Raw genomic sequence first — 57671 nt, 5'->3', positions numbered from 1 at the left:
GCGGGACAATTGGACGAAGAACTCAGTAAAAACGCCTGGATTGTATCCGACACGGATGCGGGCTTTATCTTTGACACTCCAGTTGATCAATTTTGGAGGGCAGTTTTACGAAAAATGGGCGGAGAGTACCGCGTCAAGTCGCATTATCCCACTGACCCACGGCTAAATTAAAGACAAACAATTAATAATCAATCACATAAACAATAGTGAGGTTGTCACTAACACAGCCAAGTGGTTTGCAAACCACCATAAACTAACTTTTTGAATTGTATCATGATTTTGAACCTTAGATTACTTCTACTTTTGGTAATTGTGTCCGTTGGGGCACAGGCCCAGACTGTTTACATGAAACCCCATTTGGGTTTGCGTGCAGGATTAAATATTTCCAGCAGTACCTATTCTCCCAACTTTATTTACAGCCTCAAACGCCAGTCTCACCCTAATTTAGGTGTTTTCTACCGTATACGGAATCAAAAATGGGTTTTTCAACCAGAAGTACAACTTTCGGTACGCGGCGGTACATTTAAGGGAGAACTTGAAGTAGTACGCAACAATTTCAACTACGCCAGTTTTGTACCAGTGGTAGGATACATTCTCACCGAAGGCTTAACTTTTGAGGTTGCGCCAGAGTTTAGCTACGCCGTCAATAACCTCCGAAGCGTGGTTCCGCTTCGCAAAAACGAATTCAGCATGGGCACAGGGCTGCGGTTTGACTTTATGGATATGGCGGAAGATTTCAGTCTGAACCTTCGCTACATTCACGGGTTTACCAATTTGTCAACGTCCAAAACCGAGTCGCTTTACAATCGTACGTTACAGGTTTCGGTCATTTACAATTTGTACAAAAAGAAGTAGCTCAGGTAATCCACAAAGGGTTTTTTGAGGAAGAATAAATAAAATTTGGATTTATAAATCCCGATTGTAATTTTGCAACATGATTTTAAACGTCAAAAATAGCGCATGGTGGTGGCGTTCTTCTTCCAAAAAGATGAACACGTAATGCTATGCTTATTTTTAACCCAAAAAGCTCGCTGTTCATCGCACAGCGAGCTTTTTTTATTTTCAATTCCCAAACTTGATAACTAACAAATTCAACCGATATAGGTAATGACAACGACCGATACTACCTTCAAAATCACCACTCAAAGCCGTAAATTATTAGGAGATATGCTTACGCCCGTTGGCGTTTATCTCAAACTCCGCGATAAATTCCCCTACACCGTCATGCTCGAAAGTGCCGAATACCACGGCATGGAGCACGGCTTCAGCGTCATTGCTTGCGACCCCGTCGCCTCGTTTTTCTTGGACGAAGACGTAGTAACCCAAACCTTTCCTGACGGCTCTGAAGAGTCGTTTGGTTTGCCTCATCGCAAACACGCCATGCAAACCCTACGGGATTTTATCCAGCGCTTTGACGCCCCAAAAAATGATTACCCTTTTATCAACGGTGGTTTGTTTGGGCACATTACCTACGACTCGGTGGAATACTTTGAAGACATTGAGATTCAGCCAAAAACACCCGACAACGCCATTCCACAGATGGTGTATCGCGTGTATCGTTTTGTGATTGCGTTCAATCATTTCAAAGATGAAGTGTATTTGTTTGAGCATGATTATGGCGTAGCAAGGCAGGAATCCAGCCACAGCCGAAGTATGGGCATGGATTTGGATTCGTTGGAGATGATTGTTAAAGCGCCCAAAATGGCGACGTTCCGCTTTAAAGCCAATGCCACCGAAGAAAGCAACGTGACCGATGAGCAAATGGCGGGTACGATTCAGCAATGCATCAATCATTGCCTGCGCGGCGATGTATTTCAGATTGTACCTTCGCGTCGTTTTAGCAAGAAATTTGAAGGCGATGAATTCAATGTTTACCGGGCTTTGCGCTCTATCAATCCTTCTCCGTATCTTTTTTACTTTGATTTCGGTAACTACAAAGTGTTCGGTTCGTCGCCCGAAAAACAAATCTACATCAAAAACGGGCACGCCGAAATTCACCCCATTGCAGGCACTTTCCGGCGCACGGGCGATGATGAAAAAGATGCTGAACTCGCACGTCAACTAGCCGCCGACCCCAAAGAAACGGCCGAACACGTGATGTTGGTAGACTTAGCCCGTAATGATTTGAGTCGTAGCTGCGATGTGGTCAAAGTAGAAACCTACAAAGAAGCGCAGTTTTTCTCGCATGTGATTCACTTGGTTTCTAAGGTAACAGGAAAAATGAGCGCTGGGGTTAATCCTCTCCAATTGGTTGCCGATACATTTCCTGCTGGAACGCTCTCTGGTGCTCCCAAACACAACGCAATGACCATCATTAATCGTCTCGAAACCACCAATCGAAGTATTTACGGCGGCGCATTGGGTCATATCAGTTTTAGCGGAGACTTCAACCACTGCATTACGATTCGTACTTTTTTGAGTAAAAACAATACGTTGTTTTATCAGGCTGGAATGGGCGTAGTAGCCAAATCGAACATTGCTTCTGAGATGCAGGAGGTGCATAATAAGCTGGCCGCGCTCCGCAACGCCATCGAAATGGCTAATGAATTGTAATAAAGCAACAAAACACAAAATCGTCCGTAACTCGAAACTGATTTTTTTCCAAAGTTTGTCTATCTTTGTTTCGTTTATTGCGTATATATTCTGTAATCAAACAAGAAAGTATAATGCATAATCGTTTTCACGGTATGAGGAGACTTTTTACACTACTGACCATTTTTTATTCCACACTCGCATTTGGACAGGGTTATATTGACCTGTCTTCAAATACAGACGTGACACCGTGGACACCCGATGGTGCTTTATTGCAAACATTCAATAATATAGGCACTCCGCAAGTGACCGTCACGGCCACTGTTCAAGGGAACACCAATCGACTTCGTAACCAAACTCCCCGCAATGACTCCCGGGGATTGTGGTTAAACATCGCGTTAGGAAACCGTACTGAAGGCGTTAGTGTTACGTTCACATTTAGTGAGCCAGTGACCAATTTATCATTTGGAATTCTGGGAATCGACCGTGAATTAAGCTTTAGTAACTATCAAGACCGTGTTCTTATTGCGGGTTATGACGACAACAATGTAGGCGTCACACCAGCCATCTCTTATAATCCTAATTTTGCCTTTTTAACCAACGGAGTAGAGCCTTTTGTCAGAATTTTATCTGGTTTCAACTCCGATCCGTTAGACAGTACCCGCTCGATGGTTACTTTTCCGGGCACTGGTGTTAAAAAAGTAACCATTGCGTTCAATAGCGGCGATAATATCCGCAACGGTGCTACTACTGCGCAAAGTATCTTCCTGACGGACTTATCATGGGCCAGTATTGTACCCGTTGAACTTATTTATTTTCGTGGAAAAGCAGAAAACGACCGTGTACGCCTAAATTGGGCCACCGCCAACGAATCCAACAGTGACTATTTTCAGGTAGAGCGCAGTACAGACTTGAAGGAATTTACGTCGATAGGGCGCATTACGTCGGCGGGAGATTCAAAACAACGCGTCGAGTATAGCTTTTTGGATGAAGCGCCCTTGCCAGGAGTGAATTATTATCGACTGAAACAAGTGGATAAAGACCGTGCTTCTGAATATTCAAAAATCATTGCCGTCAGCCCTCAAACTGCCTCCTCACGGTTTGTTATTTATCCAAACCCTTCCGATGGTCAAAACATAAAACTGCAATTTGATAACCTTGAACTAGACGGTCTACGTTTGTCAACTTTACTTGGTCAGGAAATTCCTTTTGAAATTCAGGCCAACAATACCAACAGTTTGACCATTAAACCGCTGAGCGAACTTCAGACGGGGCTTTATTTTATCACTTATGCCGACGCGATGGGACGAGGAATGTTGACCCAAAAGCTGTGGGTGAATAAATAAGGGCTAGAAAAAGAGTCGGCAGAAAATATTGAGTTTTAATTATATAAACTCCTGCTGAATTTCTTCCTTAACAAACTTGAGCGCTGAAGCCGTTGGGTTGCGGTTTTCCTGAATGATTTTCTCGAAAATCTTCTTGGCTAAATCAAGCGGAGGCGCGTCGGGGGCGACCTCCGAGGCGGCTTGGTTGATAAGCGTAATCACTTCCTGCTGGGCGCCCCGTATCTGCTCCCATGCCTCATGGCTCATATAGACTTGTTGCGAAAGATTGTGATTGAATTCTTCGCGTACTTCATGCATTAAAATCTGCTGGAATTCAATGGCTTGAGTAGCCGAACCATTCAAACGAACGATAAGGTTATTGGGGCTGATTCGTTCCAAAAAAAGACACATCCGCTCGTAAGCTTGAAGGCGAATCGGCAGGGTTATTTCCAATTTTTTACTTCGGTTTTCCAGTTGTTTCTCCACAAATTGTTTTTTCAAAAAAGCAGTTACGGTCAAATACACCGCGTATAACACCAAAGCGGCAGGAAGTACTATTTTTAAAAGATCGGTGACAATTTCCATTCGTTTATTGTTTGTTTACCAGTAAAGAGTCTCCGCAAAGAACGCAAACTGTCGGCAAAATAGTACGTATTTTTGCGGATTAACGCATAAAACTACCATGATTACAAAAAATCCCATTAGAATCTCCCCCATTGCCCACCAAGAAATAGTGGATACTTTACGCATCAACAAGATTCCAGACACGTACGGCTTAAGAGTCGGAATGAAAGGTGGAGGATGCGGTGCCCAATTCTTGTTGGGTTTTGATCTACCCACCGAAAACGACCACGTGTATGTGGTAGATACCATTAAAGTCATTATCGACAAACGCCACTTAATGTACGTAATCGGCACAGAGGTAGATTTTGAAGAAACAGAGGAAGGTGCGGGATTTACATTGGTAAAATAACCTCTCCTTGATAGCTAACCGCACCATACTTCCAGTTATTTCTATCAATACTTATAAAGCAATGGTAACTTTTGGCACGATTTTAGGTCTGTAATAGACTGAATACATAAAAACCGGCAAAACCACTTTTTGGAACTTCGTGCAAAAAATTAGGAAACATATACCAGCCATTCTGGCTACATGTTCGTTACTGGTGGCATTATTGTCTTTCTTTTTCTTTGAAAGAGGGGCTTTGGGTGCGGCAGAAGAGACTTATTTCTCGGCTGTCAAAGAACGAATCAAGCATGAACTTTCGGTTTCGCAGGAGGAGATTGAACGCATTACAATGCTGGTTGCTCAAACCACAAATACGCAGTTTTCGGACCTTCGTCAGACCACCAAATACCCTTACTATGTTTATCAAAACGGCCGTTTGATTTTTTGGTCCGATTATCGGTTTATTCCAGACTATGAAGCCATTCATAAAACATCTCAAACTCAACTTGTTACCTTTGACCAAAGCAAGTATTTAGTCAGTCGTAGGCAGTTTACGCGCCCCAATGCTCGTATTGATGTAGTTTCAGTCATTAATCTGTACCGACACTACAAGAATGAAAATAACTACTTACAATCGGGCTACAACACGACTCTTTTTACGGTAGACCCCGAGCTAATTTCAACAAATTTCGGGCCAGCGTATCAAAACATTCTGGACAACCAAAATCGGTTTTTGTTTTCCATCATCCCCCCCAAATTTGACTCCTACCATAATCAAACAGCCCCCGTCAACACCATTACGTGGGGAATCTTAGCGGCCGTTTTGTTTGGAATATACATTATTCAATGGGTCATTACGTTAAGCAAACAGAAGCGTTACGAAATGGCGTTTTTGCTGCTGATGGTGTATTTGGTGCTCCTTCGGGCAGGGATGCTTTATTTTGGAATTCCTTTTTTATTCTCTGAAAACGATCTATTTAACCCCAAGTTTTATGCTTCCTCGCCTATTGCCCCTTCGCTCGGCGACTTTTTGCTCAATTGCTTGGTTTGCTTTATATTATCGCTTTACGTAGCTGATTTTTATTTCCGTTCAAAGGCCTACCTATTTTTAGTAAATATCTCCAAAAAGGTACAACCTGTTTTATCAGTTCTGTTTATTATTCTCAGTTTTGGGGTATTCTACGTCAGCCTGTTAGAACTGAACAACATCTACGAAAAATCACAATTTACGCTCGACATCACGTTAAGCATCTCGTTCTCGGTACTTAAAATAGCCTGCCTCATTATTTTTATTCTTATTTCGAGTATCTATTTTTTGTGTACCCACTTACTGGTAGGGTTATTTATTCGGCTCAACCCCAAAAAAATATATGGTGTACTGATTTTTGCGATTGGTGCCCTTAGCTTTCTACTTCTGGCACTTATTTTGGGAGTAGACCTTAAATGGATTTTGGGTGTTCATGGTCTTTATTTTTTATTGTTATACTTCTCACGGTTTCCACGTGTTCTCTATACTTTCCGTTACCGAACCACCATATATTATTTTCTGGGTGCTTTTTTCTGGGCCATCGTTACGACCTACGTGGTCTATAATGAAGAAGAACAAAAAGACATTGCCAACAAAAAAGAATTTGGAGAGCAAATTTTTTCTGAAAATGATGGTTTGGGCGAATTTTTGTTAGACCGCGCCAAAGAGTCAATCAGTAAAGACCCCGAAATCCAAAATTCATTTGTCAGCGATACAGTTTTGTCCCGAGAGCGTATTCAGCAAATCGTGAAGAGCATTCACTTGGATAAGTATTTTGATAAGTATGATATTGAAGTAGTGTCGTTTCAGGCCGATGGGCAGCCTTTAGATACGTCTATTTCAGGTGAGACATTTGACGACTATACTAAGTTTTACCAGTTGTCCAAATACCAAACCAAGTACCCTTCCCTTTATTTTATTAATGATCTTGTCAATAATTTCAAGAAGCAGTACTTGAGTTTGATTGATATTCGCAAAGGCTCAACCTTAGTTGGGCGGGTAGTACTCAACCTAAACCCCCGCGAAGACCAATCCAGAAATGTATATCCAGAGTTATTGATGGATAAAAAGTTTGTGCAGGCTCCCGAAACACGTCAGTACAGCTATGCCGTTTATGATACGGCCAAAAACCTTATTTATAGCTCAGGAAGCTACAACTATGACCGAAAAATGCCGCATGTTGAGTTGGACAATCCAGTTTTATACAAACGCGGCATCCAACTCTATGATTACAAACACATAGGCAATCGCGATAAAAACAACCGGTACATGATTGTGTCGTCTAAGTCATATCCTTATAAAAGCATTATCTCCAACTTTTCATTTTTATACCTCATATTGGTCTTATACGTCATTGGAATCATTGGCGTATATGCCCTAAAATACGGCTTAAGACGGCTGAAAATCAGCTATACGACCAAAATTCAGATTTTGCTGAATGTTGCTTTTTTCACGCCATTATTACTCATTGTACTCATCACCCTACAAGTTATTACCGCCAACTACAACAGCAATCAAGAAAATACCTATCTCACCAGTACCAAAAATATCGGCAACAACTTTGCCCCTTATCTGGAAGAGTACCTGAGCGGAAAAAGAAGCCGAGACGCCATGGAAGAGGAACTTGGGAAAATTGCCCGGGATGCCAACGTTGACATTAATTTCTTTAATGAAGAAGGAAACCTCAGCATCACTACTGAGCCCCTGATTTATGAAATCAAGCTTTTATCCAAATGGCTCAACCCTGATGCCTATATTCACCTGATTCAAGACCGGGAAAACGAAGTATTATTGGACGAATCGCTGGGAAAAAAGCAGTATCGCACTGCATACGTGACCGTCAGGGCTCGCAACACCAGCAAACCATTGGGTATTTTAAGTATACCTTATTTTGACTCAAAACCTGAACTTGATCGGCAAATCATTGAAGTAATTTCAACGATTTTGAGCGTGTTTGCAATTATGTTCTTGTTGTTTTTAGCCATTTCTTACTGGGCTTCCAACCTATTGACTATTCCGCTACGCATCCTGACGCAGAAAATCAGACGAATCAACCTGCACCAACTCAACGAGCCCGTCAATTGGAAATCAGACGATGAGATTGGCTTGTTGGTAGGTTCTTATAACCAAATGTTGAAGAAACTGGATGAAAGCAAAGAAGAACTCGCCAAAAATGAAAAACAGTCGGCATGGCGCGAGATGGCCAAGCAAGTAGCGCACGAAATCAAGAACCCTCTAACACCGATGAAGCTGACGATTCAACAGCTTCAGCGAACGATGCTGCGCGATTTGCCGCCTAATTTACCCCAAAATGAACGCATAAAACGTACTTTCGAATCGTTGATTGACCAGATAGACAATATCAGTGACATTGCCACGTCGTTTTCGGATTTCGCCAAAATGCCGCTTCCCAAAAATGAATTATTTGAGATTTCATCTGTACTCAATAAGGCCGCTGATTTGTACGCCGACGACACCAAAATCACCCTTCATCGAGACATTCAAACCCGACGAGTAAACGTAATCGGTGACCGGCAACTCATTGGACGTATCATCACCAATTTGATTATCAACGGAATACAGTCTGTACCAACGGGGCGCCGACCAGAAATCTTTCTTCGATTACGGATCGATGAAGGCAATGTTTATATCGAAGTACAAGACAACGGAAATGGTATTCCAGAAGCCATTCGTCCAAAAGTATTCTTGCCCAACTTTAGTACCAAACAAGACGGCTCAGGCTTGGGACTGGCCATTGCCAAACGGGGGGTGGAACATGCCGGAGGCTCCATCTGGTTTGAAACAGAAGAAGGGACAGGAACCACATTTTTCCTATCCCTCCCCTTGAAGCACAGCAATCGTCCTGCTGAAGTAAGTATCCCTTAATCTTATTTGATGCTCAAACTAAGCACTGGAATATCCGAATGATTGACGGTATCTTCGGTCATGCTACCCATGAAAAAGTGGGCCAGTCCTCGGCGTTGATGCGTACCCATCACAATCAAATCCGCATGGTTCTGGTGCGCAAAGTCCAGAATAGCATCTTCTTCATTGAAAACTTCAGTGTCAGACACAAACAGGTTTGCATTTTTTAAGCCTGATTCTTTTACCAAAAAATCTTTTTGGGCTTCCATGGCCGCTGTGTTTTTGAAATGGCCAGGGTCATTGATGTACAGCAAAGACACCTCTCCGCTAAAAATTTTCTGTAAAGCTGCAAAAGCCTTAAAAGCTGGAAGCTGACTTTCTTTGAGTGTAGTGGGAAAAACAATTTTGCCAAACGATACTGCTGGAGAAGGCACGGCCAAAACGGGGCATTTTACCCGTCGAATCACTTTTTCAGTATTTGACCCTACGATAATTTCTTCCATTCCCGACACGCCGCGCGTTCCCATCACGACTAAATCAATGGCGTGGTCTTTCACAAAATCTTCGATAACACTTACCATCGGCCCCCCAATAACGGCCGTCTTAACTTTTACCCTCGCAAACTTTCCACTCTCGGCAATTTCGGCCAGTGTTTTTTTCAAGCTCTCCGTGACCATGTCCAAATACTCATCCTCGATGGCTTTATCATAGAGATAATACTCCGCCAGCGGCGTTGCCGTCACCATTTTTTCGTTGGCGTGGAGCAACATTATTTCGGCATTTGTTTTAAAGGCTATATCGGCCGCCACTTCAAGGGCATTGTGCGCAAAGCCTGAGAAGTCAGTAGGAACTAATATCTTTTTCATTGCAGTACATCGGTTGATTTAAAAATGATAGTAAATGTACATTTACAACGAAGTTCAAATGCTGACAAAAATCAAGACAACTGACTGATTTACATCAACTAATCACTTTTCATCGGAAAATATGTCACCAACCTGATGTCTATCAATCAATCTCTGCTTAATTTTGGTAACCAATATCCATTTAACAAAACCATCGATGAACCTTTTCAAAATAAGTTGGGCCAATCTCAAAGATAAAAAGCTGAACAGTTTTCTAAGCGCACTCCTGATGACGCTCGGAATCGGTATTATTTCGATGTTATTGTTGCTGAACAAGCAGTTGGACGAGCAGTTTCGCCGCAACATCAAAGGGATTGATATGGTCGTGGGGGCCAAAGGCAGCCCGCTACAACTGATTTTATCGAGTATTTATCAAATCGACTCCCCTACGGGCAATGTGTCGCTCGACGAAGCTCAACGGGTGATGAAAAACCCACTGGTCAAAACGGCCATTCCGTTGGCGATGGGGGATAACTATATGTCGTATCGGATTGTGGGAACAAACCCAAAATACCCCAATCATTTTGAAGCTAAAGTAAAAGAAGGCCGACTTTTTTCGACCACAATGGAAGCGACCGTGGGGGCCAAAGCCGCAAGTGTGACAGGCTTAAAAATCGGCGATACTTTTTCGGGAGCACACGGTTTTGACAACATGGATGATGTCCATGGCAACAAAAAATACAAAGTAGTTGGTATTTTCGAAACCAATAATTCCGTGATCGACCAGCTTATTTTAACCGATATTTCGAGCGTGTGGTCTATTCACGAGCACGCCGATGAGCCGGGTAAGGGCGCCAACGTAACCGATATGCTCACGGGAGGCGATTCTATCCAAACCGACGAGCCAAGTCAAGAAATCACCAGCCTGTTGGTAAAATTCAGGAATCCAATGGGCATGGTAGCCTTACCACGATTTATTAATGAAAACACCAAAATGCAGGCCGCTTCGGTGGCTTTTGAAATCAATCGTTTGTTTTCATTATTGGGCATCGGCATTGATACCCTACGCGCTATTGCGCTGATTATCATTCTCATTGCGGGCGTGAGTGTTTTTATTTCGCTCTATAATTCACTGAAAGAACGTAAATACGAAATGGCCCTGATGCTTTCGATGGGTGCCACCCGCACCAAACTTTTTGTGATGTTATTACTGGAAGGAATTATGTTGGCACTGGTAGGCTACGGCGCAGGAGTTTTGCTCAGTCGCGTGGGGCTATGGCTATTCAGTCGGGCGGCTGAGTCGGATTATCACTATTCTTTTGCCGATTTTAGTCTTCTACCCGAAGAAATTATGCTTCTAGGCGGCGCTATATTGATTGGAATTTTAGCGGCGGCCATTCCTTCATTGGGCATCTATCGCATCAATTTGTCGCGGACATTGGCCGAAGAATAAAGCATTACACTTAAGACCGCTGGTTGGTAAAATGCCCATCAGCGGTTTCCTTTCATTTAATAGGACATCCTAAATCCTGGTGTAAACTCTTTACTTCTTGCCCGAAAAACACGGCTGACTGACGGTCAAATGCCTCGGTCGAATCCGTGGTATAAAATGTCCGTTCGCCATTTTTACTGCATTTAGCTTCCAGTTCGGGGTGGCGTTGAAGGTAATCCGTCAAACTGTGCGCCACAATTTCGGCTTGATTGATGATGCGAATAGACGCCGGCAAAAACTGCCGTATCTTCTTGATTAGCAACGGATAATGCGTACATCCCAACAAAATAGCATCAATATAGGGCGACTGCGCCAGTAAATGCTCAACGTGCTTTTTGACAAAATAATCTGCTCCATTACTGTCAAATTCCCCATTTTCAATCAATGGTACCCACATTGGGCAAGCTTCCTGCACTACGTGTATGCCTGGGAAAAATTTCTTTATTTCAACCAAATACGATTCTGACAAGACCGTACCCGCCGTGGCAAAAATTCCGATATGCTGCGTATCGGTAAATGTTCCAATCACTTCTGTAGTCGGCCGAATAACGCCTAAAACCCTCCTATCAGGAGCAATATGCGGCAAATCCAGTTGCTGAATATTACGTAAGGCTTTGGCTGAAGCCGTATTGCACGCTAAAATGACCAAATGGCAGCCTTTCGAAAAAAGATGTTTGACGCATTCGATTGTATAATGATACACTGTATCAAACGAGCGCGTGCCGTAAGGCGCACGGGCATTATCACCCAAATATAAGTAGTCGTACTGCGGCAATTGCTTAACTAACTCTCTTAAAATTGTTAAGCCGCCATAACCCGAATCAAATACCCCAATCGGCCCCTGCATTGATGTTGATTTAAAGTGGTTACCAAGATACTGTTTTTAAATATTCTGCCACAAATAGCCCGCAATACGTGCCAATGGCATTTCCCAAAGCACCCACCAAAATTCCTGGCAGGTACAAATCGGGACGATTCAAGCTTTTGGATAAAGCCAATGCCGACGCAGAACCTCCGATATTGGCTTGTGAAGCGATTGATAACACATCCCAATCCTGTTTTAAAAGCGCCCCAATTCCGAAGATGACCAGTGCGTGAATCACAATCAATGTGCTTACAAAAACCATCATGCTAATGGCCAAAGGTCCGTCTTTGAGCAAGGCCTCAATATCGCAAAAAGCGCCGATGACCGCTAAAAATAAATAGATAAAAAACATCGCCAATACCTTCATTCCCCGTAAACGCTGTACTACTGGAAGTTGGGCCAATGCCAGCGCCAACGTTGTTAAAATAAGGATTTGAGGCACCTGTGGTATCAACGCCGCCAATTGTTTTGATACATACAGCCCTGCTGCTCCCATCCCCACCAGAATAGCCAAATCTTGTGGATTGAAAGTTTCAACATCACTTACTTGCGCCGAAGCCTCTTTTTCAAACTGTTGTGCCTGCTCGGCCGTATGATTATATTCAATGCGTCGCGGAAAATAACGATTTAGAAACTGAGGTAATAGTAATGTCGCCACCATCCATAAAGCCGTTAAGATATTATCCACTGCCACCGCTGCGGCATACACATTCCCTTCTTTATTAACTTCGTAATGCAGCGCCAATGCGTTGAAATTGGTACTTCCACCAATGTAAGTTCCGGTAAACATTCCTCCCAACGCATAATAAAACTCCCCAAAACCTTTGGGACCTGAAATGGCCCAAATACCAGCAATAACGCCCAACATGGTTCCCGCTGTTCCCAGAAAAAAGCTAAAAATCATAGGTGTGCCCGCCTTTTTCAATCCTTTCAGATTAACCGTCAATAGTAAATAGAATATCGAAATCGGCGCGAGATAAGTAAAAATGCCGTCGTAAATCGGCGGTGAATTGGTTGAAGCTGGAATTAAGCCTAGGTTGGACGTAATCGCGGTCAATATAATGACGATGAGCGCCGTACCCATGTGACGCAGGTACGGCAGACGTGCCAATCGTTCGGAAATGATGATATTGACCATCAATACCGCCAAAATAGGCAGTGAATCTTGAAATAAAGGCATAGTAGGTTAAGGAATGGGTAAATAGCTGATGCAATTTATCATTTCTTATCGCATTTGCACTATCGTAACCCCCGCTCCTCCGCGATCTGGATGTTCATCCTGCATTTTTCCTACCTGCTTATATGATTTTAAGTGATTACGAACCAATTGACGCAAAATACCGTCGCCTTTTCCGTGTACAATCCGCAACTCATTAAAACCAAGCATCAGGGCATTGCTCAAAAAGTCGTCTAGTTCGACAATGGCTTCTTCTCCGCGTTTGCCTCTAATATCGAGATTGAAGCTAAAATTCATCATCTTTTCGTTGATGTCAATTCCGCCCACGCCCGTTCTTATGCCGGCGCCCGCGCCTTTTTCTCCCGTTGCTTCTTTGAAGGCTTTTTTGGAGACTTTTTCCAAGCGATTCAATTTCACATTGGACTTTAAATCGCCGATTCGAATCTCCACATCTTTGCCTTTCATGGCCAGCACTTCACCCACGGTAGCCTGTCCTTTGATACGTACAAAACTCCCAACGGCGATTTCTCCCCCTTCGGGAATAAATTCCTCGCGCTCGGGTTCCGCAACCGCTTCAATTTTCAACTCCTGCTTTTCAAACTGCTCCAGTTCCTGCCGTATCTGTTTTGTGGTATCGCGTTCGGCTTTGTTTTCCTTTATTTCTCGAATGGTACTTTCGATGCGCTGATTGGCCGTAGCCAACAGTTGCTTGGCTTTTTGCTTGGCATCGTTGATGATTTTCTTTTGGTCATTGTCCAAGCGTGTCTGCAAGGCTGTCGTTTCGACCAATTGCTGGGCCAGTTTTCGCTCCTTGATTCCTATTTCAATGTTCTTTTCTGAAAACACTTTTTTCTCAATGTCCAACTCTTTCAACAATTTCTCGAAATTGACCTGCTGCGTACCTAATTTACCCTTAGCCCGTTCAATAACTGACTTAGGAAGGCCGATTTTGGTCGCAATCTCAAACGCAAAACTACTGCCCGGTTTGCCGATTTCGAGTTGATACAACGGCTCCAAATGTTCTCCATCATAACGCATTGCCCCGTTCACCAAGCCCTGCGTTTTATCGGCGTAGGTTTTGAGGTTGGTATAGTGCGTATTAATTACACCAAAGGCACCCGACTTGGTCAAATCTTCCAATATTGCTTCAGCAACTGCCCCGCCCAAGCTTGGCTCGGTTCCTGTTCCAAATTCGTCAATTAAAAAAAGCGTACGTTTATGGGCAAATTGCAGGAAATGACGCATGTTGGTCAGGTGGCTGCTGTACGTACTCAAATCATTGTCCAAGCTTTGCTCATCCCCGATGTCAATAAATAAATTCTGAAACAACCCCACCGTAGAATCTTCACGCATGGGCACGAGCAGACCGCATTGAAGCATATATTGCACCAACCCAATCGTTTTCAATGCCACCGACTTTCCCCCTGCGTTTGGTCCAGAAATCACCAAAATGCGCTGATTTTGACGCAGTTCGATACCCAAAGGAACTACTTTTCGGCCTTGTTTCTGAAAAGACAAATACAACAATGGATGCCGTGCCATGCGCCAGTCAATCACGGGTTGATTCACAAAGGCGGGATTGACGGCCCCTAGCAGTGACGCAAACTTAGCTTTGGCACGAATAAAATCTACCATCCCCAAAAACTGACAAGCTTTTTGCAAATCAGGCAAATGCGGCCGAATTTGATTGGCCAGTTGAATCAAAATACGGTTAATCTCTCGTCGTTCGGCATATTCTAATTCTTTGATTTCGTTGTTGGCGTCCAACACATCGGCGGGCTCAATGAACAGCGTTTGCCCTGTCGACGATTCATCGTGCACAAAGCCTTTTAATTTTCGCTTGTGTTCGGCTGAAATCGGAATTACCATTCGGCCATTACGTACCGTTAAGGATACATCATCGCCTACCCAACCGCTACTTTTGGCGTGCTTGAGCATTGAATCCAGCTTTTTACGTACACCAGCCGCTTCTGAAATCAATCGACGACGGATATCCGCCAACTCGGGCGAGGCATTATCACGAATTTGCCCACGATCATCAATGATGCGATCGATGGCATCACTGACCGATTTTTCCACTTTGACGTTACCTGCCAATTCAGTTAAAAAAGGAAACCGTCCTTCTTCCTGATCGGCCAGAAACTTCAAAACTTGTCGAATGGTGCGGAGCGAAAGTTTCAAATCAAAAAACTCATCCAACGACAAAACCATGCCTTCCACCCGCATTTTATCCAAAGCGGGGGTAGCATCCAAATAATTTTGGGAAGGAAACTCGCCCGTCGATTCTTCAAGAATGGCTTTCATCTCGGCAGTTTGACGGGTCAATTTATCAATCACGGCGAAATTATCCGAAAAGCGAATCTTCTGCACAAAAGCCCGCCCGAGTGGGCTTAGGCACAACTCACTCAATTGTTCGCGAATGCGGTCAAATCCTAATTTTTGTTCTAAATCTTGCGGGTATAGCATTGTCATTCAACATAAGGCCTTGAACATTTATCAAAATGTATAGCCAATGCTAAATGACAAATGTTCAACGAAAAGTTCCCACAAAGGTAGTCACTATACAATCAAGTATTGTTAAACCCACGGTTACTACTTAATTTTACGACCAAAACTCACCCACAGACTCCACTTTTGACGGTGGATTACCCACTAAATTCATGTTTCATATCATTCCCGCCATAGACCTTATTGAAGGCAAATGTGTACGCCTAACCCAAGGTGATTACGAACAAAAAAAAATTTACAATGAGCATCCGTTGGAAGTTGCTATGCAGTTTGAGGATGCGGGACTTACTCGCCTACACCTTGTTGATTTGGACGGGGCCAAGGCTAAAAAAGTAATCAATTGGAAAGTTTTGGAAACCATTGCCACCAAAACCAAACTTCATGTCGATTTTGGCGGAGGCGTTCAGTCAGAGGATGATTTACGAGTAGTATTTGAATCAGGAGCCAAACAGGTAACGGGTGGGAGTATTGCTGTAAAAAATCCCGATTTATTTGAAAAATGGCTTTCAAATTACGGCGGTGACAAAATCATTCTAGGTGCCGATGCCCGCAATGAGCGCGTAGCCGTCAGCGGGTGGGAGGAAGGTACGGAGCTATGGGTCTATGATTTTGTACAAAAATGGATTGATAAAGGCGCACAGTATACTATAAGTACCGACGTAGCCAAAGACGGATTGCTGCAAGGTCCCTCGTTTGAATTGTACAAGAATATGCAGGACCAGTGCCCTGGCATACAAATCATTGCCAGCGGTGGCGTAAGCAACTTAGGCGATATTGAAATGTTATCCGAAATGAATCTTTTTGGCGTAATTGTTGGCAAAGCCATTTATGAAGGCAAAGTAACGTTGGCAGAGCTGCAACGATGGTCTATTAAGTAATTTTTCATGTATAAATTACTTAAAAAATAAATTCTGTTTATGCAAAACAATTTGGTTGTACAATTTTTTCTTGGTTAAGTGTAATACAGACAATAATTCTGGATTCCAAAGAATACTCGGAATTATATTTGGTGTTTCCTTTACACTTTAAAAAAAATTTGGCAAACGCTTGCACAATAAATTTTTATTGTTTTATCTTTGGGTCATAAAGTTAAGACGCAAAATAATTTTCTTCAACCAAAACAACGAGGGGCTACAATATCGAAACAAAGATTTACGTTAACTAATTGTACATACTGAAATGGAAAAGTACCAAGTTAGCGACAGTGATCTGGTTTCATTGTACGTTCATGGCAACGAAAAAGCCTTTGAAAAACTCGTTCAGCGTCACAAGTCCAAGATTTACACCACTATTTATTTGATTGTTAAAGATCAGTACGTAGCTGAGGATTTAATGCAGGATAGCTTCGTTAAAGCTGTTGAAACGCTTAAATCTGGTAAGTATAACGATGAGGGCAAGTTTTTGCCGTGGATACTGAGAATTGCTCACAATTTGGCTATTGACCATTTTCGGCGCGACAAACGCTACCCCGAGATAGTGTTTGAAGACGGAAGCAACGTGTTTAATACGTTAGACTTTTCGGAGGACTCGATCGAGTCACTTCAGATTCGTCAAGAAACGCATGAACACCTACGCGAACTGATTCAACGATTGCCTGACCCTCAGCGGGAAGTGCTCATTATGCGGCACTACGAAGACATGAGTTTTCAGGAAATTGCAGATGCCACAGGAGTGAGTATCAACACGGCTTTGGGGAGAATGCGTTACGCGCTGATTAATTTGCGAAAGCAACTCAGCAAACGCGTTCCTATATATGATACAAACGTTTACCCCAGATGATGTCATTCGGTATGTTTATGAAGAAACAACCGATGAAGAAAACACGCTCATTGAAGATGCCTTAATCGGCGACCAAGAGCTGTTGGAATTTTATCTCGATACACTTGAGATAAAAAGCCTAATGACCAAAATTGAACGTGCGCCCTCAAACCGCGCAGTTTCAAACATTCTGGAGTATTCGCGAAACTATACAGGCAGTCAATCTGTGGCATAATTGCCAACGATTGACTGCTTTTTGTTTGCGAATTACTCTTTGCTTCCCTTCTGTTGAGGGAGATGATGTTTTTTCAGTTCGTCGTCTATCACTCCATAGCATTTGTCTCTTAAAGATACAACATCTTGAGGAGTTAGGCCGACTGTTGGTATTGCTTCGTGTACTATCGCCTGCATTGGAAAACGATGCATTCGGATAGGATGTACGTCTGGTAAAATTTTGTAGTTTGTCAGCAGACTGATCGGAACAATCGGTACTTGCTGCTGAATAGCCATCTTAAATGCGCCATCCATAAAAGGTTGATGCATTTGAGGTGGCTGTTTTGCCTTAATCCCCCCTTCGGGAAAAACCACAATACTTCTTCCCTGTGCCAAGGTTTTGATGGCCCGATTCAGCGACGAGACCCGGCTTTGGGTACTTTCGCGCTTGACCTGAATGTGCAAATGCTGGAACATATAGCCAAAAAGGGGAATGTCCTTAACATCGGCTTTGCCAACAAATGCAAAATAATGTTCTACAATAACGCCCATTACTGCAATATCCAAATACGAAAAATGATTGGCGCAAAAAACGTAGGCTTGTTTTGGAGCAAGCTGACCCCGATATTCTATCTCAAACCTAATCCCTGCCAATGGAAAAAACAATTGTCCCCAAAGTCGGTTTATCCGGTGCGCGTACAGCTTCCATTCTTTTCGTTGTAGGCAGATATACGTGAATGGAAACAGAAGCAAAAAAATGAGAATCAACCAAAAAAAACACCAAATTGTATAAATAACTTTCATTGCGTAAAAACGAAAAAATGTAAAAGTATTTGCCGAATATTGAACATTGTATTCGATTTGACAAACACTGGTGTAAATAAGTTAATCTCTTTATAATCATGAAAAAAGTCGTATTCCATCACTTCGGTAAACCAGCAGATATTTTAAACGCTGAAAATGCAGAAACCCCCACTCCCGGGCCTGACGAAGTCCTCATCAAAGTTTTGGCCAGCCCCATCAATCCTTCCGATATTATGTTTGTACAAAACCTGTACGGGATTCGCCCGCATTTGCCGTCAGGAGCAGGATTTGAAGGGGTAGGAATTGTGGAAGCCGTAGGCACTAATGCCAAAATTGCCGTTGGTACACGCGTAAGCTTTACAGGGATTGGGGCTTGGAGTGAGTACATCGTCACCAACCATCGAACGTTAATTCCTGTTCCAGATGCCATGAACGATGAAACCGCCGCCCAATTGTTCGTGAATCCATTCACGGCCGTAGCCATGGTAGAAGACTCGGGCGTGAAAGAAGGCGAATGGCTCATGATTACGGCCTGTACTTCGGCCTTAGGAAAAATGGTCATCCAAATCTGTAAAATGCGCGGCATCAAAACCATTGGCACAGTACGCCGCAATGACCATAATGACGAACTAAAAGCACTCGGAGTAGATGAAATTATCAATACCGCCGAAGAAAACCTCCCTAAACGCGTACAGCACATCACCAACTACGAAGGCGTGCGAGCGGTCTTGGAATGCGTGGGAGGCGACACCGCAAGCGAAGCAGTAAAATGCATGGGGCGCGGCGCTATCATGCTCATTTATGGCGTTTTAAGCCTTCAAGACCCTAAAATAAATATCGGCCTGATGATTTTCCGCGAGCTGACCCTGAAGGGCTTCTGGCTTACAGATTGGATGCGACGGGTGGATGGAACTACGCGTCAAAAGGTATCGCAGGAGGTGATTACGTTATTGTCTACTGGGCAGGTTCAAATGCCGATTGAGGCTATTTATAGTCTGGACGAAATCAAAGCCGCCGTTACCCATGCCGACGCCCACGGTCGCTGGGGAAAGGTACTTTTGAAGCCGTAAGCAATCGCCCCCTGTCAGAGGGTGTATTTTGCTACTCTGACAGGGACGATTTTCACATTAACACAAAAGAGCTTCGGTTGAATGCGGCAAAACAACCCAGTCCGTTTTTGATGTTTGAAGGGATTAATGACGGCTCCGCAAAGGGATTATTTCGGTCAAACGCTTGCACTGCACGATGATAATCATAATAGGTTTTCTCACAATTAAGCAGCGTCAACTCGACATACTTGACCTTAAAAACCAACATTGAGCCAGGATAATTATACAGCCTAGTGCGCGCAGTACTGGATACCATTTCTTTGCCGTCGGCACTGGCATCCGTTGAAAATGCCCCCAAACGATTGTTCTCCCAAAAATTCAGGTCTTGAATGGATGGGATGACAGTAAACACATTGGGGCTTGTTTGAACGGTCTGGTTTTGAAACACATAGCCTCCTACCCGATAATAATTTTCTTGTCCCGCAATGTCGCGCCAAACAATACGATAAAGATATTCTTTAGGTGGCACATAGTTAGGGTTACTTGGATCCATCATCTTAGAATCCACAGAATCTTGTTTTATTTCCTGAATAGCTACGGCTTGGGGGACTGTACATTGGGCTTCGGCGGTTTGGCCGCCTCTTTCTACTTTTAGTTCATACGTTTGGCCTTCCAAAATCGGCATTATGGTAGCTTTAATACTGTATGTACCTGTTTTGGAATCAAATGGCAACGTCATGCTTTTCCCTTGGTTTGAGAGCGTGACAACTGCGTCGTTTAATGATATCGGCGACCCATTCAGCCAATAAGGTGAATTATTGCCCCCAATCAATTGACTACTGTAATAAACGTTGATGCTTATCGTGGTATCCTGCGGTGATAGATAACCATGAACCACCAATTTGCTATCACTGCGCGGTAGGCGGTCAGGGTCTACGTCATTGACGAGGGTTTCGCAAGAAAAAAGGCTGATTGAGCAAATCGCCAAGAAGACTAAAATGGTATTTTTCATGGCGTTTAAAATTTAAAGTTATAACTCAACGTGGGTACAATCGGGAAAATAGAAATACGTTGTAGCACCGTCTCTGTTTTTACATATTTTCCGTTGGCATCAAACACCTGACGGGAAGTAAGATTGTAGAAAAAAGGATTTCGACGATTGTAGAGGTTATAGACGCTCAATTCCCAGGTTCGCTCGTGATGCCTTTTTTTCTTATGAAACTGTAAACTTAAATCAAAGCGATGGTAAGGCTCGGCGCGAAAACTGTTTTTGGGCCCATAATCGCTCACACTCCATCCACCACCAAACGACCTATAAACAACCGACGAAGCATTGATATTTTGACCGTATTGCACTTGTGGATTTAGATTATGCGGATAAGCTATATAATTGCTCTGGGGCAATGTGAGGGCATTGCCAGTGCCATAGACCCACGTACCCGAAAGCGTAATACGGGGGCTAAATTCATAAATCCCCACAACGGATAAATCATGTCGGCGGTCATAACGGGGATAAAATGTTTGTCCGAAATTAAGTTCAGCAAATTTCCATTGCGTCCACGAAAGGGTGTAGCCAATCCAACCCGAAAGTTTGCCCGTTTTTTTCTGTAATAACACTTCTGCCCCATACGACCAACCACGCCCGCTGGTGATATTTTCATCCCAACGAACTTTTTCAGCACTTGAGGGGTCATCAATCAACAAAAAGCTAGAACCTTCTTTATAGTTGACGATATTGTTCATGGTTTTGTAATACCCTTCCAACGTCAGCGCCAAACCTTGTTTTTCAAAATCCTTGGCAAAACCCGCCGCCACTTGACTCGATTGCTGCGGTGCAATTTTGGCCGTACTCGGCACCCACAAATCCGTAGGCAGGCCGATACCAGTGTTAGACAGTAAGTGAATGTACTGATTCATACGGGCATACGACGCCTTGAACGACAAATCAGGGCGCAACATCAGGGCGGTCGAAATGCGAGGTTCTGGTCGAAAATAATTGTGGTTTTCTGCGCTGAAATGGCTCAATCTTAAGCCAGCATTCATTTTGAGCCAACGATTAGGCTTCCAAGTATCTTCGGCATAGATGCCCGATTCAACGTTGTTGAGGGCCTCTACTTCGGTTTTGAATTGATTAATATCTGAATTTTTGACCACTACGGCGCTCGGTGTAAAACGGTGTAATGTGGTCACCACGCCAAAACGTAGGGCATGTTGAGGATTGGGAAAATAATCAACGTCGTACTTTAGCCCCCAATCCCTTACCCCTGAGGTATAGCGCAGCTCAAACTCGTTTTCTGTATTATTAAACCTTTCACTTTCTTTGGCATAAATCTGAAATTTGTAGTTGCTAAAAATCAACGAAGCGTTGGAAAACAGTTTCTCACTAAATAGGTGATTCCAGCGCAGCGTACCAGTCGCATTGCCCCAATTCAATCCCCCTTCACTGCCAGAAGATGCGTTTTTTTCGCGAAAGAAAAAACGATCTTTTCCAAAATAGCCACTGGCGTATATTTTGTTCTTTTGTCCAAAATCATAGTTAAATTTGGCATTGAGGTCGTAGAAATAATAGCCTCCCATCGTGTTGTCGTCGGTTTGGGCGGCAATGAGTGGGCGGGCCAATAAGTCCAAATACGTACGTCGCCCAGAAATTAGAAAAGATGACTTAGCCACGGCAACTCCTTTCTTTTTGATGGGCCCCTCGAGCGTTAAACGACTGGCAATCAACCCGCCGCCACCTTCGCCGTGCAGTTTTTCTTTGTTGCCTTCTTTCATATTCAACTCTACAACCGACGACAACCGCCCGCCAAATCGTGCGGGGAAGCCTCCTTTGGTCAGTTCGACGCTTTTGAGGGCGTCGCCGTTGAAAACGGAGAAAAATCCAAACAGGTGACTTACATTGTATACTGGCGCGTCGTCGAGAATTACCAAGTTTTGGTCGGGGCCACCGCCACGCACATAAATACCCGTTTGGCCTTCCGAGCCTTTTTGAACCCCGGGCATGAGTTGTAGCACGCGCAATACGTCCTTTTCACCCAAAAACGCGGGAATTTTCTTGATTTGTTGCACGGGAATATCAATCCGGCTCATTTGTGCCGTTTGGCTGACTTTGTCGGCCTCACGCCGCCCCAATACGACCACTTCATTCAGTTCTCGCCCGATAGCCGCCAACTGCACGTTAAGTTGGAGATTGCTGCGCAGCTTTACGGTACGGATTTCTGTGCCATAGCCAACAAATGAAAAAGCCAACGTAACGGAATCAGCCGCGGGAAGGGTAATAGAATAAAAGCCGTAGGTATTGGAGGTCGTGCCAGTGGTGGTATTGGGCAAATAAACGTTTACACCGATTAATTGCTCTTGGCTTCCGCTTTCGCGGATATAACCACTGACCGTAAAACGTGATTGAGCATAAACCGAAAATGTAAGCAGACTAAAAAATAAAATTAAACGCATGATATGGCTGTTCAGGTAATGAGTCGTAAGTTTGGCGGTTTAATGTATAACGCTTCCTTTTTAATACATAGTCTGTTAAGTAGCCAAAAAGGTTGGAATCAACTTAGAAAATAATTATGTCATCTATTCTTATCATTAACGCCCGCGTGGTCACCGAAGGACGTATTTTGGAACAAGACGTTCTGGTAAAAAACGGTTTGATTGAAAAAATCGGGGGTGATTTAAAACATCTTGCTACCGATAAAATCATCGATGCCGCGGGCAAATACCTACTACCGGGGGTGATAGACGACCAAGTTCACTTTCGTGAGCCAGGTCTAACGCACAAAGCTACTATTTATTCGGAAGCCAAAGCGGCGGTAGCGGGCGGGGTGACTTCTTTCATGGAGATGCCCAATACCGTACCCAATGCACTGACCCAAAGTTTATTGGAAGATAAATACCAAATTGCTTCGCAGACCTCGTTGGCAAATTACTCTTTTTTTATGGGGGCTTCCAACGATAATTATGATGAGGTTATGCAAACGATTTGCCCTGATGTGTGCGGCATCAAGATTTTTATGGGCTCTTCCACGGGCAATATGCTGGTTGATGCACCAGAAGTGCTGGAAAAATTGTTTGCCAATGCGCCTTGCTTGATTGCCACGCATTGCGAAGATGAGCCCACGGTTCGGCAGCGTACAGAAATGTTTAAACAACAATATGGTGACAACGTCCCGTATGATATTCACGCGCTCATTCGCAACGAGGAAGCTTGTTACAAATCCTCTTCGATGGCGGTGGCGCTGGCAAAAAAACACGGTACACGGCTGCATATCCTTCACATTTCGACGGGTGAAGAAACCGAATTATTTGAAGTTGGTAGCTACGGAAACAGTGCCATAAGCGAAAGAGATAAACGCCAAAAACGCATCACCTCAGAAGCTTGCGTACATCATCTATGGTTTGACGCCGAAGATTATCATCGATTGGGTGCCCAAATCAAATGCAATCCTGCCATCAAAGCGCCTCATCACAAAGAAAAAATCTTTCAGGCACTGCTTGACAACCGCATCGACGTCATCGCTACCGACCACGCTCCACACACTTGGGAAGAAAAATCAAAAGGCTATTGGGCGGCCCCTTCGGGTTTACCTTTGGTGCAGCATTCGCTCAATATCATGTTAGAATTTGTGCAGCAAGGTAAGATTTCGATAGAACGAGTAGTAGAGAAAATGAGCCACGCCGTAGCCGACGTATTTCAGATAGACCGCCGTGGCTATATCCGCGAAGGCTACTGGGCCGACTTGGTATTGGTCGATTTAAATCAACCCACAACCGTAACTAAAGAGAATATTTTATTCAAATGCGGTTGGTCCCCATTGGAAGGAACTACCTTTCAATCAGGCATTACGCACACGATTGTTTCGGGACATTTGGTGTATGCCAACGGGGTTTTTGATGAGTCTGAAAGAGGAAAACGGTTGTATTTTACACGTACAGTTTAGAGACGCACAGCGTTGCGTCTCTACGCATTTCAGTTCACTCTTTATTTTATCGGTTTCGTCGGGCAAAACCACAGGTTTATCTTTTTTTTTTGGCAACGTGCAACCTTTTCACCCACCTTTACATCATATAGTTGTAGAGGGTTGGTGGTCAATGGTTATGTGATGAAAGGAAGTTTTCAACGATAAGAGAAATTGCTCACCATTCATCCTTAAAATTTGCCGATTAACACTTTTTAGCCAAAAACAAGGTACTTTGTATTGCATAATACCATCCCAAACATATATCTTTGTTTCAACATTCAGCCATCGGAAATAAATACTCGTTACGAATCCATTTAAAAACTCATACAGTCATGAAAGCTATCACCCTCGTCGTCGCCCTGTGTTTGTTGAGTACCGCCGCTTTTTCAATTGGCCGGCCGCACAATATTTTTGCGACCCACAAAGCCTTGACCGAGCGTACGGTTGTTTCTCAACCCCAAAAGACTGTGATTCCGCAAGGTTCTATTCTTAAGAACGTTACGCAACGAGCACAGGACGGCGTGGAGGAAACTCGCCAAGCTGTTTCTACCGTTGGGCGTATTGTAAGCTTCATTGTTAAAATTACGCACTAGTACTTCCACCGTCAGCAGGTCTCAGCCCAATGACAAAAGCACTCCACAAAAACATTCAGAAGTAAGAAATTTATTGTAGTTAGGGTTTAGGAAAAGCGACAAACGCTGCTCGGTTGGGTGGCGTTTGTTTTTTTAATTACCCTTGGGAGAAGCCACAAAAAAGACCTCAAAACCCTGCCGAGGAAGAATGGAATTGGCGGCGGGACTCATGCGTTTTAAGTCAAAAGTTTCCTCAAACAAACCTTTATATTCTTCGACCGTTCCACCGAAGGGAGGACCGCCTTCAAACGGCCGATTAAACAAAAGCCCCGCCAACGTCCCGCTTGGAGTCAGTAATTCATGCATTTTCTGCACATAACGCAGCCGCAGCGAAGGGTCGATGGCGCAGAAAAACGTTTGTTCCAAAACTAAATCGTAGTGCCCCTCGTGCTCAAAGAAATCTTCACAAACAGCTTTTAAGCCTTTTGAAGCATGTTTATCTTGAAGTCTTTTAACAATTTCGGCCGATATATCCACCACGGTCACATCCGTAAACCCCTGCTGAAGAAGATATTCTGCCTCATAGCTATTGCCACCGCCAGGAATAAGGACGCGAAGATTCTTATCCGTTAATTGGTCAATGTATTCTTTCAAAGGCGGCGATATATAGCCAATATCCCAACCCATTTGACCAGCGCGGTAGCGTTCATCCCAGAAATTTTGGTCTAAATTACTCATACACTTTTTCCCCTTTATTGAGCCAAATCCCCCACGACCGTGAATAAGCGTGGACTTTTTGGGTAGGTTTTCCCTGCGTATCTACAATGGGGTTTCCTTGATTTACCCATTCAAAAATACTACCATAAAGATTTCGGACATTTTGAAACCCTGCCGCTTTGAGTTTTTCGCCAATGCGCTCGGAGCGAACGCCTACGGTACAGTATACCACTATCGGCGTATTTTTAGGAAGATTTTCCACTTTTTTGAGGTCAAATTCTTCATACCCAACCCATCTAGCTTCGGGCAAATGGCTCACTTCAAATTCGCGTTTGGCGCGGGTATCTAGCAGAACAACCTGCGGCTGTTCTTTTTTCAACTCCTTGCAACTTACCGTCGGAACGGTATGCTTGTACATTCCCTCCAACATTACTTTATAAGCGCGGCTGTTGGTCTGGGCGTTGGGTTTAAACCATGAAAATAACATCAGTAACAAAAGGAGCTTTCGCATTAGATTTCGAACGCTAAATGGAGATTCAATACATTTTGTTCGTCAAACTCCACCAATGTAGCGCGACGACCATGAATAAATGTATAACCCGTTTCGAGGTTTACACGTTCGCTCAAACTCCACAACAAGCTTCCTCCAAGCCAAAATTGGTGAAAACGCATAGGCTTTTGGCCGCTCAACAGCGGTGGGTCATGAAAAAGAATCTCCGTAACACCATTCACGCTTACAAAAGGGGTGAATTGATAACGAATATTGGCCCTACCGCGTACTCGGCCAACGGGGTGAAAATCATTGGCTTTAAAAAACCGTAACTCTTGCATAAACCGCTGCCGAAACGTGAGTTTTTCGTTCACTTCTTGATTAAACTCCACCCCGCCCGCATAACGAAACTCCTTGCCAATGGGAGCATTAAAATCCTCCTCTTTCCCCAACAGCTGATTGGAAACCATGTAACTCATTTGGGCAATATGCACCCATACGGTATTTTGGGTATTGCGATGCGTAATCAGCGCCTGCCCTCCCATCGTCAGCGGGTTAGCAGTTGGATTATGAGGATTCTCCTGATAATTATTCTGACGCCGCCACATCAATGTCCCTACAAAATTCCAGTTTGGATTCGGTTCTTTGGCTATCTGCACCCGTGACCAAAGCGTTAGGTGAGGATAATGTTGCTTTTGTGCCTCTGAAATGAAAGGCCAGACTCCAACTGCGAACAAGAAAAAGAAGCGATGCAAGGGGAAAGCAGTTGAAAAAGTTTACAGATTTAGAAAGTTTTCAAAAATGCGTTGGCCTACATTACCACTGATTTCGGAGTGAAACTGGGCCGCAAAAAAGTTGTCCTTTTGTAGCATCGCTGAGTATTCAATGATGTAGTTGGTCTTGGCCGCTGTTTGGTCGCAAAGCGGTGCATAATAGCCGTGATTATAATACACATAATCGTGCTCATTCAAGCCCGCACAAAGTGGGTTATTGAGCGAATAAATGTCATTCCAGCCCGTTTGAGGCACTTTAAAGCCATTGGTGCGCGGAAAACGCAACACATCCACGTCAAAAATCCCCATGCAAGTAGTATCGTTTTCTTCCGAATAACGACACATAAGTTGCATTCCTACGCACGTCCCCAATAACGGCTGTTTCAGCGATGGTATCAATTTATCAAGCCCACGTTCCCGCAAATACGCCATAGCGGTACTTGCCTCTCCCACGCCCGGAAAAATCACTTTATCGGCCGAACGAATCGTGTCTGGGTCGTCGGTCCATTCGTAGGCCGCGCCAATTCGGTCCAAGGCGTACATCACCGACTGTACATTGCCTGCGTTGTATTTGATAATAACTGTTTTCATCGTTTTTATTGAAGGCCCAACATTTTGATGGCGGTGATGGCGGCTTCGTCGCCTTTGTTGCCGTGGATACCTCCTGCCCGGTCGAGGGCCTGTTGCAGCGTGTTGGGCGTTAAGACGCCAAAAATAACGGGTTTGTTATACTTCAACGCTACGTCGGTGAGGCCGTGCGCCACCGCGTGGTTGATATAATCGTTGTGCTTAGTTTCACCCTGAATCACGCACCCGATGGCAATAACGGCATCAACGTCGGGCTTTTGGGCGTATACCTGCGAGCCAAAACTTAATTCAAAACTTCCTGGAACATTCACTCTCCGAATATTCTCGGGTTTGGCACCGTATTCGAGTAAGGTTTTATGGGCTCCTTCGTAGAGCGCGCCCGTGATTTCGTCGTTCCATTCGGCCACAACAATTACAAATTTTTTAGCACTTATATCGGGCAGACCTTCCGTGTTGAATACACTCAGGTTTTTGTGAGCAGATGACATTCTTAGCAGTCCGTTTACGGTTAATAGTCTATAGTTTTACAACAGAGAATCACAAAATTAGGGTATTGCGGCGAAGTTTCTATTTTTTCGTACTTTCGTCTTTCCTAAACCTTTCGAAATTATGCGTTTTTTATCGTTTGTTGCCCTCAGTTTTGCTTCTTTTACGGCCCTTGCGCAGGCTGATTTTCAAAAAAAGCTTCAGCGTCAACTCATCATGGCCGAAGACGGTGCCACCATTACCCTTGAGGCCGGCACTTATACATTGAGTGGTAGTTTGTCGCTCGAAGGCAAAAAAAACATTATCGTTCGCGGAGCTGGAATGGGAAAAACCATTCTGAGCTTCAAAGGCCAAACCGATGGTGCCGAAGGATTACGGGTGAGCAACGCCGACAATATAATACTAGAAAATTTTACCGTCCAAGATGCCAAGGGCGATGCCATCAAAACCATGAATGTCAATGGGATAACGTTCAGAAATGTCAAAACAGAATGGACAGGCGAGCCCAAAGCCACCAACGGCGCTTACGGATTGTACCCAGTTATGTGCCAAAATGTATTGATTGAGGGCTGCGTGGCCATTGGTGCTTCTGATGCGGGGATTTACGTAGGACAATCCAAAAATATCATCGTACGCAATTCCCGTGCTTACCACAACGTAGCGGGCATTGAAATTGAAAACTCACTCGTGGCCGACGTCTACGACAACGAATCCACCGAAAATACGGGCGGCATTTTAGTGTTTGACTTACCCGATTTGGTACAGAAAAAAGGCGGGAATGTGCGGGTGTACAACAATCATATTCACCACAATAATTTCCCCAATTTTGCCCCAAAAGGAAACATCGTAGCCAGTGTGCCGCAGGGTACGGGAGTCATGATTTTGGCGACTAATCAAGTAGAGATTTTCAACAATAAAATCATTGGCAACAACAGCCTTGGCACAGGCATTGTCAGTTATTTTCTGACCGAAAATCGCATCAAAGACAAAGACTATTACCCTTATCCCACGGGCATTTATATCCACGACAACGTCTATGAGCGCGACCGCGTGCGCTATCAGGGTAAAGGCCGCATGGGCCAATTATTTCGTTATAAATTACGATTTGGTAAAAAAGTCCCCCATATCATTTACGACGGAATTGTGGACACCAAAACTTTAGAAAATGATCAAATTAAAGCGGAAAGCCGCATTTGTGTTCGTAATAATCAAAACGCAACCTTTGTAAATATTGACGCAGCCAATAATTTCAAAAATGTTTCGCGCGATGCCGCTGCCTACGACTGTACTCACTCGGCCCTCAAACAAGCGGCGGTCAGTATGAAATAATTTATTTCTTATGGGCCGCCTCGTAGTGCGCTTTTAATAAATCTTCACCCCAATCGTTGGTTAAATCACGCACCACGGAATGTACGTGGTTACCGCCGTTTTGGGTATTGTCGTACTCAATCAAAAACGTAGGGCCGTGTACGCGGAAATAATGCCCACGCCCTGCCCCCCGAATCGGCTCGCGGTCGCCCATCCAAGCAAAATAAATTTTGTTCATATCTGATTGGCGCAAACGGTCCAATTCCTGATTTTTGAGCGTTACGTGGTATCGGCTTAGATAGATATTTATCAATTCCTGAAACATTTTTTGTTGCGCAGGTGCCATATCGCCCAGTGCCAATCCTTCCCGATTTTCGAGATTCACCTTTCGAGAATTGGTGGTTAGTAAATCATTGGGCGCTTTGTCGGCAAGCATTACTTTTTTGAGTTGTTGCTCGTCAAAGGAGCCCAATAATCGAAATGCAGCATCGGTTTCTTCTTTCAACACCTGTTTTCCTTCCTGAACGTAGCCCGGCAGCACAATGCCGGGATTGCTACCGAAAAAGCTCGGCATAAATTCCACTTTGTTATCCACAATCGTAAAATGCAACGACAAATGATGGCCTTCCACACTCCAGCCCCAGGGCTGCTTGGCATCGGGACTACCAAAAACGACAAAGGCGTAATTTTCAGGGTCGCGGTAAGTGTCATTTTCGGGGCGTTTTTCCACTTGTCGCAGCACATATTCCAAACTGATAATCGCCTCTGCTTTCGCCAATCCCCCGTCGCTTAATGCGGTTTTCATCAGATTCATGGCCGCTTTGCGCTGGGTTTCGTCCATTTGTTTGAGTGGCAATCCTTTGCGTTGACGCGGCGTGTAGTTCCAATCATAACGCCACTCGGAGTCGAAAGACAAATTGGCCAATGCTTTTTGTTCTGCTGTAAGGGCTCCTAAAAATTGCTCAGAAGCTGATTTTAGGTCACTACTGAGCTTTTTTTGCGCGTGTAGCTCTACTGGAACAACGTAGAGATAGAGGAATAAAAGCGCTAAAATTTTTGCGCTGTCAGAGGTTCTGCGAGAACCAAAAGAGTAGGTTGGCATAATTGGGGCAGAATTTAAGGAATAACACTCTGAAAATGATGACATTCCTTAAATCTACTCCATAAAAAAACCGAGAACAGTCGTCCTCGGCTTTTTTTATAATCTGACACCAATATGAATTCTTTATGTTAAGGCTGCACTTTGGCGGGCGCAACCCATTCATTTATCTTTTTATCGTAGACCAAAGTCGAATCTGGCCACTCCACGTAATGCTTCATGGTCATGTACTTGTCGATGTTTCCTTCTTTTATCATTGCTTTAAACAAAAACTCACCTCGTTCCAACACCAAACTGTCACTCTTAAAATGAGGTGTACACCATAGTTCTTCGTACTCCAAAGGCATTAAATTTTTGCCCATCTTAAACTTACCTCCTACACCACGCTTGTAATAGCCACTACCCACCGGGCGGTTGATGAAAAAGTAATGCGTGGAATCAGGCGTAACAAAATAGCTCTCAAACTTGTACTGCCCCAAGCGACCAACGTATTCTTTACGAAAACGTGGCTCAAAACGGGTAGCGTTGGTAGCTCCTTTAGCATACTGACTGGTGTAAGTAATGATGTTGGCCAAAAGCGTATCTTTCTCATTATTAGAAAAATACGTGCTTACATCGTAAGGGGCGCTGTCTTTGCAACTCACAACGCCAGCAGTTATCCCAAAAGCAATAAATAAAAGAAAGAACGCGGTTGAAAATTGTGTTTTCATAAGTTTCGGGAAGTCGAATTTAAATGACTTCCCGAAATATACTAATTATTGCACTTTGGTATAATCCGTCGTGCCTGAATTAAAGTTAGCCCATTTAGCAGTCCAGTCGGCATCTTTAAACGCGCCGATAAAATCGGTCGTTGTAAAGAAAGCACCCGCAGGAGCTTGACCACCTTTGGTCAATGTTTCTGTGGCAGAAGCGCCAACGGTAAAGGTAGGTGTACCCGCCACAAACAGGGTATTGCTCAAACCAGTAAGCGTCCAATCCGTCAAGATTTTATTGCCTGGCTGCGCCGCAAACCACTCAGATGGTTTTTGCGTGCCAATGTTGGCAAGGGCTACTGGCGTAGTAGCAGTATTTACATCACGAACCGCAAAACCGTTAGGGTTACCTGCACCAGCACCGAAGCTGTTTGAACCCCAGCTTTTTACCCCAGAAACCACCACACGGTTCAACACCAATTTTCCATCGGCGGCATTTTGTAATGTAGAAACCGCGCCACTTGGGTCGATGAAAACACCATTAGGAAAGCCCGTCACAACGGTATTATGAATCTTCACTTGGGCATTGCGACGCAAGTGCATACCGTTTTGGTACTGAACGCTGATCGCAGTTGTATTGTCTAATTTTGGTCCAATCAGGGAGAAGTTCGATAGAGTAGCCGATGTCACTGGCGTGTTGGCTGTACCGCTTCCGTCATTGTCGATTTCAAAACCGTTTGAACCTGACTGGTCAGCAACCGCCGCACCACGAAGACCGATTCCGTATTGTAAATTTCCACTAAAACCGTTGTCAATGTCGAAATCATCGTCCAAACCACGGTAAGCAATCAAATATTTACCGTTAACGGCGCCACCAAACCACTCAAAAGAGTCGTCGCCACCGTAAGATGCCTGCAAGTATTCCATGGTAGTGCCACTTCCGACCGAACCAAACGTAAACGAGTTTACTTCTTGGTTGGGGTTGATGGGAATACCAGCGTATTCTACCCGAACGTATTTCAATGAACCTGAATTGTCAGCGTTGTCAGTACCACCGTGGAATGCACCGTACTGGCCTTCCAATTCAGCCACTCCTTTTACACCACCCGTGGTTAAGTTGTTCAAACCTTTACCGCAGATAACCAAACCACCCCAGTCGCCCGCTTCACGCTCGCCAATGGCGCGCTCAGAGGTAAATACAATCGGGGCATCGGCGGTTCCGTTGGCGATGATTTTGCTACCACGCTGTATAATCAACGTTGCTTTTGAAGAGCGCTCACCAATAATCACCGTACCTGCTTCAATGGTCAGTGTACCAGTTTTAGTGGGGGTTCCGTCAATTTTGGCATCTTCACCCACCCGAACGAATCCTTTCAGACGGTATATATTTCCTTTTGTCCAGCTAATATTTCCTTCTAAAGTACCGCTTACATCCACGATGGGCTTGCTCGGAACGGCCGAAACCGTAACGATTTGTGTAGCAATCGTAGAAGCTTGGTCTTTGCTATCAGTAGCTTGAAATGTAAATACAACCGTAGACCCTACTGGCAGGCTTTCTACCGTGTAATCTTTGGTATAAGAAAGTGTTGTTTCACCCGTAAGTGCTTTGCTTTCAAATGTTTGACCATTTTTCAAAACGGTCAATGTTTTCAAACCGCCAGGAGCGTTGAGCGTAGCCGTAATTTTTACGACATCACCTGTTTTGGCGTTTGCAGCGGCACCCGCCGCGATGGTAGGAGCAGGAAAAACTTCCTCCTCTTCTTTACAGGCATTGAAGATTACTGCGGTTGAGAGCAAAAGCGCTATCGTTCGCAACATTTTGATGGATTTAAACATATTCATAGTTTGGGATAATTGACTTACTTGATAGTTAAAGCATAAAACTTATAGAATGCGGAAAGAGAAGCCCAGTTGCAGCATTCGTCCCGGACGATAAGTCTGGATTAATTGGTCGTTGTTACGGTCAAATTTTTTGTCGCCGTTGCCATTCTGCAACAACACGTTGGTTTGGTTCAGAATATCAGTCACCCCGCCTTTCACCGTCCAACGCGTGCCGATGGCTTTAGAGAATGTAAGGTCCAATACGTTGCGGGGCATTTCATAAATATCGGGGTAACCTTCAAAACCTGCGGCGAAGATGCGGCGTCCAATAACGTTATAGAGCACATTTACCTGGAAATCAGACTTAGGATTGTTGTAGTTCAAGCCCACGTTGACGATGTAAGGCGATTGGCCCTGCAATGGGCGGTCGTCAGATTGGCCTAAGCCTAAAGTGCCTAACTTGATGCGGCTGAAAATCAAGGCTGCGTTGAACAACAAACTCATGTTTTGCAAGATGGGAGACGGAGCAAGCGAGCCTAATCCTTTGCGAATTTCTAATTCTAAGCCTGAGCTTACTGAGCTTTTGGCGTTGGCAAACGTAAACGTCTTTGCCCCTCCCGAGCCAGCGCCTGGCACCACGATTACCTCAATTGGATTAGTAAAATATTTGTAAAAACCCGCAATACTCACCACTTCATTGGGCGTGGGGTACCACTCGTAGCGCAGGTCAAAATTGTCAACATTGGCCGTTTGAACGTCGGGATTTCCTTTATAAACAATGTTGTAATCAAAATCATAGAAGGCAAACGGCGCTAATTCGCGGAATTCGGGGCGGTTTAGGGTACGTCCGTAGGCAGCCCGAATCAATGTTTTTTCGGAGAAATTATACGTTAAATTCAGCGATGGCAAAAGCTTATTGACGGGAAAACTCACGTTGATAGGGTCTCCGTTAATGGTTGCTGATTTTAATTGTTGCGTGTTGGCTTCATAACGTACACCCGCAATCATATTGAATTTTTTAGACAGAGGGATGTTGGCCGAACCGTAAAAGGCAATTAAGCTATTATCAGCATCGTATGAATCGCTGTTGTTGGTTTGTTCGTCAATCCGAATTCCGTCGGTGTTGTTAATGTTTTGGGGCTGAAACAATTGCGTAATTGAGCCACTCAAAATATCGGGATTGGTACGGCTGGTGCGTACATAGCCTAAGTTGCGGGCTTTAAATTCACGGCTTTTGTCTTCATAATAACCGCCAACTTTTAGCTCAATATCCGAACCGTTTTTGGTTGCCAGTTTATGCGTCAGGTTTACACCGCCCGTCACCGCATTCTCATTCATTTTTGAAGAAAAACGACCTAAGAAAAAGGCTGCTGCCGTGCCGAGGGGCACATAAAGTGTTCTTTGGCCGTTTGATTCGTCCAAATCAGACCGGTAGCGGCGATAGTCGGGTTGGTCGCGGTAGGCGTTGTTATAACCTACAACCCAGTCAACCACCGTTTTATCGTTGTTAAACTCGTGTTTTCCCAACAATTGCCCCGTATAAATTCCCCGGTACACTTGGTCAAAAGAATAGCTATCGGGCGAGAAGTTGGATTCAAGGTTGCGTCCTGTACGATTTACGGTGCTCGAATTGCTCAATTGATTGTACAGGTTTTTGAAATCAATGGAGTGATTTTCGTTAAATCTTACCGACCAGTTGTGCAAAACCCCTACCCGAATGTTCCGGTTAGACTGGGCATCGTTGTAATTATAGATGACCGACTGCACATCGTTGTTGCTCTCGTTGAAGTCTTTACGCGTTATTTCAAAAGCAGTTCGGCTATCGCTATACGTAAGCGCCGTTACGTTTCCGATTCTTACGTTGCCTGCTTGTAGTTTAAAGTTACCAGTCAACGAGTAACGTTGGTCAGGAATCGCCGAAGTCCGCTGTGCAGTCCAGTTATTACGCAAAGCGCGGCCAGCCAATTCTAATTCAGCCGGCGTGGCGAAATTCAGGTTCTTATTGGGGAAACTGCTTGGAATACTCTGGTAGCCGTTGTTGAAACCCGTCCAGTAGTTTTTGCCCTGCTCAGGTTGGTCAAAATCCCCGAAAGTCGTTCCTTGGCGGAAACTCGTGCTGTAATCAAACGTAATGCTTGTCTGGTCAGGAATGTTTTTGGTAAAAATCTTCACGACTCCACCTGCAAACTCGCCTGGCAAATCCGCCGCTGGGCTTTTGAACACCAACAAACGGTCGATTTGTGAACTTGGAATGATGTCGAATGAAAACGACTTCACGTCCGTTTCCATCGAAGGCGTGAAGGCATTGTGTAGCATTACGTTGTTATAACGCTGATTTAATCCTCTAATATTGATAAAACGGTCGCCCACGATGGTGATTCCAGGTACGCGTTTCACCACCTGCGCCGCATCACGGTCAAGGGTACGCGCAATTTGTTGAGACGAAATCCCGCTGACGATATTTTGGGAGGCTTTGATTTCGCTGATGACCGAAACTTCCGTGTTGGTTTGGCGGGTAGCTACTACCCTCACTTCTTGCAGGGTAGCGGCGGCTTCCAAAAGTGCCGTATTAACTTCGGTTACTTTATCGGCCTCAATAGACACATTTTCAATGATTTCCGTTTTATAAGAAACGTAGGTGATTTCTAATGTATACTTTCCAGCTGGGACTTTGGCAATGGAGAAGAATCCGTTTATATCAGTGGCGGCCCCAAGTTGGGTTCCTGTAAGTTTTACAGTAGCCCCGATAAGTGTTTCTTTATTCTTAGCATCGGTAATGGTGCCTCGAACGGTGCCCGACTGGGCAAAGGACTGAATCGAAGCAAAAATAATGGCAGCAAATGTGAGTAATCTGCTCATAGATTTGTAATGTTTAAATTTAACTTTCATATCAGTGTTTTGTCGGGTGCAAAAGTACAGGTACAATATTATGCCAATGTTAAGCCAACATTAAGAGTAGATTACCATTGAAGTTCGAAGAGCAAATAGTTGAATATCAAATATTTATACACAAAACAAAGTAGCTGCCACTACCATGCTAGGGTAGTACAACCAAAAATCTCTTTCTAGGCCGAAATGAGTTTTGTACTATTTTTTTAGGATGTCATAACTTTATTTTTTATTATTTTTGTCAGTATTTACCAACACCTAATGAAAAAAATATTGATTAGCACCTCCTTTTTGGGGTGTACTCTTGCTTGCCTACTGGGCGTGACAAGTTTTAAAAATGACACACCGAGGGGCACTTTTATATTTGATGAAAGTAAATGGGTCGATAGTGTTTTTAAATCACTCACGCTCGAACAAAAAATAGGTCAGTTTTTTATGCTCGCCACGCATTCTGACCGTGGTGAGTCTTATTATCGCCATTTCGATGCGTTGATTAAAAATCAGCAGGTTGGGGGGCTTATCTTCTTTAAAGGCGGCCCTGCGCGACAGGCAAGCCTGATTAATCGTTATCAGGCGCTCTCAAACGTGCCGTTGATGATTGGCATTGACGGCGAATGGGGCTTGGGAATGCGACTTGACAGCATCGAAGATTTTCCCAAACAAATGACGTTGGGGGCCATTCAGGATAATCAATACATTTATAAAATGGGCTTGGAAATAGCCCGCCAGTGCCAACGATTAGGGGTAAACGTGAACTTTGCGCCCGTTGCCGATATTAACAGCAACCCTCGAAATCCCGTGATTGGGCTACGCTCGTTTGGAGAAGACCGCGACAATGTGACCAACAAAGCCGCCGCCTACATGAAAGGCCTCCAGCATCAACGCATCATCGCCACCGCCAAGCATTTTCCTGGACATGGTGATACAGATTCCGACTCACACTATACCTTACCCGTTCTCTCGCATTCCAGCGACCGCTTGGACGAGACCGACCTTTATCCGTTCCGTAAGCTCATCGCCGACAGCCTCACGGGCATCATTACGGGGCATCTGTACGTACCCGTTCTTGACAATACGCCTTTTCTCGCTTCCTCTCTTTCCGAAAAAATAGTCACTGATTTACTTAAAAATAAATTGGGTTTTCAGGGACTGGTTTTCACCGACGCCATGAACATGCAAGGGGTGATGCGGGGACGCACCGCCGTTGATGCCAACATAAAAGCACTACTGGCGGGAAATGACATTTTATTGTACCCCGAGCACGTCGCAGAGTCTATTAAAAGAATTAAAATAGAAGTAGAAAAAGGGCGAATCCCCAAAGATGTCATTGACGAAAAAGTGCACAAAATACTTCGGGCCAAATACTGGATGGGCTTGCATAAATCTCGGCCTGTTGTGATGAAGCATTTGAACAACGATCTCCAAAAAGCCGAAGTACGGGCGCTTTCGCGCGAATTGTGTGAGCAAGCCGTTACTTTGGTTCGCAACGACAACCAACTTCTGCCCATCAGCGCCGTTGATACCTGCGCGTTTGCCTCTATCGCCATCGGCGGTGGTGGTATTAATCAGTTTCAACAAACCCTAAGTCGCTACGCCTCCTTCAAACACATCATGTACGCCGACAAACCTACTACCAACGAAGAGGTGGAGAGTTTGCTCACGCAGGTCGGCTATGCCAACGTCGTTATCGTAAGTCTGCACGAAACACGGCGGAATTTTAACCGACCGTTTGTAATTACCCCCGCTACGATTGAATTGATTACGAGGTTACAGCAAAAAGCCAAAGTGATTGTCAGTTTGTTTGCCACGCCTTACGCCCTTAAGCAGCTTCCTGCCACCTCAGCGGTGGTGTGTGCGTACGAAAATCTAGCTGATTTGGAAGTAACCGCCGCGCAGCAAATCTTCGGGGCACTGCCTTTCAAAGGAAAATTGCCTGTCTCTATTGAAGGCCAATACGCCATAGGAACGGGGTATGAAACCACCACCCTCAACCGCATCACGCTGGGTTTGCCCGAGCAAGTAGGCATGAGCACCCTACTGCTCAACCGCATGGATACCCTCATTCAAAACTCTATCAATGCGCGCATCTTTCCGGGGTGTCAGGTGGTAGTGGCGAGAAAGGGACGGATTGTTTACCAAAAAAATTACGGAACCCTCAGTTATGACAAAATCACGGAAAAAGTTCAGAATGAATCACTTTATGATGTAGCCTCGGTCACCAAGGTAGCGGCCACCCTTCAGGCTGTGATGTACCTGCAAGAACAAAATGTACTTGACCTAAAACAAAAATCGGCACACTATTTGCCTGAGTTAGTGGGGACAAACAAAGCGCAGGTTACGTTGGAGGACTTGCTACTGCACCGCTCAGGGATGGTGGCTTTTTATCCTAAACTCTGGGAACGAACCAAAACGGGAGGAGGTGGCCTGATGACCGAATATTACAGTTCCCTGCGCGACAGTGTATATTCAATGCAAATCGCGCCTAAGTTATTTGCCAAACCCGCGTTAAAAGATTCGGTTTGGCAGTGGGTGATTCAATCTCCGCTCCACAATAAGCGGGAGCCTGGAGGTCGTTATTCTTTTGTTTACAGTGATTTAGGCATTTTAATGTTACAAAAAATCGTCGAACGCGTCACCAATCAACCACTTGACGAGTTTTTGCAACAAAATTTTTACGAACCTCTTGGCATGATGCAAACAGGCTTTAAATCTTTAGAACGCTTTCCAGAAACGCAAATCGCCCCTACCGAAAGCGATTTTTCGTACCGCAACCAGCTCTTGCGCGGAACGGTACATGATCAGATGGCGGCGGTCTATGGCGGCGTGGCAGGTCATGCGGGTTTGTTTAGCACGGCGTATGATTTAGCGATTTTGATGCAGATGAATTTACAAAAAGGGCTCTACGGCGACCGGCGTTATTTTCAGGATGCAACGGTTCCATTGTTTGCAAAAATGTACGATACGGCTCACCACCGGGGTCTTGGATGGGACAAAGCTCCTACCAAAGGAGAAAGTATTTACGTAGCTCCTTCCGCCTCCGCTGCCTCGTTTGGTCATTCCGGTTTTACGGGCACAATGGTGTGGGCAGACCCTAAATATGACCTCGTTTTTGTGTTTCTTTCCAACCGTGTTCACCCCAATGCCGAGAACAATGAAATCAACCGGCAGAAGATTCGACGACGAATTCACGAGTATGTTTATCAGTCCATGGATATTACCGGAAAATAAATCTTGTGGTCAGAAAAGAGGACTGTTTTCAATAAAGCACTAATTTTAAGCGTTTTTTACAAAAAAAACCTATTTCTAATTTAAGTTATGTTAAAAAAACTACTTATTCTTAGCTACGCAACTTTACTGGTCTGTGGGTTAGCAATTACGGGTGTAGCGCAAACCATTACGGCCGTAACCGTGAATAATACATCATTTTGTACAGGTGCCAGCATTCAAGTAGCGTTTATTAGCTCACTTACTACGTTTACGGTTCAAATTTCAAATGCGAGCGGTGTATTTCCAGCCTCTCTAAGCGCTAATATTATCGGTACTGGCACAAGCAGTCCTGTATCGGCGACCCTTCCCAACATCACGGGCAACGGATTTAAAGTTCGGGTAATATCAGGAATGGTCACGTCGGCTGCCAGCACCCAAACGTTACAAATCGGCAACCCTCCCTCCAATCCCACGGTTCCATCCACGACGGTCAATTATTGTGTGGGAGCTACCGCTTCGCCGTTAAGTGCTACTGGTACTGACTTAAAGTGGTACACCGTTGCTTCGGGAGGAACATCAAGCTCGACGCCCCCCAATCCAATGACTGGTACTGCAGGAACGCAGTTTTATTACGTAAGTCAAACCGTCAATGGTTGTGAAAGCCTTCGTACCCAAATTACCGTCAATGTCATTCTTACCGCTCCCCCAACCGTTGCGCAAAGTACCCTCAATTATTGCCAAGGAGACTCACCCGGGCCTCTTTCGGCAAACGGTAGTAATTTGAAATGGTACACCGCTTCATCAGGCGGAACGGGAAGTACAACCGCCCCCACGCCCATTACAGGTGGGGCAGGAACGCAACTTTATTACGTGAGCCAAACGGTAAATAATTGCGAAAGTAGCCGCACCACCATCACTGTCAACATAAATCAACGAGCTACGCTCCCCCCTGAGACCACCGCAAACGTGGTTTATTGCCAAGGACAGTCTCCTTCGACGTTAAGTGCGACCCCTACCTCAGGAAACACCATAAAATGGTACGCAAGCAACAATTCAACCCTGCTTAACGGGGCACCCAATATCAACACTAACGTCAACAGCACTACGGTTACGGAATATTATGTTACGCAAGCCACTTCGTTTGGGTGCGAGTTTGTGCCCCGTACCAAAGTAACAGTCACGGTCAAATCTGGTCCAACTGTAAACAATGTACCTGATCGTACTCATTGTAACGGTGCTCAAGGATCCCCAATTACATTTAGCGGTTCTGTACCCAATACTATTTTCAATTGGTCAGTAAATATGGGAGTAGGATTATCTGCTTCATCAGGTTCAGGCAATATTGCAGCTTATACAGCATCCAATGCAGCTACTGCTCCCGTTACTGCTACGGTGACGGTGACACCCGTAGCCGACGGGTGTACTGGCAATAATGAAACCTTTACCATAAAGGTCAATCCTACAGCCACAGTCGCTGCTATTACAGATAAGACCTATTGCGGTGGTCTACAGGTTGCCGGGATAAACTTTACCAGCCCAACCAGCGGAGCAGGCTTTAAATGGACCAGCACTGCTGATGTTGGCTTTGGAACTTCGGGCAATGGAAACATTGGTAATTATACTACTACTAGCAGCAATACAACGCCTTTAGAAGCAACCGTGACCGTGACGCCCACCATTGATGGTTGTGATGGTACTCCAAGAAATTTCAAAATAACCATTAATCCTAAACCAACCGTTTCCATCAATACTTCAGGGAATACTTTTTGTAATGGAGCAGATGCTGCCGCTATAAGTTTTTCTGGCTCAGTGACTGGGACAACTTACAGCTGGACAGGTTCTGCGGATGTTGGATTCGGCACAAGCGGCTCGGGCAACATCGCTGTGTACAAAGCCAAAAACACTACTACCAATCCACTTTTCAGTACATTTAACGTTACTCCTTCAACAGCTACATGTACGGGCTCAGCCACTGCGTTCAACATTACAATCAATCCTACTCCTGTAATAAACACAATTGCTGATGCCGCTTTTTGCGGAGGGGCCAGTGCTCCTGCCATTAATTTCTCCAGTACAACTCCCAATACGAATTATGCATGGAGTAGTACCGCTAATGTGGGTTTTGGAACATCTGGAAACGGAAATATAGGGGGATATACCGCGATAGATAGTAGTCCCACTATCGTAACAGGTACAGTTTCAGTAACTCCAACAGCTAATACCTGCCCAGGTTCTCCAAAATCATTTACTATTACCGTCAATCCTTCTCCGAAAGTAAATTCCATTACAAGCGCTGTATTTTGTAATAAAGCACAGGCTCCTGCGATTAGTTTCAGCAGCCAAACTTCCGGGGCCACTTTTAGTTGGAGTTCTTCAGCCAATGTAGGTTTTTCCACCGCAGGAACAGGAAATATTCCTACCTATGCAGCCACTAACGGAGGAGCAACGCCGATAATCGCCAATGTGAGTGTTGCGGCCAAAACAGCTACCTGTACAGGCCCTGCTCAATTATTTACCGTGACCGTCAATCCCACGCCTGTATTAAATGATATTGGTAACTTAACTTTCTGCGGAGGGACAAACGGTACTGCAATCAACTTTGGCAGTACAACCCCCAACACTTCTTTTGCATGGTCAAGTACCTCAAATATTGGATTTGGCGCAAACGGTACAGGAAACATCAATAACTACACACTTACAAATCCAGTAAGCAGCACTACCCTAGCAACCATCACCGTAACCCCAACGGCAAATACCTGTCCGGGGGCATCCAAATCGTTTACCATTACAATCAATCCAACACCCAAAGCTAACCTTCCAACTCCTAACGCGATTTGCGCGAATGCAACAGGTCCGGCACTTACATTTTCTAGTGATACTCCCAACACTACCTTCAATTGGTCAAGTTCAACCAATGTGGGCTTTGGCACGGGTGGAACAGGAAATATTAATGGTGGTTTTACCGCAATCAATAATTCACAGAATGTGGTTACGGCAACGATCAATGTAGTTCCTTCCACATCTACTTGTACAGGGAGTGGACAGCAGTTCAATTTTATTGTCAATCCAACCCCTGGCAATCCAAGTGCTGACTCGCCTACTTACTGCGCTACTTCCCCTGCGCAACAGCTCTCAACCAATGGAGAAAACCCAAGATGGTATAACCAAGGGTCGGGAGGATCCGCTTTAGGAGAAGCCCCACGACCTTCAACTAACAACTCAACCGATAATTCCATCGTTACCAGTTATTTTGTTACTCAAACCAATTCGTTCGGTTGTGAAAGTCCCCGAACCGAAGTGAAGGTAACTGTCAAGCCACTGCCTCCTTTTCCGAATGTACCGAAACAGGAATACCTGCTTTGCCAATTTGACCCATCGGTTCAGCTAGACGCTAAATTGCAAGGTACTGGACAAAATTTGGTGTGGATTTTACCCAACAGTAACGAAACGGGTAATGCGCCCGTGATTACGACTGATGCTGGATTTGTGGGAACTTTTGCCGTGTTGCAAGTACGAGACGGCTGCCGAGGTGGGCGTACTGAAATCAAAGTCAACGTTCGTACTACTCCGCTGCCAATGGTAAGTAGTGTTCCAGTGGTAAGTTGCCAAAATTCTACCCCTCAGCCACTTCAGGCAACGGGAGAAAGATTAAAATGGTATAATACCAACAAAACAGGTGGTACACCTCAAGATACGCCTAACATTCCGCCCACCCAAACGCCCGGCACTTACCAGTTTTATGTAACCCAAACTGGTGCGAATACCTGCGAAAGTCCAAGAGCGGAAATCACCGTGGTGATTCAGCCGCTTCCTAGTGCAACCCTTACGGGTGGTGGCGCAATTACACAAGGAGAACCCAGCAATTTAACCATTGCTTTTACAGGACAAGGCCCTTGGACGTATACGCTTTCCAACGGATCAACATTCACAACTCCCCAAAATCCCGTAACGATTCAAGTTTATCCCCTTGAATCAACCATTTATAACGTCACAAAAATTACCAACAATTGCGGGGAAGGAACGCCCGCAGGCAGTGCTTCTGTGCAGGTAAAAATAGCCACCATTGATGTTGGGAATCCAAGTGCTACCACCATTTGCGCGAGCCAAACGTTCACGATTCCTTATTTTTCATCCGACTTTTTCCCTTCCAGTACGCAATTCCGGGTGCAGATTTCCAAAACAATGGATGATGCCAGTTTCCAAACCATTCCGACAGAAGGAAACAACAGTCCCGTTAGAGCTACCATTCCCAATGCTACTTTGGGCGGTACTTACTATTTGAGAATTGTGGGTCTAGCTTCTGTAGCAGGAAATAATTTTACGATAAAAGGGAAACTAAGTCCTGTTCAAATAAATATACGGGAATTGCCGACGGCTACGATTTCAGGGCCGACCAGAATCTATGAAAATGAGAGTGCTAAACTGGCCATTGCCTTTACGGGCGAAACACCTTGGAACATTACGTATCGGGATAGTCTTTCCACCAAAGACACTACTTTCTCAACCTCCGTTACACCCTATGAATTTACCGTCAGACCGGGCAAAACCAATACTTACAGCGTGGTATCCATCAGTAATAGTTGCGGAAACGGCCCCGCTACGTCTCGGTTTGTGCTTATCGTAGACCCTGTGTTGGGCGTAGAGCCTGCCCTCAGCAGTGAGTGGATTAAAGTGTATCCAGTACCAGTTCAGGCTCGCTGTACCATCGAAATCGACGGTACCACAGGCAAGACGGTTTCGATGACGGTAACTGATGGTTTGGGGCGAATTATATTACGTCAACAAACCACGTCAAACAAAGACGAGCTGGATTTCAGCAGCCTAGCCCCCGGTATGTACTTCCTAAATGCCGAGCGTGATGGCCAAATTGCCCGACGAAAAATCTTAAAAGTACAGTAGAAATAACAGGTCAACGTTTTTGATTAATAATACACAAAACGCCGACATTCCTCGAATATGAAAATACGTATTGCTTTCCAAACCGGCTGCCTACTTTTGGCGGCCGGTTTGATTTTTTCGCTCAATGCCCAAAACCAGGGCATGACCCAACTCGCCACCGACGGAAACGCGCCCTTTCAATTATCGGGCGACTGGAAAGCGGCGGGGTCGGTGACCTTGCATCCCGACAAAGCGTCGTTTGTGAAAACCGCCTCTTCTACCGACAAAAACACCAGCCTTATTTTGGGCAAAACAGGAGCCAAGGCTGCTGTTGCCCTTGGGGTAGGTGATATTGTGCTCAAGATGGAGTTCATGCTAGCACCCGGCACCAATGCCGCCTTAACCCTTCCCGGAGGCTACGCCATTCGACTCAATGACAGTTGGAAAAGCCCCCGATTGGACGCAAACGTCAGCGCGGGTATTGGGGTATTGGCTCCCCTACAAAATGCCGCCAAAGCCCCGGGCCTTTGGCAAAGCATAACGGTACAATTTAAAAGGGCAGGGCAAACCACTGCCGCCCAAATTGAAAAACTGGTCCTCAATGGCGTAACCGTTCAGGAGAATGCATTTCTTAGCGCTCCGCCGACGACCGAAACGGCCCTATCGCTGGAAGTCGTGTCGGGCATGGCCGCTTTCCGAAACGTCTTTTATCAGTTGCTCAATGATACCCGCCCAGTAGCGTTACGCAACCTGTCTTACCAGTTATACAAAGCGGGTAATGATAAACCCAAAGAACTTTTGGCCGAAAACCTTCTCAAAAAAGACACAACGTCTATTTTGACCCGCGAATGGGGAATGGGAAACAATAGTTATTATTTACTCTACGACGGTCAACTAGACGTGGCGCAGGAAGCTGATTATACCTTTCAACTGGCCTACATGTCCAACGCCGCCCTTGAGATTGACGGCAAAACAGTATTGCCTTACCAATGGAATGACTTCCTACAAAATTACGTACCCGTTACGGTGCATTTAACCAAAGGTTTGCATCCTTTCCGTCTTCACCACCATAAGTTTACGTGGCGGCGGCCTGGATTGGGAATGTTTGTGGCAACGCAGGGTGTACGTCAGTATCCTTTGCATGTAACTTCGTCTTTACCCGAACCCACGCCCATCCCTACCATTGAAGTAACCGCTAATGGCAAAGCTGAGTTGGTGCGCTCGTTCATTCAGCGCGAAGGCGAAAAAGGCAAGCGCACCCATTGCCTTTCGGTAGGCACACCCGAAGGCATTCATTACAGCTTAGACCTCAATCGTGGTTCTATTCTGCAGTTTTGGAAGGGTGGATTTGCCAACGTAACCGAGATGTGGTACGAGCGCGGCGAACCGCAGATTCTGCATCCGATGGGCTCGGCCATCCTCACCGCTGGTCAAACCGACTTTGCCGTGTTGAATGACCTCAATGCCGCGTGGCCCGATTCGTCGGTTGATTTATCATTTAAAGGTTATCGCCTCAACCCCGCAGGAATCCCCACACTCACTTACCGTACCAGCAATGGCGACATTACCGACGAAATAGCCCCCGAAAACGGCGGACTTACGCGTACCATCACTGGCAATTTGCCGAATACGTACGTCCGGTTAGTAGTGGGCAAGAGCATTTCATTGTTGGAAAAAGGCTTGTATGAAATTGACGGCCAAAGGTATTATGTGCGCATTGACCCTAAAAGCAAACCCGTAGTTCGTACCGTCAAAGGACAACAAGAACTGCTATTGCCGCTTACTGGATCATTGCATTATTCCTTGATTTGGTAAGTTTTCACGACGCAATAAACCATTTTGCACGAAATTTGCGTTGTAAATTCAAAACATACTTTAAAACAAAAACAGTTATACCAATGCAACGCTTCATCTCTGCTTTAGCAATAGCCCTCCTGATGCTGTCAGGCATTGCCGCTACCACCCCAAAGGTTACAAAAGCTCCCGCAGCTTCTGGCATTCAGTTTGTTGAGTTACCTTGGGCAAAAGCACTTGAAAAAGCCAAAAAAGAGAAGAAATTAATCTTTTTTGATGCTTACACCAGTTGGTGCGGCCCTTGTAAAATGCTCCAAAAAAACGTCTTTACCCGCAGCGACGTAGGCGAATACTTCAACGCTAATTTTATCAATATCAAAAAAGACATGGAAGAGGGTGAAGGTCCCCGATTGGCCACAATGTACCCCATTGAGGGTTATCCTTCGTTGTTTTTTATCAATGGAAACGGAAAAGTCGTTACCATGCATTTGGGTGCTATGGATGGGCCTGAGCTCATTAAATTTGCCAAAATGGTAGCCAGCAAAAAATAATTTCCTGCAACATTCAGTGCGTTCTTCCCCTTTGGCATCAACCAAAGGGGTTTTATTTTGTTTAATGGTAAACCAAAAACCACGTGAACCTTCAACATTTGCTTCCGCTCTCTTCTCAAGAACTGCACGATTGGGCGTTGGAAAAAGACCAGCAGGATACCTTACGCAACTTTCGCGAACGGTTTTATCATCCCCAACACAATGAAAAATCACAGATTTATCTGTGCGGCAACTCCTTAGGACTGCAACCCAAATCAGCCCGTGAAGCCATTGATCGCGAACTTACCACGTGGCAAAACTACGGCGTGGAAGGATGGTTTGAGGGTGAAGAATCGTGGCTCAGCTACCACCGCTATTGTCAGCAATCATTGGCCAAAATAGTAGGGGCACTTCCCGAAGAGGTTTGTCCGATGAACCACCTGACGGTCAACTTACATTTGATGTGGGCGTCATTTTATCAACCGACGGCACAACGCCATAAAGTCTTGACGGTATCGGGTGACTTTCCGTCTGACCAATATGCCATTGAAACCCACCTGAAATTTAGAGGCTATGACCCCGCCACCGCCCTGATTGAGGTAGCCCCGCGAGAAGGAGAATACACCGTTCGTTCCGAAGATTTGTTGGACGCTATCCGCCAAAATGCCGACGAACTGGCGTTGGTTTGCATGAGCGGTTTGCATTATTATACGGGTCAGGTTTACGACATGGAGGCCATTACCGTTTTGGCGCACCAATACGGCATCTTGGTGGGTTTTGACTTGGCACACGCGGCGGGAAATATACCGCTTCGATTACACGATTGGGGTGTAGACTTTGCGGTATGGTGTTCGTACAAATATCTTAATTCAGGCCCAGGAGGTGTTTCGGGGGTATTTGTTCACGAAAAGCATCACGACGCTTCGGTGCAACGACTAGCGGGTTGGTGGGGCTACAATGAAGCCCGACGATTTGAAATGACCAAAGGTTTTGTTCCCATGCAAGGCGCCGCAGGCTGGCAATTAAGCACGCCCAATATTATGGCACTGGCGGTTCATCGGGCGTCGTTGGCACTCTTTGAAGAAGCAGGGATTGAAAATTTGCGGACAAAAAGCGTGGAGCTAACGGGCTTTTTAGAAGTCATTATTCAACGCGTCAATCAAAAAGCAGGAACGGAAAAAATCCGCCTGATGACTCCCTCCGATCCTGCCCAACGCGGCTGTCAGCTTTCGTTATTGATTGACAATGAAGGCAAAAAAGTTTTTGATTACTTAACCGCGCAGGGAATTATTGGTGATTGGCGCGAGCCCAATTGCATCCGTCTTAGCCCGATTCCATTATATAATTGTTTTGAAGACGTGTGGAAAGTTGGTGAAGCACTGGAAAACTATTGAAAGTTTCAGGCTTAATTGAATTGGTTTTGTAATTAATGGTCAGACGCTAGTCAGACCATTAATTACAAAAAAGGCTTTGAGAGGATTTACCTTTCAAAGCCTTTTTCGAGAAGTGCATTTATTCTCACTCCTCGCTTCTGACTTCTGATCATTTATTTAATATCCGCCAGTTTGTCCAAGTCGATGTCATCCAAAACAGACTTGATTTTATCCATATCCACATCGCGGCCTTCTACCTGAACAATGTACCGATTGGCGACAATGACCGATATTTCACCGTTTTTGGATTGTGTATTGTATTTCTCAAACGCTTTGTGGCCTTTGTATTCGGTGGTTTTTTCATAGCCCGTTTCGGTTTCTTTGTCAATCGAAGCCATCGACCACGCTGCCATGCCCATCAGCGCCACGCCCATTCCCGCCACGTCGGTGATATTTACGTCAATATCCTGTCCGTTGTCATCGCGGTAAGAAGCTTTGGCCGTCGAAACCCCAAAACCCATCGCGGCGCTTTTTTCGCTTGATGCCTCCTTGCGTTTCAGGCCATCGGCATCTGCGGGTAGCAACTCCTTCAACAATTTAGGGTCAACCGTCTCTTTGGGACCTTCTTTCGACATTCTTTCGGCTTCTTCACCCAGTTTTTGGAGGGCTTCTAGGCCATTTTTAGGTTCTTCTTTCGCCTCTTCTTCAGCATCTTTGCTGGCACAATTCCAAGTGAGAACCGCCAAAGACAAGAAAATGGCGATGAGTTTAATCGTTTTCATTGGTTACTATTTTAGGTTTATGAATAAAAAAAGGGGAACACATGTTCCCCCGAAATTACATTTTTTATGCACCGGCTTTACGCCCAACAAGTTAAATTTATTGAGCGGTTATGATTTGGCCACCTGCGACTCTGCGCGGTTTGCCTCCTCGGCGGCGCTGTCGGTAAAAGTCACCTGCTTTTTATCTTTGTTTCTCAACGCATAAATTAAAAATACAACGCCTAACAATACAACTGGAATACTCAAAATCTGTCCCATGTTGTAGGCAAGTTCGTTTTCAAAAGCCACTTGATTTTCTTTGAAAAACTCAATCACGAAGCGCAGTCCAAACACCCAAATCAGGAAGATTCCGACCAACATTCCCTGCGGCGTCTGCGATTTACGCTGGCTCCACAACCGAAATAATATAAAACAAAGCACCAAGCAAGCAATGGCTTCATATAACTGCGCCGGGTGACGTGGGTACTGGGTAAATTCATAGTTGCGGGTAAACACAAACGCCCACGGAACGGCCGTGACTTTCCCTACAATCTCCGAATTCATCAGGTTGCCGAGGCGAATAAAACAACCCGCAAGGGCCACCACAATCACGATGCGGTCACACACCCACAGAAAACTCATTTTCTTGTTGCGGGCGTAAATAAACAACCCCAACAAAATACCGATAGCCGCTCCGTGACTGGCCAAACCAGCAAAAGGAGGCGTAATGACTTGCAGTGGATTTTTGAGTAATACTTCGGGTTCATAAAACAAAAAATGCCCGAAACGCGCCCCCAAAACGGTGGCAATCACCATGGTGAGCAAAAGCGAATCCAACAACGTTTCTTTGATTCCTTCTTTGCGAAAAACATGCGTCATGATGCGTTGCCCTACCAAAAAACCAGAGGCAAACAACAAACCATACCAACGAATGGAAAAACTGCCGATACTGAAAATTTCAGGATTTACATCCCAGATAATATAGCCAAACATAAGTGACCGATTTTGAATGAAGGTATCAATGATACTAAAACCTTCACAAAAATCAAGAAAGATTATTAGAAGTACATAATTGTGAGGAACGAAAAGTTGAAAGTTAATTACAAACCATTGATAATCAACCTTCAAATAGCTTTTAACTATTTGCTTATTTACCGGCTACCCCTAAAATTCCCATTTACCTTTTCGGTAAAATTCAATTATCTGACGCTGAAGGGCGTATTCGTAGCGTGAGCGAATGGCATTTGCCTGCGCCCGGGCCAGATTTGCTTTGGCAAGGGTATATTCAAACACATTGATGGTGCCCGCATTCAGGCGGCTTTCGGCCGCCGAAAAGTTGGCCTGTAAAGATTCCACCTGACTCTGCGCGGCGGCGTAGCGGTCGGTGGTGGCATCTAGCTGCTGCACCGCCAGTTCGATAGACTGCCGCAAAAGTTGTTTCACCCCATCGACCTGATTTCGGGCCAGCTCCTGCTGCGCCTTGACCACGTCCACGCGCGGACGAACCTGCCAACGCCCCATGATGGGAATATTCAGACCTAAACTTAGTGAGCCATTGCGGGTAGCATCCAATTGTTTGAAGTAACTACGCTCGGAGTTGGACGACGCGTAAAAAGCGGCAAAATTTCCCGAAAGGTTCAACGAAGGAAGGCTGTTTGCTTTTACCGCCCGAATCTGACTCGCAAAGCTGCTCAAACGTAGCTCACTGCTTTTCACTTCTGGAAACAACTTCAACGCTTCCTCATAGATGGCATCGGCGGCGGGAGCCACACTCAGGGCGGTGGCTGCGTCGGCGATGGGTTCGAGCAATACGTCTTTTTCGGGTTGAATGTTCATCAACTGAAACAACGTCAATTTCGCCAGCTGTTCGTTGTTGCGCGCGGTCACTTCGTCAAATTTATCATTGGCCAACTGCGCCTTTATTTCGTACAAAGTATTTTGGCCCACGGTTCCCGCCGCTACTTGCTTTTCCACCCGATCTACCTGCTGCTGCGACGACGCCACCTGCTGCTGCGCAGCATCGTATAAGGCCTTGGTGGCCAGCACCTGCACGTATGCCTGAAGCACCCGAATGATTTGCTGGTTAAGGATGGCCTCTTGATTTTTCAAGGCCGCATCGCGCAGCGCAATACCTTGCTGCACTTGATGCTGAATTTGAAATCCCTGAAACAACGGAACCTGAAAGCCTAAACCGATCCCGTTGGTATTGTACAACTGGTCGATGTAAGCATTGGTAAAACGGTCGATACTACGACCGAAGTTTAGGTTTTGTCCAGCGCTGAATCCGATTTGCGGCAATTGCTGCGACCTCGTTTGTTGCAATTGAGCCCCTGCACTTTGTGCCTGCAACTGGCTTTCACGGTAGGTGAGGTTATTTTTTGTCAATAATTCAACACACTCCCGCAAGGTCAACGTTTTTTGGGCACTTGCATTCAAGGCAAAAAACAGCATCCCAATGACTGCAAACCGTATTTTAGATACCTGTAACATGAAAATTTCTTTTAACAATAAACGAATGATTATTCTGAAACCCAACCGTCTTTCAGTCGAATAACCCGGTTTCCGTATTCGGCGTTGGCCTCTGAGTGCGTCACCTGAACGATAGAAACTTTGTCTTTTTGATTGAGTTCTCTAAACAATTCCATGATTTCTTTGGCTTGCTCGGAATGCAGATTCCCCGTTGGCTCATCGGCAAAAATGATTTTAGGCTCATGAACAATGGCCCGCGCGATGCCTACCAATTGTTGCTGCCCGCCCGATAACTGACTGGGAAACAAGTCTTTTTTTGCAACCATGTTAAAACGATCCAACAATTCGGCCACCCGACTCTTGCGCTCCGACGACGAGGTTCCTTTGTACAACAGCGGCGTTTCGATGTTTTCGTACACCGTCAGTTCGTCAATCAAATGGTAGGCCTGAAACACAAACCCAATGCGGTGACGGTGCAATTCAGTGCGCTTCTTTTCGGTGAGTTTGTCTACTTTTTCGTCCAAAAACAGGTATTCTCCTTCCGAGGGCTCTTCCAACAACCCCAAAATATGGAGCAATGTGGATTTTCCCGAGCCAGATGGTCCCATAATGGAGACAAATTCCCCCTCATTTATTCCCAAATTGATATTACGCAATACATACGTTTTTCCAAAACCTGCCGGATAATGCTTTGAAATGCCTTTTAACTGAATCATGGACCTGTTGGTAAGTAATATTAAGGATAATGTAATGTATTTTGCACGAGTTGTGCCAACTTATCATATTGCTGAAAATCAGCACATTAATTTATTTTGCCTTCATAAAATCGTCCGAAAACGGACAATATTTGTACGCCTGCGGACGAAGCCGAAACCACGTACTTGCAAGATTTTTTAAGCCGTAAAGTTACTGGTTTTGGGATTTTTTCGTTTAGAGCAATTGCGATATTCTGCTCTTTTATACCATTATTTAGGCGGTAGATTCTCCCTTTTTTTCAGTTTTCAGCCTCAACAGGGGTAGTTTTCAAAGCAAATTAGCCTCAAATAAAAGCTAAATCTCTTTCTTGGCCATGGAGATGGTTTTTTCTTTGTACCCCTCAATATTTTTAGTCTCCGAAGAGAAATTAATACCAATTGCTACAAGCGTTTTGCCTAATATCTTACTATGGCTCTAGGTATTTTCTGGCAAAAATTTGTTTCGATGCCGTTTCTGCATTGCCATCCAGTTTCAAGCAATTGTGCAAAAACAGAAGATGAGTTATACCATTTTGATGCGTCTTTAAAAAATGGGAAGGCCTGGCTCTGGGATAACTTATTTATGGTACTTGGAAAAGCGAATAATGACAAAGATGATAAACCTATTGATTCTATTTTAAAACCTGACTCTCCTGATTATGACCCATTTCGGCTTCTGGAATATGATTATGAATTGGATGAGTTGATCCCCAATTTGGGTTTGCATGAAGATGAACAAAAGCGAATTCAGTAGATGATAGATACACTCTGTGTCAATGCAGAATGTGTAAAATTGCACCGTAAACCGTTCATTCGGAAAATAAAACAGCAAATCGAATTAGGACGAATTACCACCTGGCAAGAGGTAGATGAACCAAGACAGTTTTCCACTGCTTTTGAAATGCTGAGACGTCTACGCATTTCAACACCTTAAATTTCCCTAAAATCCCCTAATTTTGCGGTGCCTGTGGGCAAAAGTTGCTGGTTATTGGTTGGACGTTGGTTGAAAAACGTTGCCTGATAACGGCTGACTGGTATAACGATTAACAAATTCTCAATGAAAATTTCCTATAACTGGCTTAAAGAACTTATTGATATTCAAGAGTCTGCCGAAGAAGTCGGTAAATTGTTGACCGCCACTGGTCTCGAAGTGGAAGGCATTGACCCCGTCGAACGAGTAGAAGGAGGATTGGAGGGCATCGTGATTGGAGAGGTGCTTACTTGCGAACCTTTTACCGTCAAAGAAAAAACATTGCACCTTACCACGGTTGATATTGGCGCGGATGTGCCATCCAACATCGTGTGTGGGGCGGCCAACGTAGCTGCTGGGCAGAAAGTAGTCGTAGCAACTGTGGGGGCCACGATTCATCCGACTGGCGGAGAGCCTTTTAGCATTGCCAAGCGCAAAGTGTATGGCCATCCTTCCGAAGGAATGATTTGTGCTGAAGACGAAATCGGCTTGGGTACTTCACACGCGGGCATCATGGTATTGGATACTGATTTGCCCAATGGCACGTCGGCGGCGGAATACTTCGGCTTGTTGCCTGATTACGTCATTGAAATCGGGCTGACGCCCAACCGCGCCGATGCGGCCTCTCACCTCGGCGTGGCCCGTGACTTGAAAGCGGTGTTGAACCGAGAGCTGAAAATGCCAGTAGTTGACAACTTTACTGTTTCAACTACAACCTCGCCTATCGAAGTAAGTGTTGAAAACTCCGAAGCCTGCCCGCGTTATGCAGGGCTGACGATTTCGGGCTTGACCGTGACTGAGTCGCCAGATTGGCTGAAAGAAAAATTGCAGGCAGTAGGTGTGCGGCCGATTAACAATGTGGTAGATATAACCAACTACATTTGCCATGAACTTGGCCAACCGTTGCACGCTTTTGATGCGGCCAAAATCATCGGCAACAAAGTAATCGTGAAAACGCTGCCTGCTGGTACGCCTTTTGTGACCCTTGACGGCGTAGAACGCAAGCTGTCGGACCGAGATTTGATGATTTGTAACGCCGAAGAACCCATGTGTATCGGGGGTGTTTTTGGCGGCACTAAGTCGGGTGTTTCGGAGCAAACGACGGATATTTTTCTGGAAGCTGCTTATTTTTCTCCCGCTTCAATTCGCAAGACGGGTACTTTTCACGGCCTGAAAACCGACGCCTCTTTCCGCTTCGAGCGCGGAACCGACCCCAACATGCCAGTCTATGCTCTCAAACGCGCAGCACTGTTGATTCAGGAAGTTGCGGGCGGTCAAGTATCGTCGGAAATTGTGGATATTTATCCCAATCCGATTCCCAATCATGAAGTGAAAGTTAAGTATAAAAATGTCGATAGACTCATCGGAAAAGTACTAGACCGCGCGCTGATCAAGCAGATTTTGACCAGTCTCGACATCGAAATTCAAGACGAAACACCCGAAGGATTTTTGGCTTCTGTGGCCCCTTACCGCGTTGATGTGACGCGCGAAGCGGATGTCATTGAAGAAATCCTGCGGATTTATGGATTCGACAACATAGAGCTTTCCGAAAACCTAGCCACCGACTTCCTGTCGGGCTTCCCAATTGTGGACCCTGACAAACAGAAATTGCGCATTGCTAACCTTTTAGCCGCCAATGGATTTAATGAAACCATGGCAAATTCGTTGACAAAACCCATGTACAACGACGCAGTTCGGGCGAGTTTGCCCGGAGAAGATGTAGTGATGCTTAACCCTTTGAGCGAAGACCTCTCGGTGATGCGCCAAACGATGCTGTTTTCGGGATTGGAGTCATTGGCTTATAACCTGAACCGTCGTCAGCGTGATTTGAGAATCTGTGAATTTGGGAAAACGTATCACAAGATGCCCGAATCGAAGTACAAGGAACTTTCGCACTTGGTTTTATTGATGGCGGGTCATCAACGGGCCGAAAGCTGGTTGGCCAAAGACCAAAAACTGGCGTTTCACGATTTGGCAGGGATAGTACATTTGGTTTTGAATGCCTTTCGGGTGGCGCAGGTAGAGAAGCAGGAAATTCAAGACAAAACAATTTTTGAGTATGGCCTGTCTTACACCATTAAAAAGAAGCCTGTCGTTAGTTTTGGGCAGGTAAAAGCAAAGCTGACTAAAATCGCCGACATCAAACAACCCGTTTTTTATGCGGATTTTGATTGGGCTTATTTGTTGAAACAATACAACGATAAGGTGCGTTTTACGGAAGTGTCTAAGTTTCCAGAAGTACGCCGTGATTTATCGTTGGTGTTGGATAAAGCCGTCACTTTTGAACAAATTCGTCAGACAGCCCATAAGTATGAGCGGGAGTTGTTGACCAACATCAACGTGTTTGACGTGTATGAAGGAGAAAATATTGGCGCAGATAAAAAGTCGTATTCTGTAAGCTTCACGCTTCAGGATGAGACCCAAACCCTGACCGACAAAGTCATTGACAAGACCATGCAGAAATTAATGATGGCTTTTGAAAAAGACTTAAATGCAGTAATACGTAAATAACAAATACTGGATGGGTGACCTTGGACGTTAGAATGAGTGTTCGTTTTTAATGTCCAAGGTTGAAGTTTTACAGGATAACATAACGCGGCATGAAACTTGTAACCTTCGAAGACGATAGACTTTTAGACGAGCTGAATTTTCAATTTCTGTTTGTTGAAAGAAGTGTTAGTGCGTTGCAAGCGGCCTACGCCCACGAAAAAGCGGCGCACAGCGAGCTAAAGTCACGCTTTGAAGTCCTTCAAAAGCGTTATGACAAACAAAACGAGGAACTGAAATTTGAACGGCAAGAAATTAAAATCTTAAAAACGGAAAATAAACAATTGCGAGAAAAAGAACTTTCTTTGAAAGAAAAGTTAAATAATTTCAAACAATTGTCTATAATTGTAAAAAACCCGAAAAACGTAGACGCGATTACGGAACTGAACACCAAATTGGACGAATACATTCGATACGTAGAAGAAACCATCACTTTGTTACACACGTTGTGACCCAGACGCAATGGAAACCATAAAAAAAAGGCGAATCGTAAGAGTAAAGATTGCCGATAAATCTTACGAAGTCTGGGCTGACTCAGACGAAGATGAGTCTTTTATGAGAGAAGCAGCCAAGAAAGTTGATGCACAGGTAGAACTTCGAATGAAAAAAGAAGGGGATATTCAGAAGGTTTTGGCAATGGTTTGCCTTGACTCGATGGTAGCTCGCCTAAAAGGAGATAACGATTTAGAAGTCATACAGTCAACAGTATTTAAACACTTAGACTACCTACAAAGACACTTCAATCCATCGGGCCAAAACTAATCCTTTTGGTCTCTTCAAATACGTTCAAAAAGGGATAAGTTCGGTACGTTCAAGGCTGCGTTTAGGGAATATATGTTGAACCTATAAACACAGACACAGATGCCCGATATATTATTGTTTTTACTCGACGCTGCCGTTTCGGCGGTTGTGGGTGCAGTAATTGTCTACTTCGTTATTAAAAAGACAACCAAAAAAACCGAAGAAGACGCCCAGCAGCGCGCCGCCGAAATCCTTAAAAATGCGGAAATTACCGCCGAAAACATCAAGAAAGACCGTATTCTTGAAGCGAAAGAAAAATATTTGAGGTTGAAATCAGAGTTTGAAGACGACACAAATAAAAAGAAGCAGATTATTCTTCAAAACGAGCAGAAAATCAAGCAACGTGAGCAGCAACTCAACCAAATGACGGAACAAAACAAACGTCGTGAGAATGAGTTAGAAGCTCTTAAGAAAAACCTCGAACAACAAACCGAGGTGGCTACAAAGCGCCGTGATGAAGCCGAAAAAATGCACCGCTCACAAGTCGAACAATTGGAGCGAATCGCCAATCTAACCGCCGAGCAGGCCAAGCAGCAATTGGTAGAAGCCCTTCAGGCCGATGCCCAGTCGCAAGCCTCGGCATACATCAAAAATACGATTGATGAGGCCAAATTGACGGCCACCAAAGAAGCCAAGAAAATCGTCATCGAAACTATTCAACGCACCGCCTCTGAGCACGCCATCGAAAATACCGTTTCGGTATTCAACATTGAAAGCGATGATGTAAAAGGAAAAATCATTGGCCGGGAAGGACGTAATATTCGGGCCCTTGAAGCGGCTACGGGTTGTGAAATCATCGTTGATGATACCCCCGAAGCAATCGTTATTTCAGGTTTTGACCCCGTTCGTCGCGAAATAGCCCGCTTGTCGTTGCACCGATTGGTGCAGGATGGCCGTATTCACCCGGCGCGTATTGAAGAAGTGGTTTCCAAAACAAAGAAAAATATTGACGACGAAATCGTCGAAATTGGCGAGCGTACCGTCATTGATTTGGGGGTTCACGGTTTGCACCCTGAATTGGTAAAAATGATTGGACGGATGCGTTTCCGTTCGTCGTATGGCCAAAACCTTCTCCAACACTCGCGCGAAGTAGCGCGGCTTTGTGCTACGATGGCATCAGAGTTGGGATTAAATGCCAAACTTGCCAAACGTGCCGGGTTATTGCACGATATTGGAAAAGTATGGCCCGAAGAATCTGAACTGCCGCACGCAATTCTGGGGATGGAGTTGGCGAAAAAATACAAAGAGAATCCAGAAGTATGCAATGCCATCGGTGCTCACCACGATGAAATTGAAATGACGAGTATGATGTCGCCCATTATTCAGGTGTGTGATGCTATTTCGGGGTCGCGCCCGGGCGCTCGTCGCGAGATGATGGAGTCATATATTCAGCGTTTGAAAGATTTGGAAGCGTTAGCTACCAACTTCCCTGGCGTTGATAAATGCTATGCCATTCAGGCGGGGCGTGAGTTGCGCGTGATTGTTAATTCTGATACTGTCAATGACGATACCGCGGGTAAACTTTCGTTTGATATTTCTCAAAAAATTGAGAAAGAAATGCAGTACCCTGGCCAAATCAAAGTAACGGTAATCCGTGAAATGCGTTCCGTAGCCTACGCAAAATAAAAGGCTGGTTTCTGGTTAGTTTATCAAACAGAACTCGTTTTAAGCATAAGAAGGCTTCCCTTTAAAGGGTTAAGATATTAAATATCAGTACTTTGCATCAAAAAATAATCCCCGAATATGCGCGTATTTGGCATAATTCGGGGATTTTCGTATTTTAGTTGTGCTAACAAACCTAAAAT

The 57671-nt window shown here is 44.8% G+C and carries 45 protein-coding genes (1 of these 45 running past the window's edge); 24 read left to right on the top strand and 21 right to left on the bottom strand.

All coding sequences use genetic code 11. The annotated features are described in order from the left end of the window. The 4 genes from DVG78_RS13890 to DVG78_RS13875 all read left to right on the top strand — a co-directional run. On the top strand, positions 1–171 hold the 3' portion of the coding sequence (locus tag DVG78_RS13890; RefSeq protein ID WP_114461677.1) for a YqgE/AlgH family protein. Its footprint begins 384 nt before the window's first position; 171 of the gene's 555 nt are visible here — the last part of the coding sequence; its start codon lies off the left edge, out of view; the stop codon is at positions 169–171. 102 nt (positions 172–273) lie between these two features. Then, positions 274–855, top strand: a complete 582-nt coding sequence (locus tag DVG78_RS13885) for a porin family protein (protein WP_114461676.1) — start codon at positions 274–276, stop codon at positions 853–855. A 252-nt stretch (positions 856–1107) separates the two neighbouring features. Next, positions 1108–2553: an anthranilate synthase component I family protein gene (locus DVG78_RS13880; protein WP_114461675.1), complete on the top strand. Its 1446-nt coding sequence runs from the start codon at positions 1108–1110 to the stop codon at positions 2551–2553. A gap of 134 nt (positions 2554–2687) precedes the next feature. Then, positions 2688–3878: a T9SS type A sorting domain-containing protein gene (locus DVG78_RS13875; RefSeq protein ID WP_158550029.1), complete on the top strand. Its 1191-nt coding sequence runs from the start codon at positions 2688–2690 to the stop codon at positions 3876–3878. A gap of 39 nt (positions 3879–3917) precedes the next feature. Here the strand turns inward: DVG78_RS13875 and DVG78_RS13870 are convergent, their stop codons facing one another. Further along, positions 3918–4442 (bottom strand): DUF7935 family protein, encoded by a 525-nt coding sequence (locus DVG78_RS13870; protein WP_114461673.1) that lies wholly within the window; start codon positions 4440–4442, stop codon positions 3918–3920. A gap of 97 nt (positions 4443–4539) precedes the next feature. Here DVG78_RS13870 and DVG78_RS13865 point away from each other — a divergent pair, with 97 nt between their 5' ends. Both DVG78_RS13865 and DVG78_RS13860 read left to right on the top strand, forming a co-directional pair. Next, positions 4540–4830 (top strand): HesB/IscA family protein, encoded by a 291-nt coding sequence (locus tag DVG78_RS13865; RefSeq protein WP_114461672.1) that lies wholly within the window; start codon positions 4540–4542, stop codon positions 4828–4830. Between the two features lie 193 nt (positions 4831–5023). After that, positions 5024–8719, top strand: a complete 3696-nt coding sequence (locus DVG78_RS13860) for a sensor histidine kinase (RefSeq protein WP_310589126.1) — start codon at positions 5024–5026, stop codon at positions 8717–8719. A 2-nt stretch (positions 8720–8721) separates the two neighbouring features. On the opposite strand, the gene DVG78_RS13855 is transcribed toward DVG78_RS13860, so the two are convergent. Then, on the bottom strand, positions 8722–9564 hold the full coding sequence (locus DVG78_RS13855; protein ID WP_114461670.1) for a universal stress protein: 843 nt from the start codon (positions 9562–9564) through the stop codon (positions 8722–8724). Positions 9565–9760: 196 nt separating this feature from the next. Here DVG78_RS13855 and DVG78_RS13850 point away from each other — a divergent pair, with 196 nt between their 5' ends. Continuing rightward, the gene (locus tag DVG78_RS13850) at positions 9761–10996 is read left to right on the top strand and encodes an ABC transporter permease (RefSeq protein ID WP_114461669.1); all 1236 of its coding nucleotides are present in this window, start codon (positions 9761–9763) and stop codon (positions 10994–10996) included. A 52-nt stretch (positions 10997–11048) separates the two neighbouring features. On the opposite strand, the gene murI is transcribed toward DVG78_RS13850, so the two are convergent. Genes murI through DVG78_RS13835 form a run of 3 tightly spaced genes read right to left on the bottom strand, consistent with a single transcriptional unit; the run spans position 11049 to position 15543 of the window. Further along, a complete protein-coding gene (gene murI, locus DVG78_RS13845) occupies positions 11049–11882 on the bottom strand; it encodes a glutamate racemase (RefSeq protein ID WP_114461668.1) in 834 nt (277 codons plus the stop codon). 19 nt (positions 11883–11901) lie between these two features. After that, a complete protein-coding gene (locus DVG78_RS13840; protein WP_114461667.1) occupies positions 11902–13080 on the bottom strand; it encodes a DUF819 family protein in 1179 nt (392 codons plus the stop codon). 45 nt (positions 13081–13125) lie between these two features. Continuing rightward, on the bottom strand, positions 13126–15543 hold the full coding sequence (locus DVG78_RS13835; RefSeq protein WP_114461666.1) for an endonuclease MutS2: 2418 nt from the start codon (positions 15541–15543) through the stop codon (positions 13126–13128). Between the two features lie 194 nt (positions 15544–15737). Between DVG78_RS13835 and hisA the strand changes: the two genes are divergently transcribed. The 3 genes from hisA to DVG78_RS13820 all read left to right on the top strand — a co-directional run bounded on the left by hisA (position 15738) and on the right by DVG78_RS13820 (position 17578). Next, positions 15738–16463 (top strand): 1-(5-phosphoribosyl)-5-[(5-phosphoribosylamino)methylideneamino]imidazole-4-carboxamide isomerase, encoded by a 726-nt coding sequence (hisA, locus tag DVG78_RS13830; protein ID WP_114461665.1) that lies wholly within the window; start codon positions 15738–15740, stop codon positions 16461–16463. A 301-nt stretch (positions 16464–16764) separates the two neighbouring features. Further along, positions 16765–17364, top strand: coding sequence for an RNA polymerase sigma factor (locus DVG78_RS13825; protein ID WP_114068450.1), 600 nt, complete (start codon positions 16765–16767; stop codon positions 17362–17364). Then, positions 17339–17578 carry a hypothetical protein gene (locus tag DVG78_RS13820; protein WP_114068449.1) on the top strand — a complete coding sequence of 80 codons (240 nt, stop codon included), beginning with the start codon at positions 17339–17341 and terminating at the stop codon, positions 17576–17578. Before DVG78_RS13825 ends, DVG78_RS13820 begins: the two co-directional genes overlap by 26 nt. A 32-nt stretch (positions 17579–17610) precedes the next feature. Here the strand turns inward: DVG78_RS13820 and DVG78_RS13815 are convergent, their stop codons facing one another. Then, on the bottom strand, positions 17611–18309 hold the full coding sequence (locus DVG78_RS13815; RefSeq protein ID WP_310589125.1) for a lysophospholipid acyltransferase family protein: 699 nt from the start codon (positions 18307–18309) through the stop codon (positions 17611–17613). Positions 18310–18458: 149 nt separating this feature from the next. On the opposite strand from DVG78_RS13815, the gene DVG78_RS13810 reads away from it, so the two are divergent. Continuing rightward, entirely contained in the window at positions 18459–19430 is a 972-nt protein-coding gene (locus tag DVG78_RS13810) for a zinc-dependent alcohol dehydrogenase family protein (RefSeq protein WP_114461663.1), read from the top strand. Between the two features lie 52 nt (positions 19431–19482). On the opposite strand, the gene DVG78_RS13805 is transcribed toward DVG78_RS13810, so the two are convergent. Both DVG78_RS13805 and DVG78_RS13800 read right to left on the bottom strand, forming a co-directional pair. Beyond that, positions 19483–20421, bottom strand: a complete 939-nt coding sequence (locus DVG78_RS13805) for a DUF4249 domain-containing protein (protein WP_114461662.1) — start codon at positions 20419–20421, stop codon at positions 19483–19485. A 5-nt stretch (positions 20422–20426) separates the two neighbouring features. Continuing rightward, positions 20427–22859: a TonB-dependent receptor gene (locus DVG78_RS13800; protein ID WP_114461661.1), complete on the bottom strand. Its 2433-nt coding sequence runs from the start codon at positions 22857–22859 to the stop codon at positions 20427–20429. A gap of 116 nt (positions 22860–22975) precedes the next feature. Here DVG78_RS13800 and DVG78_RS13795 point away from each other — a divergent pair, with 116 nt between their 5' ends. Both DVG78_RS13795 and DVG78_RS13790 read left to right on the top strand, forming a co-directional pair. After that, entirely contained in the window at positions 22976–24346 is a 1371-nt protein-coding gene (locus DVG78_RS13795) for a dihydroorotase (RefSeq protein ID WP_114461660.1), read from the top strand. 353 nt (positions 24347–24699) lie between these two features. After that, positions 24700–24960 carry a hypothetical protein gene (locus tag DVG78_RS13790; protein ID WP_114461659.1) on the top strand — a complete coding sequence of 87 codons (261 nt, stop codon included), beginning with the start codon at positions 24700–24702 and terminating at the stop codon, positions 24958–24960. A gap of 132 nt (positions 24961–25092) precedes the next feature. Here DVG78_RS13790 and DVG78_RS13785 read toward each other — a convergent pair whose 3' ends face one another. From DVG78_RS13785 to ribH, 5 genes are read right to left on the bottom strand one after another with little or no spacing between them, the layout of a single operon-like run. Continuing rightward, positions 25093–25677: a methyltransferase domain-containing protein gene (locus tag DVG78_RS13785; protein WP_114461658.1), complete on the bottom strand. Its 585-nt coding sequence runs from the start codon at positions 25675–25677 to the stop codon at positions 25093–25095. Further along, entirely contained in the window at positions 25670–26167 is a 498-nt protein-coding gene (locus tag DVG78_RS13780) for a rhodanese-like domain-containing protein (protein ID WP_114461657.1), read from the bottom strand. Before DVG78_RS13780 ends, DVG78_RS13785 begins: the two co-directional genes overlap by 8 nt. Then, positions 26167–26901 (bottom strand): DUF2490 domain-containing protein, encoded by a 735-nt coding sequence (locus DVG78_RS13775; protein ID WP_114461656.1) that lies wholly within the window; start codon positions 26899–26901, stop codon positions 26167–26169. Before DVG78_RS13775 ends, DVG78_RS13780 begins: the two co-directional genes overlap by 1 nt. 21 nt (positions 26902–26922) lie before the next feature. Then, a complete protein-coding gene (gene hisH / locus DVG78_RS13770; RefSeq protein WP_114461655.1) occupies positions 26923–27510 on the bottom strand; it encodes an imidazole glycerol phosphate synthase subunit HisH in 588 nt (195 codons plus the stop codon). 5 nt (positions 27511–27515) lie between these two features. Next, positions 27516–27995, bottom strand: a complete 480-nt coding sequence (gene ribH / locus DVG78_RS13765; protein WP_114461654.1) for a 6,7-dimethyl-8-ribityllumazine synthase — start codon at positions 27993–27995, stop codon at positions 27516–27518. 121 nt (positions 27996–28116) lie between these two features. Between ribH and DVG78_RS13760 the strand changes: the two genes are divergently transcribed. Beyond that, positions 28117–29322: a parallel beta-helix domain-containing protein gene (locus DVG78_RS13760; RefSeq protein ID WP_114461653.1), complete on the top strand. Its 1206-nt coding sequence runs from the start codon at positions 28117–28119 to the stop codon at positions 29320–29322. A 1-nt stretch (position 29323) separates the two neighbouring features. On the opposite strand, the gene DVG78_RS13755 is transcribed toward DVG78_RS13760, so the two are convergent. The 4 genes from DVG78_RS13755 to DVG78_RS13740 all read right to left on the bottom strand — a co-directional run bounded on the left by DVG78_RS13755 (position 29324) and on the right by DVG78_RS13740 (position 35772). Continuing rightward, on the bottom strand, positions 29324–30403 hold the full coding sequence (locus tag DVG78_RS13755) for a DUF3500 domain-containing protein (protein WP_114461652.1): 1080 nt from the start codon (positions 30401–30403) through the stop codon (positions 29324–29326). A gap of 128 nt (positions 30404–30531) precedes the next feature. Next, positions 30532–31110, bottom strand: coding sequence for a hypothetical protein (locus tag DVG78_RS13750; protein ID WP_114461651.1), 579 nt, complete (start codon positions 31108–31110; stop codon positions 30532–30534). Between the two features lie 45 nt (positions 31111–31155). After that, positions 31156–32934: a beta-helix domain-containing protein gene (locus DVG78_RS13745; protein WP_114461650.1), complete on the bottom strand. Its 1779-nt coding sequence runs from the start codon at positions 32932–32934 to the stop codon at positions 31156–31158. 42 nt (positions 32935–32976) lie between these two features. After that, entirely contained in the window at positions 32977–35772 is a 2796-nt protein-coding gene (locus DVG78_RS13740; RefSeq protein ID WP_114461776.1) for a TonB-dependent receptor, read from the bottom strand. A 291-nt stretch (positions 35773–36063) separates the two neighbouring features. Between DVG78_RS13740 and DVG78_RS13735 the strand changes: the two genes are divergently transcribed. From DVG78_RS13735 to kynU, 5 genes are all read left to right on the top strand, one after another. Continuing rightward, complete coding sequence (locus DVG78_RS13735) at positions 36064–39030, top strand: serine hydrolase domain-containing protein (protein ID WP_114461649.1); 2967 nt, start codon at positions 36064–36066, stop codon at positions 39028–39030. 87 nt (positions 39031–39117) lie between these two features. Next, entirely contained in the window at positions 39118–43908 is a 4791-nt protein-coding gene (locus DVG78_RS13730; RefSeq protein ID WP_114461648.1) for a T9SS type A sorting domain-containing protein, read from the top strand. 57 nt (positions 43909–43965) lie between these two features. After that, complete coding sequence (locus DVG78_RS13725; RefSeq protein ID WP_114461647.1) at positions 43966–45702, top strand: 3-keto-alpha-glucoside-1,2-lyase-like domain-containing protein; 1737 nt, start codon at positions 43966–43968, stop codon at positions 45700–45702. Positions 45703–45785: 83 nt separating this feature from the next. Then, positions 45786–46232, top strand: coding sequence for a thioredoxin family protein (locus DVG78_RS13720; RefSeq protein WP_114461646.1), 447 nt, complete (start codon positions 45786–45788; stop codon positions 46230–46232). Between the two features lie 83 nt (positions 46233–46315). Further along, complete coding sequence (kynU, locus tag DVG78_RS13715; protein WP_114461645.1) at positions 46316–47605, top strand: kynureninase; 1290 nt, start codon at positions 46316–46318, stop codon at positions 47603–47605. 152 nt (positions 47606–47757) lie between these two features. Here kynU and DVG78_RS13710 read toward each other — a convergent pair whose 3' ends face one another. The 4 genes from DVG78_RS13710 to DVG78_RS13695 all read right to left on the bottom strand — a co-directional run bounded on the left by DVG78_RS13710 (position 47758) and on the right by DVG78_RS13695 (position 51530). Continuing rightward, positions 47758–48366, bottom strand: a complete 609-nt coding sequence (locus tag DVG78_RS13710; RefSeq protein WP_114461644.1) for a transposase — start codon at positions 48364–48366, stop codon at positions 47758–47760. Positions 48367–48474: 108 nt separating this feature from the next. Continuing rightward, a complete protein-coding gene (gene lgt, locus DVG78_RS13705; protein WP_114461643.1) occupies positions 48475–49338 on the bottom strand; it encodes a prolipoprotein diacylglyceryl transferase in 864 nt (287 codons plus the stop codon). A 171-nt stretch (positions 49339–49509) separates the two neighbouring features. Further along, the gene (locus DVG78_RS13700) at positions 49510–50835 is read right to left on the bottom strand and encodes a TolC family protein (protein ID WP_114461642.1); all 1326 of its coding nucleotides are present in this window, start codon (positions 50833–50835) and stop codon (positions 49510–49512) included. Positions 50836–50864: 29 nt separating this feature from the next. Then, positions 50865–51530: an ABC transporter ATP-binding protein gene (locus DVG78_RS13695; RefSeq protein WP_114068425.1), complete on the bottom strand. Its 666-nt coding sequence runs from the start codon at positions 51528–51530 to the stop codon at positions 50865–50867. A gap of 448 nt (positions 51531–51978) precedes the next feature. Between DVG78_RS13695 and DVG78_RS13690 the strand changes: the two genes are divergently transcribed. The 5 genes from DVG78_RS13690 (at position 51979) to rny (ending at position 57492) form a co-directional block, all read left to right on the top strand. Further along, the gene (locus tag DVG78_RS13690; protein ID WP_114461641.1) at positions 51979–52302 is read left to right on the top strand and encodes a hypothetical protein; all 324 of its coding nucleotides are present in this window, start codon (positions 51979–51981) and stop codon (positions 52300–52302) included. A gap of 303 nt (positions 52303–52605) precedes the next feature. Continuing rightward, entirely contained in the window at positions 52606–55029 is a 2424-nt protein-coding gene (pheT, locus tag DVG78_RS13685; RefSeq protein WP_114461640.1) for a phenylalanine--tRNA ligase subunit beta, read from the top strand. An 89-nt stretch (positions 55030–55118) separates the two neighbouring features. After that, positions 55119–55517 carry a hypothetical protein gene (locus DVG78_RS13680; RefSeq protein WP_114461639.1) on the top strand — a complete coding sequence of 133 codons (399 nt, stop codon included), beginning with the start codon at positions 55119–55121 and terminating at the stop codon, positions 55515–55517. Positions 55518–55527: 10 nt separating this feature from the next. Continuing rightward, a complete protein-coding gene (zapA, locus tag DVG78_RS13675) occupies positions 55528–55827 on the top strand; it encodes a cell division protein ZapA (RefSeq protein ID WP_114461638.1) in 300 nt (99 codons plus the stop codon). A 99-nt stretch (positions 55828–55926) separates the two neighbouring features. After that, positions 55927–57492, top strand: a complete 1566-nt coding sequence (gene rny, locus DVG78_RS13670) for a ribonuclease Y (RefSeq protein WP_114461637.1) — start codon at positions 55927–55929, stop codon at positions 57490–57492. Positions 57493–57671: the final 179 nt, after the last annotated feature.

Source organism: Runella aurantiaca (assembly GCF_003339505.1).
In the GTDB taxonomy this organism is placed as follows: Bacteria; Bacteroidota; Bacteroidia; order Cytophagales; family Spirosomataceae; genus Runella; species Runella aurantiaca.
The sequence above is the reverse complement of the archived record's forward strand: the minus strand, read 5'-3'. Positions and strand labels throughout refer to the sequence as shown.

Bases quoted from the DNA above. Each gene is read 5' to 3' on its own strand.
- DVG78_RS13885 (WP_114461676.1), top strand. From the start codon at position 274: ATGATTTTGAACCTTAGATTACTTCTACTTTTGGTAATTGTGTCCGTT.
- DVG78_RS13880 (WP_114461675.1), top strand. From the start codon at position 1,108: ATGACAACGACCGATACTACCTTCAAAATCACCACTCAAAGCCGTAAA.
- DVG78_RS13875 (WP_158550029.1), top strand. From the start codon at position 2,688: ATGAGGAGACTTTTTACACTACTGACCATTTTTTATTCCACACTCGCA.
- DVG78_RS13870 (WP_114461673.1), bottom strand. From the start codon at position 4,442: ATGGAAATTGTCACCGATCTTTTAAAAATAGTACTTCCTGCCGCTTTG.
- DVG78_RS13865 (WP_114461672.1), top strand. From the start codon at position 4,540: ATGATTACAAAAAATCCCATTAGAATCTCCCCCATTGCCCACCAAGAA.
- DVG78_RS13855 (WP_114461670.1), bottom strand. From the start codon at position 9,564: ATGAAAAAGATATTAGTTCCTACTGACTTCTCAGGCTTTGCGCACAAT.
- DVG78_RS13850 (WP_114461669.1), top strand. From the start codon at position 9,761: ATGAACCTTTTCAAAATAAGTTGGGCCAATCTCAAAGATAAAAAGCTG.
- murI (WP_114461668.1), bottom strand. From the start codon at position 11,882: ATGCAGGGGCCGATTGGGGTATTTGATTCGGGTTATGGCGGCTTAACA.
- DVG78_RS13840 (WP_114461667.1), bottom strand. From the start codon at position 13,080: ATGCCTTTATTTCAAGATTCACTGCCTATTTTGGCGGTATTGATGGTC.
- DVG78_RS13835 (WP_114461666.1), bottom strand. From the start codon at position 15,543: ATGCTATACCCGCAAGATTTAGAACAAAAATTAGGATTTGACCGCATT.
- hisA (WP_114461665.1), top strand. From the start codon at position 15,738: ATGTTTCATATCATTCCCGCCATAGACCTTATTGAAGGCAAATGTGTA.
- DVG78_RS13825 (WP_114068450.1), top strand. From the start codon at position 16,765: ATGGAAAAGTACCAAGTTAGCGACAGTGATCTGGTTTCATTGTACGTT.
- DVG78_RS13820 (WP_114068449.1), top strand. From the start codon at position 17,339: ATGATACAAACGTTTACCCCAGATGATGTCATTCGGTATGTTTATGAA.
- DVG78_RS13810 (WP_114461663.1), top strand. From the start codon at position 18,459: ATGAAAAAAGTCGTATTCCATCACTTCGGTAAACCAGCAGATATTTTA.
- DVG78_RS13805 (WP_114461662.1), bottom strand. From the start codon at position 20,421: ATGAAAAATACCATTTTAGTCTTCTTGGCGATTTGCTCAATCAGCCTT.
- DVG78_RS13800 (WP_114461661.1), bottom strand. From the start codon at position 22,859: ATGCGTTTAATTTTATTTTTTAGTCTGCTTACATTTTCGGTTTATGCT.
- DVG78_RS13795 (WP_114461660.1), top strand. From the start codon at position 22,976: ATGTCATCTATTCTTATCATTAACGCCCGCGTGGTCACCGAAGGACGT.
- DVG78_RS13790 (WP_114461659.1), top strand. From the start codon at position 24,700: ATGAAAGCTATCACCCTCGTCGTCGCCCTGTGTTTGTTGAGTACCGCC.
- DVG78_RS13785 (WP_114461658.1), bottom strand. From the start codon at position 25,677: ATGAGTAATTTAGACCAAAATTTCTGGGATGAACGCTACCGCGCTGGT.
- DVG78_RS13780 (WP_114461657.1), bottom strand. From the start codon at position 26,167: ATGCGAAAGCTCCTTTTGTTACTGATGTTATTTTCATGGTTTAAACCC.
- hisH (WP_114461655.1), bottom strand. From the start codon at position 27,510: ATGAAAACAGTTATTATCAAATACAACGCAGGCAATGTACAGTCGGTG.
- ribH (WP_114461654.1), bottom strand. From the start codon at position 27,995: ATGTCATCTGCTCACAAAAACCTGAGTGTATTCAACACGGAAGGTCTG.
- DVG78_RS13760 (WP_114461653.1), top strand. From the start codon at position 28,117: ATGCGTTTTTTATCGTTTGTTGCCCTCAGTTTTGCTTCTTTTACGGCC.
- DVG78_RS13755 (WP_114461652.1), bottom strand. From the start codon at position 30,403: ATGCCAACCTACTCTTTTGGTTCTCGCAGAACCTCTGACAGCGCAAAA.
- DVG78_RS13750 (WP_114461651.1), bottom strand. From the start codon at position 31,110: ATGAAAACACAATTTTCAACCGCGTTCTTTCTTTTATTTATTGCTTTT.
- DVG78_RS13745 (WP_114461650.1), bottom strand. From the start codon at position 32,934: ATGAATATGTTTAAATCCATCAAAATGTTGCGAACGATAGCGCTTTTG.
- DVG78_RS13740 (WP_114461776.1), bottom strand. From the start codon at position 35,772: ATGAGCAGATTACTCACATTTGCTGCCATTATTTTTGCTTCGATTCAG.
- DVG78_RS13735 (WP_114461649.1), top strand. From the start codon at position 36,064: ATGAAAAAAATATTGATTAGCACCTCCTTTTTGGGGTGTACTCTTGCT.
- DVG78_RS13730 (WP_114461648.1), top strand. From the start codon at position 39,118: ATGTTAAAAAAACTACTTATTCTTAGCTACGCAACTTTACTGGTCTGT.
- DVG78_RS13725 (WP_114461647.1), top strand. From the start codon at position 43,966: ATGAAAATACGTATTGCTTTCCAAACCGGCTGCCTACTTTTGGCGGCC.
- DVG78_RS13720 (WP_114461646.1), top strand. From the start codon at position 45,786: ATGCAACGCTTCATCTCTGCTTTAGCAATAGCCCTCCTGATGCTGTCA.
- DVG78_RS13710 (WP_114461644.1), bottom strand. From the start codon at position 48,366: ATGAAAACGATTAAACTCATCGCCATTTTCTTGTCTTTGGCGGTTCTC.
- lgt (WP_114461643.1), bottom strand. From the start codon at position 49,338: ATGTTTGGCTATATTATCTGGGATGTAAATCCTGAAATTTTCAGTATC.
- DVG78_RS13700 (WP_114461642.1), bottom strand. From the start codon at position 50,835: ATGTTACAGGTATCTAAAATACGGTTTGCAGTCATTGGGATGCTGTTT.
- DVG78_RS13695 (WP_114068425.1), bottom strand. From the start codon at position 51,530: ATGATTCAGTTAAAAGGCATTTCAAAGCATTATCCGGCAGGTTTTGGA.
- DVG78_RS13690 (WP_114461641.1), top strand. From the start codon at position 51,979: ATGGCTCTAGGTATTTTCTGGCAAAAATTTGTTTCGATGCCGTTTCTG.
- pheT (WP_114461640.1), top strand. From the start codon at position 52,606: ATGAAAATTTCCTATAACTGGCTTAAAGAACTTATTGATATTCAAGAG.
- DVG78_RS13680 (WP_114461639.1), top strand. From the start codon at position 55,119: ATGAAACTTGTAACCTTCGAAGACGATAGACTTTTAGACGAGCTGAAT.
- zapA (WP_114461638.1), top strand. From the start codon at position 55,528: ATGGAAACCATAAAAAAAAGGCGAATCGTAAGAGTAAAGATTGCCGAT.
- rny (WP_114461637.1), top strand. From the start codon at position 55,927: ATGCCCGATATATTATTGTTTTTACTCGACGCTGCCGTTTCGGCGGTT.